Origin of the sequence: Streptomyces sp. NPDC007971, from assembly GCF_042958635.1 — a bacterium.
GTDB lineage: Bacteria > Actinomycetota > Actinomycetes > Streptomycetales > Streptomycetaceae > Streptomyces.
Genome location: NZ_JBIBJK010000013.1, coordinates 168871 through 225149 on the forward strand (window position 1 = coordinate 168871; position 56279 = coordinate 225149).

A 56279-nucleotide genomic window follows, 5' to 3' on the forward strand; every position below is an offset into this window, starting at 1 on the left:
CCTTGCCGCTTTGTTGTTCACCATCGGCGCGACCGGGGTGCTGATCAGACGCAACGCGATCGTCGTGTTCATGTGCATCGAGCTGATGCTCAACGCGTGCAACCTCGCGTTCGTCGTCTTCTCCCGGATGCACGGCAACCTCGACGGCCAGATCATCGCCTTCTTCACGATGGTCGTCGCCGCCGCGGAGGTCGTGGTGGGTCTCGCGATCATCGTGTCGCTGTTCCGTACCCGCCACTCGGCCTCGGTCGACGACGCCAGCCTGATGAAGCTGTAAGGGGTCGGAAGAATCGTGGAGAACCTGATCGCGCTGCTCATCGCGGCGCCCCTGCTCGGAGCGGTCGTCCTCCTGGTCGGCGGCCGTCGGCTGGACGCCGTCGGCCACTGGATCGGCACCCTGCTGTCGACCGCCTCCTTCGTGTTCGGCGTGATCCTCTTCGCCGACCTGCTCGGCAAGAACGCCGAACACCGCACCATGACCCAGCACCTGTGGACGTGGATCTCGGTCGGCAGCTTCCAGGCGGACGTCACCTTCCGCCTCGACCAGCTGTCGATGACGTTCGTGCTGCTGATCACCGGAGTCGGCTCGCTGATCCACCTGTACTCGGTCGGGTACATGGAGCACGACGAGCGGCGCCGCCGCTTCTTCGGCTATCTGAACCTGTTCCTCGCGGCGATGCTGCTGCTCGTCCTCGCCGACAACTACCTGCTGCTGTACGTCGGCTGGGAGGGCGTCGGTCTCGCCTCCTACCTGCTGATCGGCTTCTGGCAGCACAAGCCCAGCGCCGCCACGGCCGCGAAGAAGGCCTTCCTGGTCAACCGCGTCGGCGACATGGGCCTGTCGATCGCGATCATGCTGATGTTCACGACGTTCGGGTCCTTCGCCTTCGGGCCCGTCTTCAGCCACGCCGGCGACGCCTCCGAGGGCAGGCTCACCGCCATCGGCCTGATGCTGCTGCTCGCCGCCTGCGGCAAGTCGGCCCAGGTACCGCTGCAGTCCTGGCTCGGGGACGCGATGGAGGGCCCGACCCCGGTCTCGGCCCTCATCCACGCCGCGACCATGGTGACCGCGGGCGTGTACCTGATCGTCCGCTCGGCAGCGATCTTCAACGCGGCCCCGGACGCCCAGCTCGTCGTCACCGTGGTCGGCGCCGTCACGCTGCTGTTCGGTGCGATCGTCGGTTGCGCCAAGGACGACATCAAGAAGGCACTGGCCGGCTCGACCATGTCGCAGATCGGCTACATGGTGCTGGCCGCGGGCCTCGGCCCCATCGGCTACGTCTTCGCGATCATGCACCTGGTGACGCACGGCTTCTTCAAGGCCGGGCTCTTCCTCGGCGCGGGATCCGTCATGCACGGCATGAACGACGAGGTCGACATGCGCAGGTACGGCGGCCTCCGGACGTACATGCCGGTCACGTTCATCACCTTCGGCCTCGGCTACCTCGCCATCATCGGCTTCCCGGGCCTGTCCGGCTTCTTCTCCAAGGACAAGATCATCGAGGCTGCCTTCGCCAAGGGCGGCACCGAGGGCTGGATCCTCGGCGGCGCGGCCCTGCTGGGCGCGGCCATCACCGCCTTCTACATGACGCGCGTGATGCTGATGACGTTCTTCGGCGAGAAGCGCTGGCAGCCCGACGAGAACGGCAACGAGCCGCACCCGCACGAGTCGCCCAAGGTCATGACGATCCCGATGGTCGTGCTCGCCTTCGGATCGGTCTTCGCCGGTGGCCTGTTCAGCATCGGCGACCGCTTCCTGAAGTGGCTGGAGCCGGTCACCGGCCACAGCGAGGGCCACTCGCCGCTCAACGCGGCGACGGTCACCGCGGCGACCATGGTGTGCCTGCTCATCGGCGTCGGCATCGCCTGGACGCAGTACGGCCGCAAGCCCGTACCGGCCGTCGCCCCGCGCGGCTCGCTGCTCACCCGGGCCGCCCGGCGCGACCTGCTCCAGGACGACTTCAACCACGTGGTCCTGGTGCGCGGCGGCGAGCACCTCACACGCTCCCTGGTGTACGTCGACCACACCCTGGTCGACGGAGTGGTCAACGGCACGGCGGCCGGCTTCGGCGGCCTGTCCGGGCGGTTGCGCCGGGTCCAGAACGGCTTCGCCCGCTCCTACGCGGTCTCGATGTTCGGCGGTGCGGCACTCCTGGTCGCCGCGACCCTGCTGATGAGGGCGGTCTGACATGTCCTTTCCTCTGCTGACAGCGACGGCGGCGCTCCCGGCCCTCGGGGCCGTCGCCACGGCCGCCGTACCCGCCAAGCAGCGCACCGCCGCCAAATGGCTGGCGCTGCTGGTCTCGCTCGCCACCCTCGCCCTCGCGATCCTCGTCCTGGTCCGCTTCGACCCGGACGGCGCCCGCTACCAGCTCACCGAATCCCATGCCTGGATCGCGGACTTCGGGGTCAGGTACGAGCTGGGCGTCGACGGCATCGCGGTCGCCCTTCTCGCCCTGACCGCCCTGCTGATCCCGTTCATCGTCCTCGCGGGCTGGCGCGACGCCGACCCGCTGGAGACGGGCAGCAAGAGGTGGCGGCCGACGCAGGGCTACTTCGCCCTGATCCTGGCCGTCGAGGCGATGGTGATCATCTCCTTCGAGGCCACCGACGTCTTCCTCTTCTACATCTTCTTCGAAGCCATGCTCATCCCGATGTACTTCCTCATCGGCGGCTTCGGGGACCGTGCCCACGAGCACGGCGAGGCGGCGGCCTCGACGCAACGCTCGTACGCGGCCGTCAAGTTCCTCCTCTACAACCTGGTCGGCGGTCTGATCATGCTGGCCGCGGTGATCGGCCTCTACGTGGTCGCCGGGAACTTCAGCCTCCAGGAGATCGCGCAGGCCCGCGCGAGCGGCTCGCTGCACATGGCGACCAGCACCGAGCGCTGGCTGTTCCTCGGCTTCTTCTTCGCCTTCGCGGTGAAGGCGCCGCTGTGGCCGCTGCACACCTGGCTGCCCAACGCCATGCAGGAGTCCACCGCCCCGGTCGCCGTCCTGATCACCGCGGTCGTCGACAAGGTGGGCACCTTCGCGATGCTCCGCTTCTGCCTCCAGCTGTTCCCGGAGGCGTCGAAGTGGGCGACGCCCGCCATCCTCGTACTGGCGCTGATCAGCATCGTCTACGGCGCGCTGCTCGCGGTCGGCCAGCGGGACATCAAGCGGCTGGTGGCCTACGCGTCGATCTCGCACTTCGGCTTCATCATCATGGGCATCTTCGCCATGACCAGCCAGGGCCAGTCCGGTGCCACGCTCTACATGGTCAACCACGGCATCTCCACGGCCGCACTGATGCTGGTCGCCGGCTTCTTGATCTCCCGGCGCGGCTCGCGGCTCATCGCCGACTACGGAGGCGTGCAGAAGGTGGCCCCGGTGCTCGCCGGCACCTTCCTGATCGGCGGCCTCGCCACTCTCTCGCTGCCCGGCCTCGCGCCGTTCGTGAGTGAGTTCCTCGTCCTGGTCGGCACGTTCACGCGCTATCCGGCGATCGGCATCGTCGCCACCTTCGGCATCGTCCTCGCCGCCCTCTACACGCTGGTGCTGTACCAGCGGACGATGACGGGCCCGGTGAAACCCGAGGTCTCGGCGATGCCCGATCTCCGCACACGCGAGCTGGTGGTCGTCGCCCCGCTGATCGTGCTGCTGATCTTCCTGGGCGTCTACCCGAAGCCCGTCACGGACATCGTCAACCCGGCGGTCAAGCAGACCATGTCCGACGTACACAAGACCGACCCCAAGCCCTCGGTGGAGGCGGCCAAGTGAGCGCAACAGCCGTCCACAGCCTGTGGACAACCGCGGCCGAGCCGATCTCGAAGATCCCGACGCCGAAGATCGAATACGGGCAATTGTCGCCGACGCTCATCGTCGTCGGCGCGGCCCTGGTCGGCGTGCTGATCGAGGCCTTCGTCCCGCGCCGGTTCCGCTACTACGCGCAGGTGTTCGTGTCCGTCGTGGCCCTGTGCGCCGCGTTCGCCGCGGTGGTCGCGCTGGCGGCCGACGGGTACGGCACCACCAAGGCGCACATCGCGGCCATGGGCGCGATCGCGGTCGACGGACCGGCTCTGTTCCTGCAGGGCACGATCCTGCTGGCCGGTCTGGTCGGCCTGTTCACCTTCGCCGAGCGGCGCCTGGACCCGGCGGCGCACGGCAACCGGGTCGACTCCTTCGCCGCACAGGCCGCGTCCGTGCCGGGCAGCGACAGCGAGAAGGCCGCCGTGAAGGCCGGGTTCACCACCACCGAGGCCTTCCCGCTGCTGCTCTTCGCGATCGCCGGCATGCTGGTGTTCCCCTCGGCCAACGACCTGCTGACGCTGTTCGTGGCCCTGGAGGTCTTCTCGCTGCCGCTGTACCTGCTGTGCGCCCTGGCCCGCCGCAAGCGACTGATGTCGCAGGAGGCCGCGGTCAAGTACTTCCTGCTCGGTGCGTTCGCCTCGGCGTTCACGCTGTTCGGCATCGCCCTGCTGTACGGCTTCGCGGGTTCGGTGTCGTACGCGCGCATCGCGCAGGTCGTCGACGGCACGGTCACCAGCGTCGACCCGGCGCTCGCCGGCACCATGGGCAACGACGCACTGCTGCTGCTCGGCAGCGCCCTGATCGTGATGGGCCTGCTGTTCAAGGTGGGCGCGGTCCCGTTCCACATGTGGACGCCCGACGTGTACCAGGGGGCGCCGACTCCGGTGACCGGGTTCATGGCGGCGGCGACGAAGGTCGCGGCGTTCGGCGCGCTGCTGCGCCTGCTGTACGTCGTCCTGCCCGGGCTGCGCTGGGACTGGCGGCCGGTCATGTGGGCGGTGGCGATCATCACCATGCTGGGCGGTGCGATCATCGCGATCACGCAGACCGACATCAAGCGGCTGCTGGCGTACTCGTCCATCGCGCACGCCGGATTCATCCTCGCGGGCGTCATCGCGACCTCGAAGGACGGCGTGTCGTCCGTCCTCTTCTACCTGGCCGGGTACTCGTTCGTGACGATCGGTGCCTTCGCCGTGGTCACGCTGGTGCGCGATGCGGGCGGCGAGGCGACGCACCTGTCCAAGTGGGCCGGGCTCGGGCGACGCTCCCCGCTGGTGGCCGCGGTGTTCGCGGTCTTCCTGCTCGCCTTCGCCGGTATCCCGCTGACCAGCGGTTTCGCCGGGAAGTTCGCCGTGTTCAAGGCGGCGGCCGACGGCGGCGCGGCCCCACTGGTCGTGGTCGGTGTGATCTCCTCGGCGATCGCCGCGTTCTTCTACATCCGCGTGATCGTGCTGATGTTCTTCAGCGAGCCGAAGCCGGAGGGCCCGACCGTGGCCGTGCCCTCCCCGCTGACCATGGCGGCGATCGCCGTGGGCGTCGCGGTGACGCTGGTGCTCGGTGTGGCGCCGCAGTACTTCCTGAACCTGGCGAGCCAGGCGAGCGTGTTCGTGCGCTGACCGCTCCGTCGTCCATGCCGCTGCCCGGCACCCTCGTCCGCAAGGGTGCCGGGCAGCGGTGCGTGGCGGGGATCACTGATGCCGGTCGCGGCGCGCCTTGATCTGCGTGAGGTCGAAGTCGACCGGGAACGGCACGTCCAGCTTCATGCGCTCGCGGAAGATTCCGGTGCTGGTGCAGGTGCCGGTCGTCGGCTCCAGTTCGAATGCGTGCACCGCGGCCCGGCCCTTCTCGTTCTCGACCCGCCAGTAGTGGGCGATCTTCGCGCGGGCGTACTTCAGAGGCTTGGTCTCACGGTCACGGGAGACCGAGTCCTCCGAGACGACCTCGATGGCCAGCACGACGGACGCCGCCGGGAACCGGGTCTGGTACGGGTCCTCCACCACGTCCGCCCGCACGACGACCACATTCGGCTCGGGCCCGTTCTGGCGGTCGATGTCGATCGTGCACTCGCGGATGACCTCGAATTCCTCTGGTGCCAGCGACTGGAGCTGCCAATTGAAGAAGTCGACAGCGCGGGCGTGAAACAGAGTCTGCGGACTCACGAAGACCAGGCTCGCGTCGATCAATTCCGTGTGCGGAGGAAGATTCGGGAGGCGGTCCAGGTCGTCGGCGGTCCAGCCGCCCTTCGGCGGGATCGGCCAGATGGACGTGGACGCCTGCGGGTCGACGCTCATCAGTGCTCCCATGCGACGGAGTCTCGCCAGTGCATTCAAGCTATCCGGCAGAAATGCGCAGGTCTCCCGCGAACGTGTGAACGACAGTCGTGTCCTTGACGGGGGTGCGCGGCAGCGGGCCTGTGGATAACTCGGGGTGTGTCGGCGCGGGCCCCTATCGTGGAGGAAGTGGTCGAGGGACGACGTACGGGGGACACGACGATGCGCGGGACGGGCGTGATCAAGGAGATGCCAGAGGCGGCCGAGAGCGAGGCACTGGCCACGCTGCACCGGATCTTCGGATACGAGGCCTTCCGCGGTGAGCAGGAAGCGATCATCGAGCATGTGGTGGCGGGCGGCGACGCCCTCGTCCTCATGCCGACCGGCGGCGGCAAGTCGCTGTGCTACCAGATTCCGGCCCTGGTCAGACCGGGTACGGGAGTGGTGGTCTCGCCGCTGATCGCGCTGATGCAGGACCAGGTGGACGCCCTGCGGGCCCTCGGCGTGCGGGCCGGCTTCATCAACTCCACGCAGGACTTCGACGAGCGCCGCGTGGTGGAGGCCGAGTTCCTCGCGGGCGAGCTGGACCTGCTCTACCTGGCGCCGGAGCGGCTGCGGGTGGAGGCCACGCTCGACCTGCTCTCCCGCGGCAAGATCTCCGTGTTCGCGATCGACGAGGCGCACTGCGTGTCCCAGTGGGGTCACGACTTCCGTCCCGACTACCTGACCCTCTCCCTGCTCGGCGAGCGCTGGCCGGACGTTCCGCGGATCGCTCTCACGGCGACGGCCACACAGGCCACGCACCAGGAGATCACCCAGAGGCTGAACCTCCCGGCCGCCCGCCACTTCGTCGCCAGCTTCGACCGGCCGAACATCCAGTACCGGATCGTGCCCAAGGCCGATCCCAGGAAGCAGCTGCTCACCTTCCTCAGGCAGGAGCACGCGGGTGACGCCGGCATCGTGTACTGCCTCTCCCGCAACTCGGTGGAGCGGACCGCCGAGTTCCTCAACAGCAACGGCATCGAGGCGGTGCCGTACCACGCAGGCCTGGACGCGGGCACGCGCGCGACCCACCAGTCCCGGTTCCTGCGCGAGGAGGGCCTGGTCGTGGTCGCCACCATCGCCTTCGGCATGGGCATCGACAAGCCGGACGTGCGGTTCGTCGCCCACCTGGACCTGCCCAAGTCGATCGAGGGCTACTACCAGGAGACGGGCCGCGCGGGCCGCGACGGACTGCCGTCGACCGCCTGGATGGCATACGGCCTCAACGACGTCATACAACAGCGCAAGCTGATCCAGTCCGGCGAGGGCGACGAGGCGTTCCGCCGCCGGGTCACCGCCCACCTCGACGCCATGCTCGCCCTGTGCGAGACCGCCCGGTGCCGGCGCGGCCAGCTGCTGGCCTACTTCGGTCAGGACCCGTCGGCCGAGGGCTGCGGCAACTGCGACACCTGTCTCACCCCGCCGGAGACCTGGGACGGCACGATCGCCGCACAGAAGGTGCTGTCGACGGTGGTGCGGCTGCAGCGGGAACGCGGACAGAAGTTCGGCGCCGTACAGATCGTCGACATCCTGCTCGGCAAGCGCACCGGCAAGGTGATCCAGTTCGACCACGACCAGCTGTCCGTCTTCGGCATCGGCGAGGACCTCACCGAGGGGGAGTGGCGGGGAGTCGTCCGTCAGTTGCTGGCCCAGGGGCTGCTCGCGGTCGAGGGGGAGTACGGCACGCTGGTGCTCACCGAGGCGAGCGGTTCGGTGCTGCGGCGGGAGCAGGAGGTGCCTCTGCGCAAGGAGCCGAAGAAGCAGGCCACGTCCCGGTCGGGCTCGGGCGCATCCTCCGGCCGCGGCGACCGCAAGGCCAAGGCCGCGGCGACCGAGCTGCCCGACGAGCTGCTTCCCGCCTTCGAGGCCCTGCGCGCCTGGCGCGCCGAGCAGGCCCGGGAGCAGGGTGTCCCGGCGTACGTCATCTTCCACGACGCCACCCTGCGGGAGATCGTCACCCGGTGGCCCGGGTCGGTCCGGGAGCTGGGCACGGTCGGCGGCGTCGGCGAGAAGAAGCTGGCGACGTACGGGGAAGGCGTGCTCGGTGTCCTGTCCTCCCTGGACGGTGCGAGCCCGGCCCCCGAGACCGCCCCGGCCGGTGCTGCGGGCTCGGCGCGTGATGCCGCGCCGGCGCCCGGCGAGTCCCCGCAGGACGACTGGCCCGCGCCGGGCGACGAGCCGGAGCCGGAGCCGGACGACTGGATGTAGCGCGCCGAAGGTTGCCGAAGACCGCCGAGGTCGGCCTTCTCCTCGGGCGAGGCGCCGGAGGCCGGAGGAGAGGTGGAGTTCCGGAGGAGAGGCGGTGCACCTGGGGGCGAGGGGTAGGTCTGAGGCGATCCGGTCCGCCTGAGCCGAGAGGTACGTCAGAGGTGGCGCGGAGCGCCTGAGGCGGTGCGGTGCGCCTGAGGCGGGTCGGGCGCGCCGGGGCGGTGCGCGGGGGATCGTCACAGACCGCGTGCCGCGTACGCCCTGACGTCCGCGTCGGGGTCGGCCGTGGCCGTGGCCAGGGCCGTGCGGGCCTCCTCGGCGGCGTTGTGCCGGGTCAGGGCCAGAACCGCCGCCTTGCGCACATCGGCGTTGGGGTCGGTGAGGGCCTTGGCGAGTGCGGGGACTGCGGCGTCGGCGGGTGCGGCCGAAAGCGCGGTGGCGGCACCCGACCTGACCTGCCAGGCCGGGTCCGACAGGGCGGCGACGGCACGGGCGGTCGGCGGTGCCGGGCAGCCGGCCGCACCCAGCGCACCCAGGGCGGCGCCGCGCACCAGCGGGTCGGCGTCCTCGGTGAGCCGGTCCAGGGCGCCGGTGAGCAGCTCCCGGGCCGACGGGCCCAGGGGCGCCGGGCTGACGGCGGCCAGCGCCTTGGCCACGGCGACACGGACCTCCCGGGAGGGATCGTCCACCGCGCTCGCCAGATCGCCGGCCGCGTCGACCGAGACGAGGGCGCGCACGGCCTCGATGCGGACGGCGATGTCGGTGTCGGCCAGCGCGGACGCGAACACGGCGGCCTCGCCCAGCCGCAGGGCGCGGAGCACATCGAGGGCGGCCGCGCGGACCACGGGGTCGGCCTCGGTGAGCGCGCCGGAGAGCGTGACACCCAGGGCGGCGTCGGACGGCAGGGTCTCGACCAGCTCGCGCAGTGAGGCCGCGGCAGCGGCGCGGACCTCGGCGTCGGGGTCCGCAAGGGCACTGGCGAGGGCCTGCCCGGTACCGGGCGGCACGGTCTCGGTGAGGACCGAGACGGCCGTGCGCCGGACCGCAGGGTCGGGGTCGGTCAAGTAAGGCTCCAGGGAGGACAGTTCGGGCTCGGCCTCGGCCAGCTCCAGCAGCTCCAGGAGCCGCGGCGAGGCGGTGTCCTGGGCACGGCCCGGATCCGCAGGCCCGGCGGCGCGAGTGGTCGCCGGTCCGGCGGCGACCGGTGCTGCATCGCGCGGACCGGCCGTGGCGACGTTCTCGGGGCGGACTTCGCCCAGCCGCCGGGAGGGGCCGCCGACCGGGGCGAAACCTTCGACCGGGACCAGGTAGGGAGCCACGGGACGGGCCGTGAACTCCATCGCACCAGAGGGGGATTTGTGCAGATCGAGGTGGTGGAACCAGGAGGAGTCGTCGCGCCGGGGGTGGTCGATGCGGTCGTGATAGAGCCCCCAGCGGGACTCGGTGCGGGCGAGGGAGGCCCGGGCGGCCATCTCCGCGCAGTCGCGGATGAAGGTGACCTCGGCGCAGCGCATCAGCTCGTGCGGGGTGCGGGCACCCATCGCGGCGATGTCGGCGTGCATCCGCTCGAACGCCTCCAGGGCGAGGGAGAGGCGGGCGCCGGACTTGGGCGGTGCCACGTAGTCGTTCACGAAGCGGCGCAGCTTGTACTCGACCTGGGTCTGCGGCGGGCCGTCCGGGTTGCGCAGCGGGCGGTAGATCAGCTCGTGCGCCTCGCGCAGCTGGTCCGCGGGAAGTGCGCCGTCGTAGGCCGTGTACTGGGCGGCGTCCGTGCCCGCGAGGTCGCCGAAGACGAAGGCGCCGATCATGTAGTTGTGCGGGACGCAGGCCAGGTCGCCGGCGGCGTACAGGCGGGCGACGGTCGTCCGGGCGTGGTCGTCGACGCGGACGCCGGAGGCGGAGTGGCCGCCGCACAGGCCGATCTCGGAGATGTGCATCGCGACGTCGTGGGTGCGGTAGTCGTGCCCTCGTCCGGCGTGGAAGGTGCCCCGGGTGGGGCGCTCGGTGGAGTGCAGGATCGACTCCAGGGCCGAGACCGACTCCTCGGGAAGATGGCTCAGCTTCAGGTAGACCGGGCCGCGGTCGCTGGCCACCTCGGCCGCGAACTCCGCCATCATCTGTCCGGACCAGTAGTCGGAGTCGACGAAGCGCTCGCCGTGCCGGTTGACCTGGTAGCCGCCGAAGGGATTGGCGACGTAGGCGCAGGCCGGACCGTTGTAGTCCTTGATCAACGGGTTGATCTGGAAGCACTCGATGCCGGTCAGCTCGGCCCCCGCGTGGTAGGCCATGGCGTAGCCGTCGCCGGCGTTGGTCGGGTTCTCGTAGGTGCCGTAGAGGTATCCGGAGGCGGGCAGGCCGAGGCGGCCGCAGGCACCGGTAGCAAGGATCACCGCGCCTGCGCGGACGGTGACGAAGGCGCCGGTGCGGGTGTGGAAGCCGACAGCCCCGACGGCCCGGCCGTCATCCGCAGCCGTCAGCACGCGGACAGGCATCACGCGGTTCTCGATGCGTATCCGAGCCCGCATCTCACGCCGCCGCAACTGCCGGTACAGGACCTTCTTGACATCCTTGCCTTCCGGCATCGGCAGTACGTACGAGCCGGAGCGATGCACCTGGCGGACCGCGTACGCGCCATGCTCGTCCTTCTCGAACTTGACCCCGTACGACTCCAGCCGCCGGACCATCGCGAAGCCACGGGTGGCGGTCTGGCGGACGGTGGACTGGTCGACGATGCCGTCGTTGGCGCGGGTGATCTCGGCGACGTAGTCGTCGGGCTCGGCACGGCCCGGGACGACCGCGTTGTTGACGCCGTCCATGCCCATGGCGAGCGCGCCGGAGTGACGGACGTGGGCCTTCTCCAGGAGCAGGACGTTCGTACCACGCTCGGCGGCGCTCAGGGCGGCCATGGTGCCGGCGGTGCCTCCGCCGATGACGAGGACGTCACAGGTCAGCTCCTCGGCGTCGGTGACAGCGGGGATCTCCACAAAGGTCTGTACGGGGGCGTTCGCGGGGGTGGTCACCGGGGTGCCTTTCAGGTGCCGAGCGAGGAGAGGACGTCGCGGCGCAGGGCCGCGCGGGCCGGGTCGTCGAGGGCGCCACGGTCACGCGGGCGCGGTACGTCGCGTACGGAGACCACGCGGCCGGCGCCCAGAAGCGCGACGCGGTCGCCCAGGAAGAGCGCCTCGTCCACGTCGTGGGTGACGAAGACGACGGTCGCGCCCGTGCCCCGCAACACCTCCACCAACAGGTCCTGCATGCCGGAGCGGGTCTGCGCGTCGAGGGCGCCGAAGGGTTCGTCCATGAGCACCGTGCGCGGGCTGCCGGCCAACGCACGGGCCAACTGGGCGCGTTGGCGCTGTCCGCCGGACACACGGTGCGGCAACTGCCCTGCCTGCGCGCCGAGGCCGACGCGGCCGAGCCAGGACTCGGCCCGGGCGCGGCGTTCGGCGCGCGGTACGCCACTGATGGCGAGCGGGAGTTCGACGTTCTTGCGCAGTGTGCGCCAGGGCAGCAGCGCGTCCTCCTGGAAGACCAGCGCACGCCCGGCCGACGGCCCGGTCAGCGGGCGGCCGTCCTGCTCCACCGCCCCGGCCAGCGGGGACAGCAGCCCGGCGAGCGTGCGCAGCAGCGTCGACTTGCCGCAGCCGGAGGGGCCGACGACGGTGAGGATCTCGCCGGGCGGGACGTCCAGGCCGACATCGTGCAGGACCGGGGCGTCGGGCCGGCCCAGGACGGCGGCCCGCAGGGTGAGCCGGGTGCCGCGTACGCCTGCCGGTGTCGGTGCCGGTGTCGGTGCCGGTGCCGAGGTCGGCTCGGTCGAGGCCGCGGCGGTCCGGACCGTCTCAGACGAGGTGCTCATCACGCGCCTCCTGCTCGGTGTCGTCGTGGCCCTGGTGCTGGCCCTCGGCCTGGCTCTCGGCCTCGCTGTCGCGGTCGCCGCCCGTCTTCACGACGACCGGGGCGGCGACCCGGGACACCGGAGTGCGGGGTCTGCCGCCGGGGTCGAACGACGTGCGGGGCAACCAACGGGTGAGGCGCCGGCCGAGGAGTTCCACGGCCGTGGAGGTGGCCCAGCCGAGCACGCCGATCGTCACCATCCCGACGAAGACGCCCGGGTAGTTCACGACCGTGTAGTCCTGCCAGGTGCGGTAACCGACGCCGTACTGTCCGGAGATCATCTCGGCGGAGATCACACAGATCCACGAGACGCCGATGCCGACGGACAGGCCGCCGAAGATGCCGGGCAGCGCGCCCGGCAGGACCACCGAGCCGAGGATGCGCAGCCGGCCGCCACCGAGCGTGCGCACCCCCTCCTCCCACACCGGGGTGAGCGCGCGGACCGCGTGCCGGGTGGAGACCAGAACAGGGAAGAAGGCCGCGGTGCAGGTGATGAAGACGATGCCCTGTTCGTTGGAGGGGAACAGGAGGATCGCGACCGGGACGAGGGCGATCGCCGGGATCGGACGGACGACCTCGATGACCGGGCCGAGGAGGTCCTCGGCGAGGCGCGAGCGGGCCACCAGCACGCCCGTCGCCACGCCCAGGACGGCCGCCAGCACGAAGCCGGTGAGGATCCGGGAGAGGCTGTCGGTCAGATCGGTCCAGTAGTCGGCCCCGGAGAGCCGGTCGGCGAAGGCCTTGGCCACGTCGGTGACCGTCGGGAACTGCGAGAAGCGCAGCCACAGGTCGATGTCCAGGCTGGTCAGCAGCTGCCACACGCCGAGCGCGGTGGTCAGGGATGCCACCCGCAGCGCATACCGGGCCAGCGGTGGCCGGGTCATGAGGACCGTCCGAGCGCGGCGCCGTAGGAGACCGTGCGGGCGCCGGCGTGCGCTGCGATGTATGCCCGTGCGGTCGCCGGGGCCACGAAGGGCAGCAGCCGGTCGCCGTCGGCCACCCAGACCGCTCTGTCGGCGAACCAGAGGGTGCCGGTGGTGGAATCGGGCACGTAGGCGGCGCGGATGCCGTTCCGGTGCCCGGCCACGTAGGCCAGCAGCGCCCGGGGGGATGCGAAGGAGACGGTCTTCTCGCCGCCCTTGACCCAGACCTCGCCGGCCGTCGGTGCGGGTGCGGCGGTGAGCCGCCGGGCGTAGGCGGCGCCGAGCGCCTTCCTCACGTACTGGTCGTCGACGAAGGCGTCCACGTCGATGTCGCCGGTCAGCTTGGCCGCCTTCAGTACGGAGACGTCCTGCTTCAGCGCGGAGACGAGCCGGGGTTTGACGGCAGGGTCGAAGGTCGCGATGCCGTGGGCGCCGTTGTAGAGGTAGACCACCTCAGCGGGCAGGCCGGTGGCCGCGGCGACCTTCTCCGCTGCGGCCACGGGGCGGTCGTTGAGGTAGTCCGTGGCCTGCGCCTGGGCCTTGAGGAAAGCCTCCAGGACGGTGGAGTGCTTCTGGACGAAGGCCTCCCGGGCGGTGACGCCGTGGAACGTGGGGAGGTTCAGCTGAGCGCCGTCGTACAGGGCCTTCGCCCTGCCCTGGTAGGCGAGCAGGCCCGGCCAGGCGACGAACTGCGAGAGCGCGTCCACACTGCCGGCGGCGAGGGCCGAAGCTCCCACGGCGGGCTGCTGGTTGAGCTTGGAGATGCCGGTGTCCGGGTCGATTCCGGCGCGCTGCAAGGCCCGTACGAGGGTGCCGTCGGCGGCCGAGCCGACGCTCGTGGACACCTTCTTGCCCTTGAGGTCCGTGAGGGAGGAGAGCTTGGAGTCCGGGGCGGTGACCACGGTGTTGAGTCCGCCGCGCAGGTTGTAACCGGTGACCGACACCAGGCGGGTGGGGCTGCCGAGCTGCTTGCCGCGGGCCGCGTTCAGCAGCAGCGGGAAGTCGCCCATCGACCCGATGTCGATCTTCCCGGCGGTCATCTGGGCGGTGATCGGGGCGCCGGTGGCGTAGTCCTGCCAGTCGACCTTGTAGGTGTGGCCGTCGTGGAGGGAGTTCAGCTGCTTCTCGAAGTACCCCAGGGAGCGGAGCAGGGTCCCCGCGGTGACCGTGTTGATGGTCTTGGACTGGTAGCCGACGGTCACGGTGACCGTGGAGCCGCCGCCCGCCTCGGCACTGCCGCCGCAGGCGGACAAGGGCAGCAGGAGCGCGGCGGCGGACAGGGCGACTGCCGTGCGTTTCATGGTGGTTCGGCCTCTCGCCGGAGCGGGTCGGAAGGATCAGCGGAGCAGGTAGGGCATGTTGACCGTGACGGCTCCGGTGGGGCAGCGGGCGGCGCACGGGCCGCAGTACCAGCACTCGTCGACGTGCATGTACGCCGTGCCGCTGCTCTCGTCGATGGCGAGGGAGTCCAGCGGGCACATGTCCACGCACAGCGTGCAGCCGTCGATGCACTTCGACTCGTCGATGGTCACGGGCACGTCGGCCCGCTGGGGCGCCAAGGGCATGGCTGTCTCCGGGAAACGGGTCAGGCTGGGGTTCGTCGGGCAGGGAGTGGCTCAGTGGGTGGCGGGAAGCTGCACAGCACGGTGCAGGCGGCCGCTCATGGTGATGCGGTCGCCGCGGAAGCGGATGAACTCCAGGTCGACGGGGCGGCCGTCGGCGAGGTGCGTGAGGCGTTCCAGCATCAGCACGGCGGCGCCGCGCGGGGCCTGGAGGACGGCGGCGGAGTGGGCGTCCGCGTTCACCGCCTCCAGGGTGATCTCGGCGTGGCCGAGGCGCTGGCCGGTGATGGCTTCCAGCAGGCGGAAGACATCGGTGTTCTCCAGGTCGGCGCCGAGCAGAGCGGTGCCGATGTCGAGCGGGACGTAGGTGAGGTCGAGGGAGAGCGGCAGGCCGTTCAGACGGCGCAGGCGTTCGATGCAGAGGACGTCGGCGCCGGCCGGGATGCGGAGGCGGTCGGCCACCGGGGCGGGGGCGGGGGCGGGTCCCATGGTGCGGACCTCGTTGGTGACATGGCCGTGTTCGCGGAGGGTCTCCGCGAGGCCCATGAGGTGGTCGAGCCCATGCGGGTACTTCTGGGCGACGACGACGGTGCCGACGCCGGGCAGCCGCTCCACCAGGCCCTCCGCCCGGAGCAGCTCCAGGGCTTGGCGGACGGTGTTGCGGGAGGCGCGGTAGTCGGCGGCGAGGGTGGACTCGTGGGGGAGGGTGCCGTCCGTGAAGGCGCCGGTGAGGAGCTGGCGGCGCAGCAGGTCGGCGAGCTGCCGGGCCCGGTCCGCACGCAGCCGGCGACGCGTGCGGTGGGCGGCGACGGTGGTCGCGGCGCCCTGACCGGCATGGTCCCGGAGGCGGTCGGTGGGTGGCATGGCTGGAACCATACCGATCAGGTGGGGAATGGGGTGTTGCCGCAGTGTTGCGCCAGCTGAGGGGGCGTTGTACACGCCGCTGAGCTGGGGTTTCGCTGCGGAGGCGGGCAAGATCTGCCACCCGGCGGGCTGCTTGGGGCCCGCGTCCGTGGGGTCAGGTCAGGGCCGTCAGCCCGGGAGCGAACGTGATCAGGAGCGGCAGCAACGGCACCAGCGCGGCCACCGTCGTCGTCAGCGCCCTGTGCCGGCGCAGCAGCCGTGGCGGTGGCTCCAGAAGCCGGTCCACGCGCTCGCCGAGGAGGCGGCGGCTGGAGGCGCAGGACAGCACGCCGCGGTGCTGGTTCAGCTCGATCAGGGCCAGGGCGGTGGTGAGGTGGCCGCAGCGCCGGGACGCCGTGTCGTCGGCGGCCAGTTCGACCAGCCGGTGGGTCTGGTCGCAGAAGTGGGCGAAGAGCGGGACGCGGGGGAAGCCCGTGGCGAGCGCGGTGGACAGGTGGAGCAGCCAGTCGTGGTGGGCGCGGGCGTGGCCGCGCTCATGGGTGAGGACCGCGTCCAGCTGGTGGTCGGTGAGGCGGTGCAGCGCCCCGGTGGTCACGACCAGCTGGGGCGGGTGCCCCGGCATCCACCAGGCGTCCGGGTACTCGTCCTCCAGCACCAGCATCGGTCCGCGCGCCGCGGGCAGCCCCGCGGGCAGGTCCGGGGCGCGCTCACGCAGATGTGCCCGGGCCTGGCCGCGCCGGCGCCGCGCCTCGGCGAGTTCCCGGGCGAGCATCGCCGTCGTCCAGGCGGCCCCGCAGGCCAGCAGCAGGGTGAGGGTGACGGCCCAGACCGGTGCCGCGGACAGGTCGTAGGCGGCGGTGACGGCCGGCGGCGCGGGGGCGAACACATGGTCGCGGACGGTGTGGAAGACGGCCGCGGCGCCCAGGACCAGCGCGGTCAGACAGCACAGCAGCACCGTGGCGACCAGGCACTGCCACACCCACAACGCGACCACGGGGTCCCGCTCGGGCCAGACGGCCCGGGTCAGCGCGCGCGGCGCCGGTACGGCGGCCGTCAGTGCTAGGACGCTCAGCAGGAGCAGGCAGACGGTCATGCCGGGGCTCCGGTTCCTGGTCGGAGACGGGTGCTGGTGCCGGGTGGTGCGGGGCGGTGCACGGGGGTGCATCGCGGGGTGATGGTGCGTGTCCCCGTCAGTATGACGGGGACGGGCGGTACGAGTCAGGTGTCCGGCGGCGATCGCGCCCACTCCGTGCCACCGGCGGCGCTCCCGCCGGGCCACGTCCCGGGGCGGCGGCCACCGACCCACAACGCGTTCCTACTCCCGCAGTGCCGCCCGCACCGCCGCGGCCACCGCCTCCCCGGTTGCCCCGAGCGCCCGTGCCCGCCCCACGAAGTCCCCAGTTGCTACAAGCTCGGCTCGGCCCGAAGCCTTGCAGGCTCCCGCCCGCTCCCAAGTAGCTGCAAGCTCCTGCTCAACCCGACACGACGCGCCCGGTGACCTCCCCGAGCCCGACCCGGCCGCCGTCCGCCCCCGGTGCCCATGCCGACAGCGTCACGACGTCCCCGTCCTCCAGGAACGTCCGCTTGCCGTCGGGGAGTTCGAGGGGGTCCCGGCCGTTCCAGGTCAGCTCCAGCAGGCAGCCGCGCTGGTTCTGGGCGGGGCCGCTCACCGTGCCCGAGCCGTACAGGTCGCCGGTGCGCAGCGAGGCCCCGTTCACGGTCATGTGGGCGAGCTGCTGGGCAGCGGTCCAGTACATGGTGGAGAACGGCGGCTCGGACACCACATGGCCGTTGATCGCGACGGAGATCCGCAGGTCGTAGCCGCCGGGCTCGACGTCCGCCGCCGAGTCGTCCAGGTAGGGCAGCAGCGGGTGCGTGCGCTCGGGCGGCGCCACGCGCGCGTGCTCCAGTGCCTCCAGCGGGGTGATCCACGCCGACACCGAGGTGGCGAAGGACTTGCCGAGGAACGGGCCGAGCGGGACGTACTCCCAGGCCTGGACGTCCCGCGCCGACCAGTCGTTCAGCAGGCACAGCCCGAAGACGTGCTCCCGGAAGTCGCCGAGGGCCACGGGCCTTCCCCGCTCGGTGGGCACGCCGACCACGAAGCCGACCTCGGCCTCGATGTCCAGGCGGACGGACGGGCCGAAGACGGGCGCGGGGTCGGCGGGGCCCTTGCGCTGTCCGGACGGCCGCAGGACGTCGGTGTCCGAGACCACCACCGTGCCGGAGCGGCCGTGGTAACCGATCGGCAGGTGCTTCCAGTTGGGGGTCAGCGAGTCCTCGGCGTCGGGCCGGAAGATCTGGCCGACGTTGCGGGCATGGTTCTCGGACGCGTAGAAGTCGACGTAGTCCGCGACCTCGAAGGGCAGATGGAGGGTCACCGACGCGAGGGGGTGGAACAGTGACTCGATCGTCGACCGGTGCGAGGGCACCGTCACCCAGGCCGTCAGCGCGCGCCGCACGTCCGACCAGGCCGTGCGCCCGGCCGCCAGCAGCGCGTTGAGCGTGGGCTGCGCGAGCAGGGAGACGTACGGCGAGCCGAGCGCGGCGGCCGCGGCGCCCGCGTCGAGGACGTGGTCACCGAGCCGGACGCCGACCCTCCGCTCCGTGCTGCCGGGGGGCGAGAACACGCCATAGGGAAGGTTGTGCGGGCCGAAGGGGTCGCCCTCGGGGACGTCGAAGGGGGGCATGCGGTGCTGCCTCGCTCTCATCCGGGCCATGCATGGCGATGCGTTCCATGTGATCGCGCCACACGTTACGGCTGAGGTGCGTGTCTTGGGCAGTGCCCCACGGGGTGCACGAAAGGTTGCCCGAACAATGGCTAAAGAGTTCGCAATGTCCGAATAGGCCTTGTCGGAGGCGGCAATTCCGGCTTAGCGTCCTTTGGGGGACACGGACGGGGTGGGTCCGGTCCGTAGGGGGGACACGTGGGGGGACCCGTAGCCGGAAATGCCGTCAGTGTGCCTTTCGAGGCGGACCGCGACGTGCCGGGGCTGATCGTCAAGTTCGGCGACTACCCGCTGCACCACGGCGGTGTCGGCGCGATCCGCAGCCTGGGCCGCCTCGGCGTCCCCATGTATGCGATCACCGAGGATCCCTACACTCCCGCGGCCTCCTCCCGCTATCTCAGACGGGCGTTCGTCTGGCCCACGACCGGCGCCGAGGAGCCGGGCCGCCTGGTCGAGGGCATGCTGCGCATCGGCCGCCGGATCGGCCGCCCTGCCGTCCTGATCCCGACGGACGAGGAGGCGGCCGTCCTGATCGCCGAGCACCAGGACGAACTGGCCGGTTCCTTTCTCTTCCCGCGTGTCGATCCCGCGCTGCCCCGTCGGCTGGCCAGCAAGCAGGGCCTGCACGAACTCTGCGTGGAACACGGCATAGCGAGCCCCTCGGCCGCGTTCCCGGAGTCGTACGACGAGATCGCCGCCTTCGCCGACACGGCCCGCTTCCCGGTGGTGGCCAAGAACCGGGAGGCGTTCGTACGGCGCAGACGGCCCGCCGTCAACGGCACCACGCGGATCGCCACCCGCGAGGGCCTGCTCACCCTCGCCCGCGACTGGGGCGAGCAGCCGGGGGTGATCCTCCAGGAGTACCTGCCCAGGGAGGAGGCCGAGGACTGGATCGTGCACGCCTGCTTCGACGCGGACTCGGCCCCGCTCGCCCTGTTCACCGGCGTCAAGGTCCGCTCCTGGCCGCCGCACGCGGGCATGACGGCCAACGCGTACGTCGTCGACAATCCGGAACTCGCCGACCTCGCCGCGCGTTTCATCAAGCAGATCGGCTTCAGCGGCATCATCGACCTCGACCTGCGCTTCGACCGGCGCGACGGACAGTACAAACTCCTCGACTTCAACCCGCGCATGGGCGCCCAGTTCCGGCTCTTCGAGAACGAGGCGGGAGTGGACGTCGTCCGCGCCATGCACCTGAACCTGACCGGCCGGCCCGTTCCGGAGGGGGAACAGCGGGCAGGCCACCGCTACATCGTGGAGAACATCGACCTGCCCGCCCTCCTCGCCTACCGCCGCAGCGGCTACACGACGCCGCACGCACCGGCGAGGGCGAGCGGGACGGAGCTGGCCTGGCTCGCGGGTGACGACCCGATGCCGTTCCTCACGATGCTCGCCCGCTTCGTGCGCCCGGGCGCGAAGCACCTCTATCAGCTGTGGCGGACCCATCGCCGCGGCAGCAGCACCACCGCCACGAAGTAGGCAAAGGCCACCCAAGGTGGCGCACCGTGTCTCTGGGGAGGGACTTCGTGATTCGACCGGTTGCAGTCATCGGGGCCGGGCCGTTCGGCCTGTCCACCGCCGCCCATCTGCGGGCGCGCGGCATCCCCGTCCGTGTCTTCGGCGACACCATGGTCAGCTGGCGCGCCCACATGCCCGAGGGCATGCTGCTCAAGTCGACCCCCGCCGCCTCCAGTCTGGACTGCCCGCAGCCCGGACACACCCTCGCCGACTACTGCGACGCGGCCGGCATCCGCCGACTGGTCACCGACGAGGACATCATCCCGGTGGAGACCTTCGTCGCCTACGGCGACTGGTTCCAGCAGAAGCTGCTGCCCGACCTGGAGCGGGTCCGGGTCGTCTCCGTCGACCGCGACAAGAACAGCGGGTTCGAACTCAAGCTGGACTCGGGCGAGTTGTTCACCGCCCGCGCGGTCGTGGTCGCCACCGGCCTGTCCGGGATCGCCCACCTCCCCGCGGAGCTGGCCGGAGCGGCGGCCGATGGACCGGCACCCACCGGCCCTGTCTCCCACAGCTCCCAGCACCACGACCTCACCCGCTTCGCGGGCAAGGAGCTGATCGTCGTCGGCGCCGGTCAGTCCGCACTGGAGACGGCGGCCCTGGCCGCCGAGGCGGGAGCCCGGGTGCAGGTCGTCTCGCGCGGCCGTGGCCGGGTCGCCTTCGGCGCCCCGCCCTGGGACCAGCCCAAACTCCGGCCCGAGTCCCCCTTCGGCCGTGCCTGGTCCCTGTGGGCGCTCAGCTACTACCCCCACCCGTACCGCTTCCTGCCCGCCCGGACCCGCCACTACCTGGTCCGCCGGGTCCTCGGCCCGCTCGGCGCCTGGTGGCTGCGCGACCGCTTCGAGGACAAGGTCCAGGTCCAGGAGGTCGAGCGGGTGCTGGGCGCCGAGGCCCCGGACGGCACCCCGGTCCTCACCGTCCGTACGCACGGCGGACACACCGAGCAGCTGGCCGCCGACCACGTCATCGCGGCCACCGGCTACCGGGTGGACATCGCCGCGATGGACTTCCTCGGCCACGAACTGCGTACCCGTCTCGCGGTGAGCCGGGGCGCCCCCAGGCTCGGCGCCGGCTATGTCTCCTCGGTCCCCGGTCTGTACTTCACCGGACTTCCGGCGGCGTCCTCCTACGGCCCGGTGATGCGCTTCGTCTGCGGCACGGAGTTCGCCTCGCCGCGCCTGGCCGGACACCTGGCGGCGGCCCACCCCTGAGGCCCGCACGAAAGCCCGCTGAGCTTCGCATCCCCGAGGCTCGGACGAAGCGCCTGGGCCTCGCAATCCCGAGGCCCGGACGAACCCTGAGCCGGCCTTCACCGAGGTACGAATCCCCTGGGCCGGCCGCCCCGAGGCCCGTGCGAAGCCTCTACGCCTCCCAGCCCGCCCGCTGCCACCGGACGAAGTCCTCGATCAGCGCGGGCGGGTTGGCGGCCTCGGTGGCCTCCAGCTCCCAGCCCGGGCAGTACATGTCGAAGATCACGACGGGCAGCGGACGGCCGAGGACCTTCTCGATCCGGCCGTCCGCGTGCAGCCGGCGGGCCAGCTCGATGCAGGCGCCCGCGAAGTGCTCCTGGAGCAGTTCGCGCCGGATGTCCTGATCCTCCTCGCTGTCGTCGTCCTCGAACCACAGCCCGAGATCCTCGACCTCCGCGGCGTACAGCCGGGCGCCGGCCGGGTCCTCGGGGACGTTCCCGAGCATCTCGAAGCCGTCCAGGAGCCAGCACGCGTAGTTCCAGCGGGCCTCGCCGGGATCCTCGGGGCGCTTCTCCCGCTCGTACTGGGTCTCGGTGTTGTAGCCGATGGCCACATAGGGGCGGCGGTCGTCGTCGTCCACCCGCCAGATGCGGAAGGAGAGGGCGTAGATCTCCGGTTTCAGCTCCTCGGGGAAGCGCTCCAGGACACCCGTCGCCGCCTCGAGCAGATGCGCCGGAAAATCCTCGTGCCGATCGGTCACAACGTCCGCCCCCGTTCCGTCAGTGCAGTGCGAGCAACTTAGCGGGCACCACTGACACGCAGGAGGCAGCACCATGCAGGCACGGATGACGAACCCGGCGCACGTTCTTCCGGGTGCCCTGAAGGGCATCGGCACGATCTTCCAGGCGATCGGCGAGGGCGGGCTGCCCGAGGAACTGGCGGAGATCGTCGGGCTGCGGGCCAGCCAGATCAACGGCTGCAGCGCCTGTGTGCACGGTCACACGGTCAACCTGCGCAAGGCCGGCGCGAGCGAGGAGCGGATCGCCGCCGTCGGCGCCTGGCGCGAGGCGCCCTTCTTCACCGAGGCCGAGCGCGCGGCGCTGCAGCTGGCCGAGCGGGTCACGCGGCTCGCCGACCGCTGCGAGGAGCCGGTGCCGGACGCGCTGTGGGACGAAGTGGCCGACCACTTCGACGAGAAGCAGCTCTCCGCGCTGATCCTCACCGTCTCGCTCACCAACATGTTCAACCGGATCAACACCACCATCAAGGAGCCCGCGGGCACCACTTGGGGGTGAGAAGCAGACAAGTACGGGAACAGCAGGGTGAGTCGGTGGGCCGCACTGTCCGTATTCTCTGATCATGGCCGCACCCCCCGCTTACGCACTGATCGCCACGGACCTGGACGGGACACTGCTGCGCGGTGACGACACCGTCTCCGACCGGTCGCTGGCCGCGCTCGCGAGGGCGGTGCGATCCGGGGCCCGGCATCTGGTGGTGACGGGCCGCCCGGCCCCCCGGGTGCGGCCCCTGCTGGAGGACCTCGGGTGCACGGGGCTCGCGGTGTGCGGGCAGGGCGCGCAGGTCTACGACGCCGGAGCCGACCGTCTGCTGTGGTCGGTGCGCCTGGACCGGGAACTCGCCGAGACCGCGCTCGGCAAGATCGAGGCCGAGGTGGGGCAGGTCTGTGCCGCCGTCGACCAGGACGGCGTGGACGGGCTGACGCTGATCGAGCCGGGGTATCTGATGCCGCACCCGACCCTGCCCGCCGTGCGGGTCGGCCGCCGCGACGACCTGTGGTGCGAGCCCATCAGTAAGGTGCTGTTGCGCCATCACGCGCTGTCCGACGACGAGTTGGCGGCGGTCGCGCGTTCGGCGGTGGGCTCGCTGGCGACGGTCACGATGTCGGGGCCCGGGACCGTGGAACTCCAGCCCTGCGGTGTCACCAAGGCGACGGGGCTGGCGCTGGCCGCCGACCACCTGGGGATCCCCGCCGGCCGGGCCCTCGCCTTCGGAGACATGCCCAACGACATCCCGATGTTCGACTGGGCCGCGCACGGCGTCGCCATGGCCAACGCCCACCCCGAGCTCAAGGCCGTCGCCGACGAGGTCACCCTGACGAACGAGGACGACGGCATCGCCGTCGTCCTCGAAAGGCTGTTCCCGGCCGGCTGACCGGGACCAGCGGGGCCCGCCGCGGGCGCTCGTCAGTAGGCGCCGTTGACGTTGTCCATCGACCCGTAGCGGGCGGCCGCGTAGTTGCAGGCGGCGGTGATGTTCGCGACCGGGTCGTAGATGTCGAAGGACGTTCCGGCCACGTGGTACGCGTTGAACGTCGGGTCGATCACCTGGAGCAGGCCCTTGGACGGTATGCCCTTGGCGGCGTTGGAGTCCCACAGGTTGATGGCGTTCGGGTTGCCCGAGGACTCGCGGATGATGTTGCGGTGGATGCCGTTGTAGGTGCCCGGGATGTGCTTCTCGGCCATGATCGCGAGCGATTCGCGGATCCAGCCGTCGAGGTTGTTCGGGTACCCGGCGAGCGTGGTGGACGGCGTGGTGGCCGTGGGGGTGGCGGCGGAGGCGGTGGTCGCGCCGAAGAGAGGAAGGGCGAGTACGACAGCACCCGTGCCCGCGACGGCGAGCGTGCGCACGAGGCGGTCGGTGCGGGTGCGGAGGTGCTGAGCGGCAGCAGGCATGGCGTGGTCCCTCTCCGTCGCCTGCGAGGTGAGCTGTCGGGTTCGGGCTCGGGGAGCTGCCCGGCCGCGCCTCCTGGGAGGCACGACTACACCCCTAGCCGTTCCGGTGACGACATGTGCAGTTGCGCATGTGCCGGCCGGTCCGGCGGCTTACCTGGGTTCCCCCGCTCCTGCCGTACGAATGAGTTCGTCGATGGGTGATGTCAGACGCGGCAGGATTCGGCGTCCGCCTGACGTGCCGGAAGCTATGCGAGAGCAGATGTCCGGAACAAGTACCTGATTCACCCAACGCGCCAGTTGACCTTGGTCTGTCCCGTATGGGGTACTTGATCCTTTGCTGTTGCCAATCCTCAACTGGCCGGTACGGCAAGGGGAAACGCCGTTTGTTCCCGCTGGCTGGATATGGAGGCCCACGTGACCCAACTCACGAAATGGCAAACTGTATCAAATCAGACATGAGGGATTAGAGGGATTCGCTGGGCGTGCTGCAAAAGGAGTAATTCGCTCACGGCACGGTTCGCGACAAAACGGACGGGATCCTGTTAAGTCAATGGATATCTGTCCTTATCAGATGATCAGGAACATACCGGTCGTGATCCGATAGGGCCCGGGCTGGACCGGTGGGCGCTATCGGTGATCGAAACAGGACCGGATACGCTGACTTGAGTGATGGCAACGACCTATCGACAAACCGTGTAACCGCCAGCAGACACCAGCAGACAGGAGACCCCTCGTGACCGTCGTCGGGCCGTTCGGGCTGAGCGTGCGGGACCAGGCTCTGGAAGCCGATGTCCAGGCCGGATTGGCGGCTGTCGAGGAAGGCTTGCTCGAAGCCACCAAGAGCGAGGTCCCGTTCATCACGGAGGCCGCGCAGCACCTCGTACGGGCCGGTGGGAAGCGGTTCCGGCCGCTGCTCGTGATGCTCGCGGCGCAGTTCGGCGACCCGTACGCGCCCGGCGTCGTACCGTCGGCCGTCGTCGTGGAGCTGACCCATCTGGCCACGCTGTACCACGACGACGTCATGGACGAGGCGGCCGTGCGGCGCGGTGTGGACAGTGCCAACACGCGCTGGGGCAATTCGGTCGCGGTCCTCACCGGCGACTTCCTCTTCGCGCGCGCCTCCCAGATCCTCGCCGACCTCGGCCCCGAGGCGGTGCGGGTGCAGGCCCTCGCGTTCGAGAGGCTGGTCACCGGGCAGATCCTGGAGACCGCGGGTCCCTCGGACGGCCGCGATCCGGTCGAGCACTACCTGGACGTGCTCGGTGGCAAGACGGGATCGCTGGTGGCGGTCTCGTGCCGGTTCGGCGCGATGATGTCCGGCGCCGACGAGACGGTCGTCGACGTGCTCACCCAGTACGGCGAGCGGCTCGGGGTCGCCTTCCAGCTCGCGGACGACGTCCTGGACATCGCCTCCGACTCGCGCGAGTCCGGCAAGACCCCGGGAACCGACCTGCGCGAGGGCATCCCGACGCTGCCCGTGCTCCGGCTGCGCGAGCGGGCCGCCCGCCTCGGCCTGCCCGAGGACCTCGCGCTGTGCGAGCTGCTGGACTCCGACCTCAGCGACGACGCCCGGCACGCCGAGGCGCTCACCGCCCTGCGCGCGCACCCCGCCCTGGAGCAGGCCCGCCGGGACACCGTCCGGTACGCGGAGGAGGCGCGGGCCGCGCTGGCCCCGCTGCCGGAGTGCGACGCCAAGGCGTCGCTGACCGAGCTGTGCGACGCGGTGGTGCACCGGGCCGGCTGACCCCGGTGGTGCACCGGGCCGGCCGGCCCGGTGCGGCCTGTCCCCAACGAGTGTGAGGGCGGCGTCTTGCGCACGACCCCTACGGGTCGGGGGAGACGCCGCCCTGATGTGTCATACCGCAGGCGTACACGGAGTTGGCTCCGAGGTCTGACGCTTCCGCGCGGCCGATTTGGTCAGATGGAGACCACGGAAATCACCACTCCTCACCGATTCGGGTGAGAATGGCGGCTCAGGTGGACCAGCGTGGGGACAGCCGCCGCCGACGACGGAGGTAAGGCACAGATGGCACCGTACGAATCCGACGACGCAGCGGGCGCCGTACAGGACGAGGACCTGCGCTCCGGACGCCGCAAGGCCGCCCGGTACGTGGTCCCGGTCGCGGTGGTGGGGGTGGCTGCGGCCACGATCGGGCTGGTCCCGGCGCTCGCCGCCTCCGGTGACCCCGACCTGCCGAAGATCACCGCACAGCAGCTCATCGAGAAGATCGCCAAGTCCGACGTGCAGCAGATGTCCGGCACGGTGAAGATCAGCACCGACCTCGGCCTGCCGAACCTCGGCGGCCTGGAGAGCAGCCTGGCCTCGGGGGCGGCCCAGGGCCGCGACGGCTCCTCCGCCGACCCGACGTCCAAGCTCACCGAGCTGGTCTCCGGCACGCACACCCTGCGCGTGGCCGCCGACGGCCCGGACCGGCAGAAGCTGTCGCTGCTGGAGAGCGGCGCCGAGTACAGCCTCATCCACAACGGCAAGAACGTGTGGGGCTACGACAGCAAGAGCAACGAGGTCTACCACGGCACCGGTGCCGCCTCCGGCAAGGAGCACCGGGCCGAGCCGCCGGCCACGCCCAAGGACTTCGCCGAGAAGGCCCTGAAGTCGGTCGACGACACCACGTCGGTGACCGTCGACGGCACCGTCCAGGTCGCCGGACGCGACGCCTACAAGCTGCTGATCAAGCCCAAGCAGTCCGGCACCACGGTCGGCGCGATCAGCATCGCCGTGGACGCGAAGACGGGCCAGCCGCTGAAGTTCACGCTGACGCCGAAGAGCGGCGGCGCCGCCGTTCTGGACGCCGGCTTCACCCAGGTCTCCTTCGGCAAGCCGGCCGCCTCCACCTTCGACTTCACCCCGCCCAAGGGTGCGAAGGTCACCGAGGAGAAGCAGGGGTCCAAGGTGCCGGAGCACGCCCCGAAGGGTGGCGAGGACTTCGCCAAGGGCATGCAGGGCTCCACCGTGCTCGGCAAGGGCTGGACGTCCGTCGCCACCTTCGACACCGGCGCCAAGGGCGGCATGCCGTCCGGCTCCCAGGGCGGCGCCTTCGGCGGCTTCCTCGGCTCGCTGGGCGACAAGGTCTCGGGCAAGTTCGGCAAGGGCACGGTCTTCTCCACCCGTCTGGTCAACGCCCTGATCACCGACGACGGCAAGGTCTACGCCGGCGCGGTCACCAAGGACGCCCTGGTGAAGGCGGCGAACGAAGGGAAGTGACCCTGCGGGACCTCCGGGACCTGTAGAACCTGTGGGGTCTCAGGGGCCCCGGACCTCCGGGGCCTTCTGCCTCCGGGGCCTGCGGGCCCTGGAGGCTTCGGGGTCTTCGGGCCCCGGGATTTAGGGGACTTCGCGGGCACCGGGGACTTCGCGGGGTTTCGGGTCGGGGGCCCTAAGGCCCCGGAGGCGTACCTGGGACACGACGAATCGAGGGACCGATGGGCGAACCGTCCACCACGGAGCGGGACTCGGGGGACGCCTCGGAGCGGGACGCGCAGGGCGAGCGGTCGCCTGCCATCGCCACGCGCGGCCTCACCAAGCGCTACCGCGGCGGACAACTGGCCGTCGACGGCCTCGATCTGACCGTCCCGGCGGGCAGCGTCTTCGGCTTCCTCGGCCCGAACGGCTCCGGCAAGACAACCACCATCCGCATGCTGATGGGCCTGATCGAGCCGACCTCGGGCACGGCCCGGGTGCTGGGCCGCCCCATGCCCCGGGCCACCCGTGCCGTCCTCCCGCAGGTCGGCGCACTGATCGAGGGCCCGGCGCTGTACGGCTTCCTCTCCGGCCGGGACAACCTGCTGCGCTACGACGCCGCCGACCCGACCGCGGACCCCCGCACCCGGCGCGCCCGCGTCGCGGCCGCCCTGGACCGGGTGGGTCTCGCCGCCGCCGCGGGCAAGAAGGCCAGGGCTTACTCCCTCGGCATGAAGCAGCGCCTGGGCCTGGCCGCCGCGCTGCTCCAGCCGCGCAGCCTGCTCGTCCTGGACGAGCCGACCAACGGCCTCGACCCGCAGGGCATGCGTGAAATCCGCACCCTGATCCGCGAGTTGGCCTCCGACGGCACGACCGTCTTCCTCTCCTCCCACCTCCTCGACGAGATCGAGCAGGTGTGCACGCACGCGGCGGTGATGGCCCAGGGCCGCCTCGTCACGCAGGGCGCGGTGGCCGACCTGGCGGCCGGTGCGCACGGCCGGCTGGTGGTGACCACGCCGGATCCGGCCGAGGCCGCACGGACACTGAAGGAACAGGGCGTCGGGGACGTCACCGTGGACGGCGACCGGGTGAGCGGCGAGCCCCCCGCACGGGACCTCGCCGAGGTGAACGCGGCACTGGTCACGGCCGGCGTCCGGGTCCGGGGCTTCACGCTCGAACGGGCCTCCCTGGAGGACGCGTTCGTGGCACTGACGGGGGAGGGCTTCGATGTCGCGGGCTGAAACGCTCGGAACACCGGCCGCGACAGGTCCCGGGCGTCCGAGCCCCCTGTGGACCTTCGGGCTGCTGCGCAGCGAGCTGGTCACCACCGTCCGCCGCTGGCGTACGCTCGCGCTGCTCGGGGTGCTGGCGGCGGTGCCGGTGCTGATCGGCATCGCGGTGAAGGCCCAGACGCCGGGCGGCTCGACCGCGGGTCCGGGGGGCGGGGACGGACCGGCGTTCATCGCGCAGATCACCAACAACGGCCTGTTCCTGGTGTTCACGGCGCTGGCCGCGACCCTGCCGTTCTTCCTGCCGATGGCGGTGGGCGTCGTCGCGGGCGACGCGATCGCGGGCGAGGCGGGCAGCGGCACCCTGCGCTATCTGCTGGTCGCCCCGGCCGGCCGCACCCGCCTGCTGCTCACCAAGTACACGACCGTGATGGCCTTCTGCGTGCTGGCCACCCTGGTCGTGACCGTCTCCGCACTGCTCGTCGGTGTGCTCCTGTTCCCGCTCGGTGAGCTGACCACCATCTCCGGCACCCGCATCAGCTTCGCCGAGGGCCTCGGCCGGGCGCTGCTGATCGCTCTGGTGGTCGCCGCCTCACTGGTCGGCATCGCCGCCCTCGGCCTGTTCGTGTCGACCCTGACCAACAGCGGTATCGCGGCGATGGCGACCACCGTGGGCCTGCTCATCACCGTCCAGATCCTCGACCAGATACCCCAGTTGCACGCGCTCCAGCCGTACCTCTTCCCGCACTACTGGCTGTCCTTCGCCGACCTGGTGCGCGACCCCGTGTACTGGGACGACCTGGTGAAGAACCTCGGTCTCCAGGCGCTGTACGCGGCCGTGTTCGGCTCGGCGGCCTGGGCGCGGTTCACGACGAAGGACATCAGCACGTAGGTGCCGGGCGCGGGGTGTCTCAGACGGCCTGGTGCGGGAAGCGGGCGAGCGGCGCCTCCTGTGCGAAGAACGTCTTCGCGCGGGCCAGCGCGTCGCTGTCCTTGCGCACGTCACCGGGCCCGCTGCCGTTGCCCAGCAGCACCCCGCCGAAGCGCATCCCCAGGTAGGCGGCGGAGTTGTTGAGCGTGCCGGCCAGGGGTTCGGCGACCGACGGTTCCCGGTCCGCGTGGACCGTGACACCCCACAGCGTGCGTCCGGCCAGGGTGGCCTTGAAGTCGACGCCGGGGGTGCGCAGCCAGCCCGACCAGTAGTCCAGGTAGCGCTTGGCAAGGCCGGACACGCTGTACCAGTACAGCGGCGTGGCGATCACGATGTCGGTTGCGGCAAGGGTGGCGTCGAGCAGCAGGCCGGTGGTGCTGTCCGAGGGCGGTCGCACGTAGTCGCTGTCGTGGCGCAGGTCCACGAAATCGGGCAGCGGGTGATCGGCGAGGCGGATCCATTCCTGTTCCACCTCCTCGGGCAGTTGTTCGGCGGCCTTGCGGGCCAGCAGTTCGGTGTTGCCGTCGAGGCGGGCGCTGCCCAGGACGAAGAGGAAGCGGCGGCTCATGGGTCCCCCAAAGTGAGCGTTGTCGTACCGCGAAAATAGGCGTGTGCATTATATGCACACACATTCATTCTTCTCCAGGGTGCGGCTGGTGCGATGCTGTGACGTCGTGGTGACGCGGGAGCCGTGCGGAGCGGACAGACTGGTCGGTAGGACGCGTACGACCGGATCGTGACGCCGGGGGAGTGAGGGAACACCGATGTCTCGACTCAGCTTCGAGAAGAAGCGGGCGCAGCAGCCCGCGCCACACCCTGCGGCGGTGCACGTCCGGGTGTCCGGCGCGGACAGCGCGTCCGTGGGCGGGACGGCGGTCGTGGCCGCGCCGGGCGAGGACATCCAGCAGGCCGTGCTGGACCACCTCCAGCGCCTGGCGATCAGCCTGGGCACCCCCATACTCGCCACGATCCACGACGACCGGGCCGGCTGCATGGTCCCTCTGGAGGTCGCGGCGGACGGCTCCAGCAGAGTGGCGGGCGACCCGGTGCGGGTCGCCCCGCGGACGGTGCCGGGCGGAGCACGGGCGCAGACGGGCGCGCCCGGTACGTCGGGCACGGTACAGGCGCCCACCGGGCAGTTCGGGCCGCCGCCCGTGATGAGCCCGCCGCCCGCTCCGGCGTCCGCTCCGGCGCCCGCGCCGGCCGCCGTCCAGGAGCCCGCCCCGCTGCCGACGCCCGAGGCGCCGCTGCCGGCCCCGAAGATCCCCCTGCTCGTGCCGGAGGCGGCCCTGGAGCCCGCCCCGGCCACGTCTTCCACGCCCACTCCGACCCGCGGCTTCGACGCCGTGGCCGAGGAGGTGCTCGGGGACGAGCCCGTGACCGAGACCGCGGAGGGGGCCGAACTGCTCACCGAGCCGATGACGCGGATCAACGAGGCCGTACGGGAGGGCCGTATCGACACCGCCGCGGAACTCGCGGACCGCACGGTCGTCGAGGCGTCCGGCGTGCTGGGCCCGCGCCACCCCGAGGTGCTGCACCTGCGTGAACTGACCGCCTACATCGCCTACCTGGCGGGCGAGCCGGTCCGTGCCTTCCACCTCTCCCTGGATCTCGCCCGGCTGCGCCGCCAGGCCCTGGACGCGGATGCGGCCTACGGCAACGTGCAGAGCGCGGCCACGGCCTGGCGTGCCGTGCGCGACCCCGAGGAGGGCCTGCGACTCGGCCACGACCTGATCGACCTGTGGACGGATCTCACGGCGGAGCCGGGACCCGCCGCCGACGACCTGCGGCCCCTGGAGTCCGCGCGCGCCCGCATGGCGCGCCTGACCGACCGCGCGGCGCGGGCGGCGCAGGTGTGACCGGGGAGGGCCGGCCGCACGCCGCCTTCGGCGGCTAGTGCACGCAGAACTCGTTGCCCTCGGGGTCCGCCATCACCACCCACGCGCCGCCGGGCTCCTTCGCCTCGCGCAGGACGCTCGCTCCCAGGGCCTCCAGCCGCGCCACCTCGTCCGCGCGCCGCCCGTCACCGGGATGCAGATCGAGGTGGAGCCGGTTCTTGGCGGTCTTCGCCTCCGGGACTTGTAGTGAAGACGTAACCAGGCGCACGCTGGGGGTATGACTCGATGCGTCGCTCTGTACTGCCGACTCTCGCCCCGCCCGGACGGCAGCTATGAAGGTGTCGACCTTCAGGAACGGTGGGGCCGCTCCTACGCCGCGAGCAGGTGGCCGGACCTGCCCGTCAGGGTGTTCGCCGATGCCGGTATCTCCGCGGCCAACGGCGACCATCGTCCCCGGTACGAGGAGTTCCGCGCGGCTCTCGGCTGTGGGGAAATCGCCCACGTCTGGGCCGTCGAGCAGTCCCGGTTGGAACGGCGCGAGGTCGAGTGGTTCACTCTCGCCGCAGAGTTGGACGCAGCCGGTATCAGCGAGCTGCACACGAACAGGGATGGCGTTGTCCGCGTACATGATGAAGTCGCCGGAATTCGCGCCGTGCTCAACGCTGGGGAGGTGCGCAAGATGAAGAAGCGGGTCAACGATCGTCTTGCCGAGAACGCCGCCCAGGGGCGCGCGGCGGGGTCAAAGCCGTTCGGGTATGGCCACGGTGTCGACGAGTCCGGCAGCAAGACGTACGTGGTCATCCCAGAGCAGGCGGAGGCGATCCGGTGGGCCGCTGAGAAGGTGCTGGACGGCTGGTCGCTTGCGAACATCGCCGCCGAGTTGCGGGCGCGCGGACTGGTCGGCGCCCACAGGGTGAAGGTCAAGGACGCCAACGGCGAGATCGTCACCGATGCGGCCGGGAACCCCGTCACACGGCCGTCCACCCTCACCGCGGGCTCGGTGCGGTCCATGGTGACCAAGCCGACCATTGCCGGGTTCCGGGTGCACCAGGGCGTGATCGTGGGCCGTGGCAACTGGGCACCCATCCTGGACGAGGCAACGTGGCAGGCGTGCCGGGCAAAGCTGTCGACGCCGCGCACGGTGCGTACCTCGGACGGCTTCACCTACCCGGTTACCGGCGCGCACAAGGGGAACCCAGCCGGGCGCAAATACACCCTTACCGGTGGTCTGGCCGTGTGCGGCGTATGTGATGCGCCCATGGTCGGCTCGGTGAAGAAACTCAAGAACGGCAAGAGGACGCCGTACTTGTTGTGCCACCCGAACCGGGGCGGTAAGGGCTGCACCGGCATCATGCTGGAAGCTACTGAGGAGCACGTCACTGACAAGCTCTTCGCTGAACTAGAAAAGCCGGAATTCCTGGATGCGCTCACCTCTGACGACCATGCCGCCCGTCGGAATGAACTCATCGCAGATCTCACCGCAGTTGACGCAGAGCGCAACGAAATCGCTGCCGAGCGGGGACGCGGTGAACTGACACTCGCTGAGTGGAAGAGCATGCGGGCCGGTTTGAACGAGCGGGAGCAGCGCCTGCGGGCCGAACTCGCCGCCGTACCTCCGCCCGCAATGAAGATGGACATCACTGCCGCACGGGAGACGTGGGATGACGGGATGACGCTGGACGAGAAGCGCGCATTCCTGCGGATGTTCATCGACTGCGTGACGATCAAGCGTGCCAAGCCGGGAACCAAGGGGTTTGATCACAACCGCGTGGCGATCGACTGGCGGAAGCCCATGGCGTGATCGTGGCACGTGCTTCCGCGCCCTCGATGCACTGAACAGCGGCCCTCCTAACCGAGGGCCGCTCTTGTTTGCGCGAGCCGCTGATGTGAGGCCGGTCACAATCCCCCTTCTGGAGGCAAACAATCTGTGCTTGCCTGGCGGGCAACCGAGCCGCGATGGTGAGCGGCCCCGTGCCCCGACGGGGCATATCCAGGATCGCCTCATGCCTATCTCTCCAGAGGCAGCACGACTCCGCGCGCGCATTGCCGCGACGAAGCGTCACCACCCCGAAGCGGACACCTCCGCCCTCGAACGCGAGCTGAAGGCCGCGACTCTCGCCGCGCACGTTGAGCGGGCCATAGACGACCCCGTAGAGCTCGCCAAAGCCGCCCGCATCATGCGCGCGGCCCTCGGCCGCAAGCGCGCCGCTCGGGCGGCCGTAACCCCGCCTCCTGCCCCCCGCCCAGACGGGGATTCCCTCGATGCCGCATAGGCAGATACCACGCTTGCGCACTCTCCTGTGCCCTGGGCGGTAATTCCCCCTGCCTGAACCCTCAATGCTGACCGAGCCCGCCCGGTAAATGAGATGCGGGTCAGGCGTCTCTGTGCGTCTGGAGGGAGCCCCGAGCCCTTGACACGTCGGGCGTCGCAGCAAAGGGGAATCGTGCCCACGGGGCCGAACCAACCGTTTTGGATGTGATGAAAGATGCCCAAGAAGAACAAGCCGAGAGGCCCGGTGCCGGCGCCTGGGCGACTGCCAAAAACACTCCGCGACTTTGCCGCACAGTACCGGTGCAGCCATTGCCGCTCAGACGTTCGCGGGCTGACCCGTGACGCGCTCGGCATTTACCACCTTGCTGTAGCCCACGACGACAGTTGCCCCGTCCTGCGAGGCAGGCTCACAGACTTGCACGACGCAGTCAGGGCAGCCATAGCCGCTAGGTGCGCTGCCAGGGCCAAGGGCCCAAACGTCCGGGGCGTTGAGTGACAACACCTAACTTTCAGCAACTGGGCGAACTGTGCCAGCACGGGCAGATAAAGGGAAACTGCATGTTCGTTGGCTGTCCGGATGGCTGCGGTATGACTCGCAATTATTACGGCGACGCTGAACCTGCCCCCACGGATCCCAATTGGCCACGATGGAAGGCTCAGCGCCTCGCAGCGCAAGGCGGACCGGAAGCGGCACTAATACAGATCCTCACCCAGGAACAGGAGGAGAAGTCCGCAAAAGAGTCTTTGCAGCGAGTCTACGAGGTTGACGAGCTCCGCAAACTGCGGGCAAGAGAATGGGCGCGTAAGGAATTTGCGGCACAAAATGCCGGTGATGTCGCAGCCACGCTCAGGGCCCAATTGTTCGACGCGGCAGACATAAATGACATCACGGTCGAGTACCTTGCTAGCTCCTTGCTCGTAAAGAACTCACTTGCATGGATGTACGGCGACCCGGGTTGCTATAAGTCATTCATTGCGTTGGACATTGCCGCGTCGGTTGCGCTGGGGTGCGGCATTCAATGGGCCGGAGCGCCGACCCAACAGGGGTCAGTTCTCTATATAGCTGCCGAGGGATCGGCCGGTATGTCGAAACGTAAGCGCGCTTGGGAGACAATGACGGGCCAATCCCTCAACGGCAAATTCAAAATCCTCACGATGGCAGTCCGGATAACTGAAGAACCGTTTCTAAACGAGCTAATAGCGATCTGCCAAGAGATCAGACCAGTCCTCATTGTGATTGACACGCAATCCCGAGTAACGCCGGGCCTAGAAGAGAACGGGTCAGTCATGAGCACATACGTTGACGCAGTTACGGCGCTGCGCATGGCGACTGGGGCATGTGTGCTCACCCTGCACCACACCACTAAGGGAACGGACGTCCTTCGCGGACATGGCTCACTGTTTGGAGCTGCCGACACAGTTCTATACGTGAGCAAGTCCGCAGGTGCCGAAACTGAGCGCTTTGCAAAAGTCTCGACCAAGAAACAGAAGGACGACAGGGATGATCTTTTCTGGAACGTCCGGATGAGTGTGCAGCACTTTTGCGAGCCCCCTGCCGACCAGGAACACGACGCAACGCAGTGTAGTTCGCTGGTCGTCCGTTCCGCTAACTGGTCGGAAGTGATCAACGCCCAGGCAAGCGCCCTTGAACGCGTTCTGCTAGTGATCCGCCAGATGGCACCACTGCAATCGATCACTACTGCGCAAGCGGTAGAGCTAACGGGAGTGCCAGTATCCACGACCAGGAACGCACTCAGCACCCTTTGCGACCAGGGAGAACTAGAGAAATCAGGAAGTGGCAAGAACACTTCTTACCTCCGCCCAGCAGCAAAGATCGCGGGCCATTCCGCTGATTCCGCTAGCTTCCGCCAGCCTGGCTAGCGGTACCTGTATTGCTTCCGCTAGCCGCTAGGCCCCCTTAAAAGGGGCCTAGCTAGCGGAACGCTTGGCAGGGCAATGTGCAAATCACAAAGGGAAGGCGCCTGAATCACTGGACGAATGCCTATTGAGTAACCGAAGATGAAGGCACGTCCTGCGCGCCTCCCTGGGGACAAGGAACAGACTCCGCCCTCACTGGGCGGGGCCTTTCCTTATGCCCTGGCGCAGGAAGGCGCCACGCGCCCGCCTGGGCGCCTCTGAGGCGTTTGCCGACACCTCGGCACCACTGGACCCAGCACAGGCCGTCATGCGCCCACTGGGCACTGTCCCGCGCACATAGCGGCGGGGAGGAAACACGTCATGCCTGACAACGAAATGCAGTCCGCTCGCTGCCACATCTCAAGTCTCCGCGACCGGACAGACAAACTCCTAGCCGATGTCCTCGACCGCATTGACGCCGATGGCGCCGTGACCGAGGACGGAGAACCGCACCCCTTGCTTGCCGCTGCAGCAATGCTCACCGATACCGGCACCAACTTGCGCGCCCTTGCACTCGCGCGACGACTCGGAATCGGAACCCTTGAAACGCGCCACGCGCGACCGGAGAAGTGAAATGACAAAGGAACAACTCATCGAGGATCTGCGCGTCCGCCGCGCGGAAATCCGGAAGAGCTTTGATCTCGTTGCCAGCCGGGCTAAAGAGGAAAGCCGAGGGCTGACCGATGCTGAAAGTCGGAAGCTCGACACTCTAGAGGAATACGCCAGGCAGATTGACGGCCGCCTGGACGAACTCGGGGTTCAGGTCGCTATGGATGCCGCCGCCGCTCCCATGGCGCGCAAATACGCGTCGCCTGTCGCGCGGAAGAATGGGAGTACGCCAGTGCCCACACAGTCATTCAGCGCGCCGGTTACCGACCCAGGCGATTACCGTCCCGTTCTGCCCGGCTACGCCTACCGAAAGCGCCTTTCGGTTGCCAGTGAACCGGAGATCTACCGCGAGCACGACCACGAAGTGTCATGGTTTAAGGACCTGTATCTTGCGCGCAGCGCCGGTGACGTATCCGCAGCGGAACGACTCGACCGGAATAACCGCATGGCAGCCGATCGGGCACGCCGTGCCGGCGAGGTGGGTGCAGAAAAACGGGCCATCTCTACAGGCACCGGAGCAGGCGGAGAGTTCGTGCCCCCTCTGTGGCTCGAAGCTGAATTTGTGAGGTACGCGCGGCCTGGTCGAGTAACCGCTGACAGGTTTGTTACTGCACCGCTTCCGCCTTCCACGGACGTCATTTACATCCCCAAGATTCTCACTGGTTCGGCGGTGGCAGCACAGGCCACACAGAACACGGCGATTCAGAATACAGACATCACGACGACTTCCGTAAGTTCGCCGGTCGTGACCATCGCAGGTGGACAGACCGTGAGCCTTCAGCTCATGGAACAGTCGCCGCTCAATATCGATAACGTTATTCTTGAAGATCTTGCCGCAGACTACGCGATGAAGCTCGATACTCAGCTTCTCACTGGCAGTGGTTCAGGTGGCACGCTTACCGGTCTGCTCACGGTTTCCGGTACGGGCACCCAGGTATGGACGAACGCCACTCCCACGCTGAGCGGTACTAACGGATTGCTCGGTCAGATTGCTTCGGCGACTTCAACCGTGCACACGAACCGGTATGCCCCGCCGGACTTGATCGTCATGCACCCCCGTCGCTGGGCATGGATCGTTGCCCAAATCGACTCGCAGAACCGCCCGCTTGTGGTGCCCTCGGTCGCAGGGCCCGTGAATGCCGTGGGTGTATTTGATCAGGTGATGGAAGAGGGCTATGTCGGCCAGGTCCTCGGACTTCCGGTCTGGCTCGATTCCAATATCCCAACCAACCTTGGTGGAGGCACAAACCAGGACCGCATCTTTGTGCTGCGTTCGTCGGACCTCCGACTCTGGGAGTCGCACATCAGGGCCGAAGCATTCCAGCAGACCTACGCCCAGAATATGAGCGTGTTCGTGCGGCTCTACAATTACGCAGCCGCCATTTCGAACCGCTACACCTCTGCTATATGCATCATCAGTGGCACCGGTCTTGTTACGCCATCGTTCTAATGCACACCCTTGGCGGTCACGGTCCGTGAGGGGGCGGGGGGAGGGTGAATCTCTAGAGCGAGTCTCTCGGCGACCCAGCCGCCCAGGAGTGGAACATTTCCGCGGAATTTTGACCCCGGGGGTCAGGCCTCGGGTATTGCGCAGTGTGAGCAGGGCACGAAAAACGCCCCTCCGGGTTTCGCTTCGGCGAGCCTGGAGGGGCGCTTTCTGCTTTGTATGGCTTGTGACTGTTAGAGCGCGTACGGGTCGTCGTTCAGTGCGTCAGAGAGGCTGTGCAGCGCGTCACGGACTCCCATGGTCGCTCTGGGCAGCGACATTCCTCGTTGGGCAGTGACACCCAGAAGTCCGAGAGTGCGCGCAGACGCAGTCTCGCCAATGCTTGGGATGATTGACTCCGCCAACTCCTCAGCTTCGGGCCACGCCTCTACTCCCAAAAGGCATCCAAGCAGGCGAACGGCAGAGATGTTCCTATAACCCACTTTAGCTCCGCCTTCTTGGGACAGAGCCCTATGCAGGTAAGGGATTCCCTTTCGCCATTGTTTCGCCTCTTGGAAGGCAAACCCCTGATGCCCGTCAATCTCGTTGGCCGTGACCCACCAGGCCCAGTAGGGATCATCGCAGCGCTTGCTTTCTTGGATGAGAGATCGAGCGCGGTCAAAGGATCGGGAGGCCTCCGATTCCTGCCCCGCTCCAGCTAGCCCTTTCGCCTCGCGAACTCTGAAGATTGCTTCAGCGCGGGGGGAAAGTCGGCCCTGTTCGATAATGGACCGTGCGATTGCCAATTCCTCGCGCGGGCGCCCCACCCATCCTGCCTGCATAGCCATGTTCTGCATGACCAGCAACTCAATCGAGCGGTCACCTGAAAGCTTCGCTAAGAACAGAGCCTCTTGGTTGAACCTGCGGGCAGCCTGGTGCTTCTCCGCGTCAAATAGCGCCCATCCGGCGACTTCAGCCAACTCCGCTGCTGCCGACTGGATGTCGTGCTCCGCTTTTCGGTCGTATTCACCTTCGCCTATCTGGCGATGCACTGACTTATACGCGCGCGCAGCTACGTCCGCGATGGGTAGTCCGTTCATGTCATTGTCGAGCGCAATAAGACGTTGCGACGTGTCACGGATGGCGCACGCGAAACCCTCTCCCAGGTCCCCGTGAAGGGCGTGCCGGCGGTGGGGGAGATTTTTTTCTGCCTGGTCGGGGCGAGTCGCAAGGGCGACCAATTCACCGTTGGTAGCGAGTAGTGCGTCTAGCCCTTCGGCCAGTTGCAGGGATGGCGACTGTTTCCCGTTGAGGACACGACTCAGGTAGGCAACGTCGTAGTTGAGAGCGCGGGCAGCGCCGCGCATGCTCATGTGCCGTTCCTCAAGGGCCGCCCGGACACGCGCTCTGAAGTCGATCATGCCTGCTCCGGAAGGTGTTGACCGTTGACTTCCAGTCTAGTCAACGCTGGTCAACTCCCGTAGGCACGGGCGAAATCGGTTGAGTGGCCAGACGCAAGGACCCCCGCGACCGTGCGACCGGCCCGGGGGCATGGCCGACGCTTCAGAGGAGCGACGACAGTGACAGACCTTATCCGCCTCGCACTCGAATGGGTGAGGGCCCTGTTCGGGCCGGACCCCGCAGGCAGGCGCAGGCGCCTCGCCACACCCGCGCTGCCTCCCACGGCTCCACAGGGGCCCACGCCGTACGTGTGGGGTGCACATCGACACCCCACCCCGCCCAGTGCGCACCCTGCCCGGTCCTCACTGGGCGCTGCCGCCTGCCAACTGGGCGGCCATGAGGCCCTACAGGGGCCGTCCGGACGCCCCGCCTGGAGCCGTCTGCACCTGCCCGCAGTACGGCACCCAGGAAGGCACGCGGGAGGGCGAGCGGTGAGCGTCCAGGAAAGCGACATCCAGCGCACCTACCGGCTGTGGTTTGAACACACGCGCATGTGCGAACAATGCAAGCGCGTAACCAAGGCTGTGGGCGGCTGCGAAACGGGACGGGAACTGTGGGGCGCCTATCGCCTCGCGCGCATCGGAGCACCTATCGGGTTGCACGGGGGTGCCTGACCACATGAGCATGACGCTTGAGGTCTACCGGATCAATCCGGAAACCGGCGCCCGCACCTGCGTCCGCAGAAAGCACACCGTGAAGCCGGTTAGGGTGCCTGACGCAACCTCGGCACTCCCGCCGTGTTCCTGCCCGCGCTGCGTCGGTGGCGGTATCCGGCTGCGCACGAAACTGTCCGAGGTGAACAAGCGCAGCCGGGGGGAATTGTGACCGGCTCGGCCACGGCGGACACCTCAACTATGTCCGCAGAATGCGCAGTCGCCCAGCGACCCGAATACAAGGGCATACACGACGACTGCCGCCGGACCGAGGATATTCCGCTCCCGGGCGGGTCAGGCATTGCGCTTGTGCCTCGCTGCACCTGCACCTGTCACTCATACAACCGGGCGCAAGCCTGACCTGAGCAACACCCCCGAAGGCTGCCGTTCCGGGGCGCTGCGAGGCGCAAGGGCAGCAACCGCTAGACCCCCGCGCCGGACCCCCGACCGGTGCGGGCAACGCCCCCGACTGCGAGCAAGGGACGCAGTCGGGGGCGCGCCTCTGTGCGCGGTGCGTGACTGAGGCGTGTCAGAGCGCTAGTTGGGCCTGCTAGGGTCGAATCGATGCCGGGCCGCGCCAAGCGCGGTTGCCTGATCTGGTTCACGCATTGCGCCGTGGACACAGGCACGTAAAAAGCCGGATGACTGATGGAGATGGAGAGACAGGAAAGAGAGATGCACACCTCGGTCTGGACCGGGTGAGCGGATCAAGCCTGTCCGCCGCCTACCCGTGTCCCGCCTGCCTCGCAGGCAGCAACTAGTGACAGGCATGGGTATGAAAGGTCCACGGTGGCCGAAAACTTGATCCTCGTGCTGGGCGCGTGCCTGGTGCTCGCGGCGGCCCTGCTCTCCGGCGCGGTGGCGCTGTTGGTGGGGATCTTCACGGCATGGGACGACGACAGGAACGTGTCGTTCGGCAAGAAGTTGTTCCGAGCGGCGCGAGCCGGAGGCAAGGCGGTGGGCGTCGTTATGGGGGTCCTGACGCCCATCCTCGTTCTCCTGATCACCATCCTGGCCATGAGGCGGTAGTCAGGATCGGCCCGGACCTGCCCAGGCTGGAAGGGTCCGGGCCGGTAAGAGGCTCGTCAGGTGTGCTCGCTGGCTTTCATCCTGCCGTGCCCCGTCCCGGGACAGGGGCACGGCCTGCAACTGCTGTTGGTTACGTCTTCGCTACGGATCCCCTCCGGGACGCGCTGGAACAGCAGCCGGCGCCCCAGCCCGGTGCCGGTGTCCGGGTCGTGGGGATCGTCGGGGTGCCGTACGGCGATCAGGTCACGGAAGGCGGGGCGGCCGTGGTACTCGACGGTGGCCTCCCCGGGCAGTGCACCGAGCGACAGCAGCCGTTCCACGAGGGCGCTGTTGTCCTCGGCCACGTAGCGCAGTGCGGCGGCCCAGAAGTCGGCCTGCGCATGCGGGTCGGCCGCGTCGATGACGAGCTTCCAGTGCACGGGGGCAGTTGTGTGCGTCGACATGGCCCACTTATAGCGCGCGCCTCCGACAATCGACGGGCCTCCGGTCACCGGCCCGTGTCAGGCAGTCGGCGGGCCTTTGGTGACCGGCCCTCGTCAGGCAGTCGGCCGGCCGGCCTTCGGCAATCGGCCTTCGCCAGGCGGCCGATCCCCTCAGGCAGCCGACCCGTGTCAGGCGGTCGGCTCCTGTCAGGCGGTCGGCCCCCAGGCAACCGGCCCGTGTCAGGCAGTCGGCTCCCGTCAGGCGTCCACCGTCGGAGCGGGGCCCGGCGCCTCGATGCGCGGCGGCAGGGCCAGTGCCTTCGGCCTGCGCGCGGAGCGCAGGGCGTTCCAGGTGAGCAGCGCCAGCGCCACCCACACCAGCGCGAATCCGGCCCAGCGCTCGGGCGGCATGGCCTCGTGGAAGTAGAGGATGCCGAGCAGGAACTGGAAGACGGGGGCCAGGTACTGCAGCAGCCCCAGCGTGGACAGCGGCACGCGGATCGCCGCCGCGCCGAAGCAGACCAGCGGCAGCGCGGTGACGATGCCCGTCGAGGCGAGCAGGGCGGAGTGGCCCGCACTGCCGGTGGCGAAGGTGGACTCGCCGTGCGCGGTGAGCCAGATCAGATAGCCGAGCGCGGGCAGGAACTGGATGGCGGTCTCGGCGGCCAGCGACTCGATGCCGCCGAGGGCCACCTTCTTCTTCACCAGCCCGTAGGTGGCGAAGGAGAAGGCGAGACACAGGGAGATCCATGGCGGACGTCCGTAGCCGACGGCCAGGACGACGACGGCGGCGAAGCCGGTCGCGACCGCCGCCCACTGCACGGGCCGCAGCCGTTCCTTCAGGATCAGCACGCCCATCGCGATGGTCACCAGCGGGTTGATGAAGTACCCGAGGGAGGCCTCGACCACATGGCCGGAGTTCACGGCCCAGATGTAGACACCCCAGTTCACCGTGATCACGGCCGCGGCGACCGCGATGAGCGCGAGCCGCTTCGGCTGGCGCAGCAGTTCGCCGGCCCAGGCCCAGCGCCGTACGACGAGCAGGGCGACCGCGACGAAGGCGAGGGACCACACCATGCGGTGGGCCAGGATCTCCACGGCTCCCGCGGGCTTCAGCAGAGGCCAGAACAAGGGGACCAGCCCCCACATGCCGTAGGCCGCGAAGCCGTTCAGCAGGCCTATCCGGTGCTCACTCCTGGACGTCCCGGCCACGGGCCCCTCCCTCTCACGTCTCACGCATGCGAGAACGAAGGTAGCGCCGGACACCCTCAGCTGTCATGCCCGTATCGCCATACGGTCATGACAGGAGGGGGAGGCGGCGCTCCTGTGCTTCCGGGGGGTGCGCTCGGCTGCTCCCGGGGTGTGGTCAGCCCTTGAGTGCGGCGGTGACTGCCTCGGCGAGCGGGGTCGTCGGACGGCCGGCCAGACGGGACAGGTCGCCGGTGGACACGACCAGCTCGCCCTTCTCGATCGAGGCGTCCACGCCGACGAGGATCTCCACGAAGGGGGCGGGCAGTCCGGTGCCGGCCAGGATGCCCTCCAGGGCCTCGCCGGTGACGGCGTTGTAGGTGATCTCCCTGCCGGTCTGTCGGCTCAGCTCGGCGGCGTACTCGGCGAAGCTCCAGGCCTGGTCGCCGCCCAGCTCGTACGTCTGGTTCTCGTGGCCCTCGCCGGTCAGCACGGCGACCGCCGCGGCGGCGTAGTCGGCGCGCGCGGCCGAGGAGACCCGGCCCGCACCGGCCGCCGCGACGACCGCGTCGTGCTCCAGCACCGGGGCCAGGTTCTCGGTGTAGTTCTCGTGGTACCAGCCGTTGCGCAGCAGTGTGTACGGCAGCCCGGAGGCGAGCAGCACCTCCTCGGTGGCCCGGTGGTCGTCGGCGAGCGCGGCCGTGAGGCTGCCCGGGGCACTGGTGTAGGCGAGCAGCGCCACGCCCGCAGCCCTGGCGGCGTCGATGACGACCTTGTGCTGCCGCACCCGGCCCTTGTCGAACTCGTTGCCGGAGATCAGCAGGACCTTGTCGCCGGCCGCGAACAGTGCGCCGAAGGTCTCGGGTGCGTTGTAGTCGGCGACGGCGAGCCTCACCCCGCGGGCCGCGAGGCCGGCGGCCCTGGACTCGTCGCGCACGACGGCGGTGATCTGCTCCGCGGGGACCCGCTCCAGCAGCTGCTCCACGACGTGCCGGCCGAGGTGTCCGGTGGCTCCGGTGACGACGATGCTCATGGTTCAGAACTCCTTGTGGGGTGGCAGTGACACTCACCCTAGGAGATGCGCTAACCAATCGAAAGTACCCACTTTGAAGTAAGGTACTGACATGACAGTAAGTGGTACGCGTGGGCGCAACGGAGCCGAGGCCGAGGCCCTGTGCCCCTACCGGCTCGTCCTGGAGCACGTCACCAGCCGCTGGGGCGTGCTCGTCCTGATCGAGCTGCTGGAGGGCTCGCGGCGGTTCAGCGAGCTGCGCCGGGCGATCGACCGGGTGGGCCGCATCAGCGAGAAGATGCTCACCCAGACCCTCCAGACCCTGGAGCGCGACGGCCTCGTCCACCGGGACGCCAAGCCGGTCATCCCGCCCCGCGTCGACTACTCGCTCACCGGCCTCGGCCGCGAGGCGGCGCAGCAGGTGCGGGCCCTGGCCCAGTGGACGCACGAGCGCCTGGGCGAGGTGGAGAAGGCACGCGCCGACTACGACGAGGCCCGGGAACTGCGCTCCCGGGCCTCGTGATCGAACCGCGCTGTCACAGGCGCCGTCCGTGCCGTCCGCGGCGGGGTCAGCCGACGACCGTCCAGGTGTCCCCGCCGGCCAGCAGCGCCGCCAGATCGCCCTTGCCGCGCTGCTCGATGGCCGCGTCGAGCTGGTCGGCCATCTGGGTGTCGTAGACCGGCCGCTCGACGGAGCGGAAGACGCCGATCGGGGTGTGGTGCAGCGTGTCGGGGTCGGCCAGCCGGGAGAGGGCGAAGGCGGTGGTGGGGGACGCGGCATGCGCGTCGTGCACCAGGATGTCCGCCTCGTTCTCCGCGGTCACGGTCACCACCTTCAGGTCGCCGGTCTGCGGGTCACGGACGACCCCGCGCGTCCCTCTCCCACTCTCGCCCTCGCTGGGGCCGAAGCGGATCGGCTGTCCGTGCTCCAGCCGGATCAGTGCCTCCTCGGCCTGCTGCCGGTCTTTCAGGGCGTCGAAGGCGCCGTCGTTGAAGATGTTGCAGTTCTGGTAGATCTCGATCAGGGCCGTGCCCGGGTGGTCGGCGGCCGCGCGCAGCACCTCGGTCAGGTGCTTGCGGTCGGAGTCGATCGTCCGGGCGACGAAGGACGCCTCCGCGCCGATCGCCAGCGACACCGGGTTGAAGGGCGCGTCGAGGGAGCCCATCGGGGTCGACTTGGTGATCTTGCCGACCTCGGAGGTCGGGCTGTACTGACCCTTGGTCAGGCCGTAGATCCGGTTGTTGAACAGCAGGATCTTGAGGTTGACGTTGCGGCGCAGGGCGTGGATCAGGTGGTTGCCGCCGATGGAGAGGGCGTCGCCGTCACCGGTGACCACCCACACGCTCAGGTCCCGCCGCGTGGCCGCGAGGCCGGTGGCGATCGCCGGTGCACGGCCGTGGATGGAGTGCATCCCGTACGTGTTCATGTAGTACGGGAACCGGGAGGAGCAGCCGATGCCGGAGACGAAGACGATGTTCTCCTTGGCCAGGCCCAGCTCCGGCATGAACCCCTGGACGGCCGCGAGGATCGCGTAGTCGCCGCAGCCCGGGCACCAGCGCACTTCCTGGTCGGACTTGAAGTCCTTCATCGACTGCTTGGCCTCGGCCTTGGGGACGAGCTGCAGCAGCCCGTTGCCGGCGTCAGTCATCGATGGCCTCCTTCAGCGCGGCGGCGAGCTGCTCCGCCTTGAACGGCATGCCGTTGACCTGGTTGTACGAGCGGGCGTCGACCAGGTACTTCGCCCGGATCAGGGTGGCGAGCTGCCCGAGGTTCATCTCGGGGACCACCACCTTGTCGTACCGCTCCAGCACCGCGCCGAGATTGCGGGGGAACGGGTTGAGGTGGCGCAGGTGGGCCTGTGCGATCGACTCTCCGGCCGCGCGCAGGCGCCGTACCGCCGCGGTGATCGGCCCGTAGGTCGAGCCCCAGCCCAGCACCAGCGTCTTCGCCTCGTGCGGGTCGTCGACCTCGATGTCCGGGATCTCGATCCCGTCGATCTTGGCCTGGCGGGTGCGGACCATGAACTCGTGGTTGGCCGGGTCGTAGGAGATGTTGCCCGTGCCGTCCTGCTTCTCGATGCCGCCGATGCGGTGCTCCAGGCCCGGGGTGCCCGGGATCGCCCACGGGCGGGCCAGCGTCTGCGGGTCCCGCTTGTACGGCCAGAAGACCTCGGTGCCGTCGGGAAGGGTGTGGTTCGGGCCGGAGGCGAACTGCACCCTGAGGTCCGGCAGCTCGTCCAGGTCCGGGATCCGCCAGGGCTCGGAGCCGTTGGCCAGGTAGCCGTCCGAGAGCAGGAAGACGGGGGTGCGGTAGGTCAGCGCGATCCGGGCCGCCTCCAGGGCCGCGTCGAAGCAGTCGGCCGGGGTCTTCGGGGCGATCACCGGGACCGGCGCCTCACCGTTGCGCCCGAACATGGCCTGCAGCAGGTCCGCCTGCTCGGTCTTGGTCGGCAGCCCGGTCGAGGGACCGCCGCGCTGGATGTCGACCACCAGCAGCGGCAGCTCCAGCGACACCGCGAGCCCGATCGTCTCGCTCTTGAGCGCGACACCCGGACCGCTCGTCGTCGTCACCGCGAGCGAGCCCCCGAAGGCCGCCCCGAGCGCCGCGCCGATGCCGGCGATCTCGTCCTCGGCCTGGAAGGTGCGCACACCGAAGTTCTTGTGCTTGCTCAGCTCGTGCAGGATGTCCGAGGCCGGGGTGATCGGGTACGAGCCCAGGAACAGCGGCAGATCCGCCTGCTGGGAGGCGGAGACCAGGCCGTAGGCGAGGGCCAGGTTGCCGGAGATGTTGCGGTAGGTGCCGACCGGGAAGGCCTTGGCGGCCGGGGCGACCTCGTAGGAGACCGCGAAGTCCTCGGTCGTCTCGCCGAAGTTCCAGCCCGCCCGGAACGCCGCGATGTTGGCCGCCGCGATCTCCGGCTTCTTCGCGAACTTCGACGTCAGGAACTTCTCGGTGCCCTCGGTGGGCCGGTGGTACATCCAGCTCAGCAGGCCCAGCGCGAACATGTTCTTGCTGCGCTCGGCCTCCTTGCGGGAGAGGTCGAACTCCTTCAGCGCCTCGACCGTCAGAGTGGTCAGCGGCACCGGGTGCAGGTTGTAGCCGTCCAGCGAGCCGTCCTCCAGCGGGGAGGCACCGTAGCCGACCTTCTGCAGGGCACGCTTGGTGAATTCGTCCGTGTTGACGATGATCTCGGCGCCGCGCGGCAGGTCGCCGATGTTGGCCTTCAGGGCGGCCGGGTTCATCGCGACCAGCACGTTCGGCGCGTCGCCCGGGGTGAGGATGTCGTGGTCGGCGAAATGGAGCTGGAACGAGGAGACGCCGGGCAGTGTGCCGGCAGGGGCGCGGATCTCGGCCGGGAAGTTCGGCAGGGTGGAGAGGTCGTTGCCGAAGGACGCGGTCTCCGAGGTGAAGCGGTCACCGGTGAGCTGCATGCCGTCACCCGAGTCCCCCGCGAACCGGATGATGACCCGGTCCAGACGCCGGACATCCTTGGTTCCGCCCGGTTTGCGCTGCTCTCCCACGACGGTTCCGTCGGCCTGTTCCGCTGGGCTGCTGACCTGGCTGGTCACTGAACTGGACCTCCTTCGAGGCGGCTGTCCGGGCATGGTCGTCCCACCGACCATCCCAGGATCAACCCTACGTCGGTTAGGGTCGCCTTCCCGGGGCCATCCGCAGAATGGACGGCGTTTCGAGACGGCCTGTCGCGCTGAGTTGTCATGATGTCCCGCACCGGAGCGTCGTCCGAGCCGCTCCCCGTGCTCCCCCGCTTTCTCCGGTTTCCGCCCCCGGCCCGCCGCTCGGGTGTCCGGATTCCACAGAAGCGGGACGGCCTGACGCGGTGCTGACCCGGACGGCCCCGGGCCGTGCCGACCCGGACAGCCCGAGGCGATGCTGACACAGTGTCAGGTCATCATGAGTTCAGATAGGTCAGGACCGCCAGAACACGCCGGTGATCACCCTCGCTCTGGGACAGACCGAGCTTGAGGAAGATGTTGCTGACGTGTTTCTCCACGGCTCCGTCACTGACCACCAGCTGCCGTGCGATCGCCGAGTTCGTCCTGCCCTCCGCCATCAGCCCCAGCACCTCGCGCTCGCGCGGGGTGAGCCCCGCCAGCACGTCCTGCTTGCGGCTGCGGCCCAGCAGCTGCGCCACGACCTCCGGGTCCAGCGCCGTCCCGCCCTCGGCCACCCGCACCACCGCGTCGACGAACTCCCGCACCTCGGCGACCCGGTCCTTGAGCAGATAGCCCACGCCCCGGCTGGAACCGGCCAGCAGTTCGGTGGCGTAGCGCTCCTCCACGTACTGCGACAGCACGAGTACCCCGAGCCCCGGGTGGCTCTTGCGCAGCCGTACGGCCGCCCGCACCCCCTCGTCGGTGTGCGTCGGCGGCATCCGTACGTCCGCCACCACGACGTCGGGCAGCGCGCCCTGCGCATCCAGGTCGGCAATGGTCTTGACCAGCGCCTCCGCATCCCCGACGCCGGCCACGACGTCGTGCCCGCGGTCGGTCAGCAACCGGGTCAGGCCCTCTCTGAGCAGCACCGAGTCCTCGGCGATGACCACCCGCACTCTGTCCTCCACGATCTCCCGGCCCCCCACTTCCCGACCTTCCGACGATGTCGTTTCGTACGACAGTCCAGCATCCCAGCAATCGGGCCGCTGTGCGCAGGGGCCAGAAAACCGGGGGCCGGTGTGTCGGGCGCCGAACGGGCGCATGGACGGCGCTCGGCACCGTCCGGGCGGAGGGGGGAGCCGCCCGAGCGGAGGGGGCTGCCGAGCGGAGGGGTGGACGGGGGAGTGGCCGGGTGGGTGGTGTTCGGGATCGCCTGGGCGGAACGGCGGAGGGGGCTGTAAGCCGAGGGGCGCAGGGGCGCGCAGGTGGAGGGGTGGTCGGGTGGGTGGGGGAGTGGTCCTGCGGGTGGGGGTGCTCAGGCCCGCCAGGGGAGTTCGGCGATCACGCGGGTGGGACCGCCGGCCGGCGAGTCCACGACCAGGACTCCGTCCACCGCGCCCAGGCGGCCGGCCAGGCCCGCCAGCCCCGAGCCCTGGGAGGGGTCCGCGCCGCCCACCCCGTCGTCCATCACCTGGACGAGCAGCCGGTCCTCGGCACGCCACACGTCGACGGAGGCCGAGCGTGCCCCGCTGTGCTTGCTGATGTTCTGCAGGAGTTCGGAGACGGTGAAGTAGGCGATGCCCTCGATGGCCGGGGCCGGCCGGGCCGGCAGGTCTACCTCCACCTTCACCGGCACCGTGCAGCGGGAGGCGACCGAGGACAGGGCGGCGTCCAGGCCGCGGTCGGTCAGCACGGCCGGATGGATGCCCCGGGCCAGGTCGCGCAGTTCCTGCAGCGCCGTCTTGACCTCGCCGTGGGCGTCGTCCACCATCCGGGCCGCCGCCCGCGGGTCCTCCCGCAGCTTCTCCTTGGCCAGACCCAGATCCATGGCCAGGCCCACCAGACGGGCCTGGGCGCCGTCGTGCAGGTCCCGCTCGATGCGGCGCAGATCGGCGGCCGCCGTGTCCACCACGATCCCGCGGTCCGACTCCAGCTCCACGACCCGCGCCGACAGCCGGGTCGGCCCCAGCAGCCCGCGCACCAGCAGCCCGTCCACGGTCGTCAACGCCCGCACGATCCACGGGGTGGCCAGCGTGAACAGCAGGCCGACCAGCGCGGTCACCGTGATCTCGAACGGGTTGTCGAGGTAGATGCTGTGGTGCTCGTCGCCGTACAGCTGCAGGCCGCCCTGCCCGCCGTACATCGGGAACACCCAGAACCACAGCGGGTACGTCAGCAGCGCCCAGCCGTAGGTCCAGAAGCTCACCGCCACGACGAACGAGAACACGGCCCACGGGAACTGCAGCAGCGCGTACAGCAGAGCCCGCCAGGAGGCGCCGCTCTTCAGCACCGCGCCGATCCAGGCGAACACCCCGGGCTTGCTCGTGCGCAGCGGCTCCGGCTCGGCCACGTCCAGTCCCAGCAGCGCGCGCGCCCGCGTTCGCTCCAACGCGCCGAAGCCCCGGCAGCCGACGAGCGCCATCGCCAGCACCGGGATCCCGAGGAAGGTCACCAGCAGGCCGGCGCCCAGCGCCACCATCGTGACCGACCAGACGAACAGCACCACTGCGATCGGCAGACCCAGCAGCACATACCCGAACTCGCGCCAGCTGCGCGCCTCGACGGGCGCCCGCAGCGCGGCGGGCAGCAGATGGCGCCGCTCTCCGTCGCGGGCGGGGTAGCCGGATCCGGCCGGGTCCCCGTGTCCCCGCCCGTACTCCTGTCCGTACTCCGTGGCCATCGGTGTCGTCCCGTTCTGCTCGTCCTGACGGCGGTGCTGCCGTATCTCCCAGCCTGGTGGGCGGCGGCTTCGCGGGCCATGGAGGCCGTCGGTCTCTCGGACCGGGGGTTTTCCCCACCCTGGGGGTGCACCGGAGTGCGAGGGGAGGGGGCGGGGCGCGATCCGCGCCCACTGTCCCCGGGATGCGCGGGCGTGGTGCCCTGGCCCGTGGTGCCCTGGCCCGTGGTGCCCTGGCCCGTGGTGCCCTGGCCCGTGCCGCGATGCGCGGGCGCCGCGCCCTGCCCCCGCCCTCGTCCATGGGCACCTTGATCCCGTCGGACAGGGCGCGGCCGGAGGCTTCAGGAAGGCCGTGACCCGCCCGAACTCCTCGGGCGGGTCACGTACCTGCGCCGCATGCCGCGGCGGCACGGCCGCTTCCGGCTCCCTGCTGCCTACTCCCTACTCCTGACTCCTACTCCGTACGTCCCACTTCCTGCTCCCTGCGGTCCCGCCAGGGCAGTTCCGCCGTGACCACCGTCGGGCCGCCGGCCGGGGAGTCGACGACGAACAGGCCGTCCACGGCGCCCAGCCGCTCCGCCAGGCCTCGCATGCCGCTGCCGCCGTCCAGCCGGGCGCCGCCGCGGCCGTCGTCCTGGACCTGGATGAGCAGCCGGTCCTCCGAGCGCCACACGTCCACCGACGCGGAGCGTGCCCCGCTGTGCTTGCTGATGTTCTGCAGGAGTTCGGAGACGGTGAAGTAGGCGATGCCCTCGATGGCCGGGGCCGGCCGGGCCGGCAGGTCCGCCGTCACCTTCACCGGCACCGTGCAGCGGGAGGCGACCGAGGACAGGGCGGCGTCCAGGCCGCGGTCGGTCAGCACGGCCGGATGGATGCCCCGGGCCAGGTCGCGCAGCTCCTGCAGCGCGAGCTTCACCTCGCCGTGCGCCTCGTCCACCATCGCCGCGACGGCGTCGTCGGCCTGGCCCTCCAGCAGCTTCTCCTTGGCCAGGCCGAGCCCCATCGCCAGGTTCACCAGGCGGGCCTGTGCCCCGTCGTGCAGGTCCCGCTCGATGCGGCGCAGATCGGCGGCGGCCGTGTCGACCACCACCCCGCGGTCCGACTCCAGCTCGGCGATACGGCGTTCCAGCTCGTCGGAGGGCGACAGCAGCCCGCGCACCATCGCCCGGTCCACGTTGGCCATCCCCCGAGCGATGAACGGCAGCACGGGCCACAGCACGAACAACGAGGTCAGCACGGTGCAGAAGGTGAGGATGCCCCAGGGCAGCCGGATGAAGTCGTACAGCAGCGTCCGCCAGCCCACCGGGTCCTTCAGCGCCAGCCACAGCCGCTGCACCGGCCCCCCGCCCCGCGCGATCGGCAGCGGCGACGGCTCCTCCACGTGCACCCCGAGCAGCGCCCGGGACCGGCTCCGCTCCAGCTTGCCCAGTTGCCGGGCACCCAGCAGCGAGAGGGCCAGCATCGGGAGTCCGATCACCGTGAGGGTGAGGACTCCGCCGGTGACCACCACCGTGCAGGCGTAGACGAAGCCGAACACCGCCACCGGCAGGTTCAGCAGAAGATGCGCGATCTCCTTCCAGGTGTGCCGGTCGTAGGCGAACCGGACCGGAGGAAGGCGGTCGGGGCCGTCGGCGCGGCCGAAGGCGGAGGCGGGAGCGGTCATACCGGCAAGCCTGCCGTGCCCGGCACCTCTTGCGCCATGCGGTCCGCCGCCTCCTTCTCCTGGGGAAAACCCCACCCCTCACAGCGTCCACGCGTCTCACGCCGTGACGGGCCGCTTACCGTGTCTTTATCAGGGCCTAGACTCCCGTGCGTACAGATCCTCGAATCACGGTGCAGCACAGGATCCACAAAGGTCACGAGGTCAGGGAGCGAGGCGGACGGTGCGGGAGACGTTGGGGGGCTCGACGGTCGCCGCGGCCGATGTCGCGGCGGACTACTTCCGGTCCTACTCGGTCGTGGGACTGCTCGCCGTCGTGGGCGTGCTCTTCGTCGCGGTCGCCTTCGGGGCCGGCCGCCTGCTGCGCCCGGTCGTACCCACCCCCGAGAAACTCCTGACGTACGAGTGCGGCGTCGACCCTGTCGGCGAGGGCTGGGCCCACACCCAGGTCCGCTACTACGTCTACGCCTTCCTCTACGTGATCTTCGCCGTCGACTCGATCTTCCTCTTCCCGTGGGCCACGGTCTTCGCCGCCCCCGGCTACGGTGCGACGACCCTGGCCGAGATGTTCATCTTCCTCGGCTTCCTCGCCGTGGGCCTGCTCTACGCCTACAAGAAGGGAGTCCTGGCATGGACGTGAACGCCTCGGCTCCGCCGGTCTCCGAGCCCGTGCCGCTTCCCGAGCCCAAGCGGCTGGGCGCGCTCGCCCGCCTTGCGCCCGAACCGATGAAGGTGGTCCTGAACTGGGGTCGCCGCTACTCGCTGTGGGTGTTCAACTTCGGCCTCGCCTGCTGTGCGATCGAGTTCATCGCCGCGTCGATGGCCCGCCACGACTTCATCCGCCTCGGTGTGATCCCCTTCGCGCCGGGCCCCCGCCAGGCCGACCTGATGGTCGTCTCCGGCACCGTGACGGACAAGATGGCCCCGGCCGTCAAGCGCCTGTACGAGCAGATGCCGGAGCCCAAGTACGTCATCTCCTTCGGCGCCTGCTCCAACTGCGGCGGACCGTACTGGGACTCCTACTCCGTCACCAAGGGCGTCGACCAGATCATCCCCGTCGACGTGTACGTCCCCGGGTGCCCGCCGCGCCCCGAGGCGCTGCTCCAGGGCATCCTCAAGCTCCAGGAGAAGATCGCCCGCGAGTCGCTCGACGAGCGGTACGGGACGTCCCGGCCGTCCACGGCGGCCCTGCAGAGCGGCCTGGTGAAGCCCCCGGCCGCCGCCTCCGCACCTGCGCCCGCTGCTGGCGCCGACGCCGACGCCGACTCCGGCTCCAGGCCTGGCTCGGGTTCTGGCTCCTCTTCTGCTTCCGCATCCGCCGCCTCCGCTTCGGACGAAGGTGACGCGTGATGAGCACGGTCGGCTGGCTGCCAGCCCCCGCCGAGGAACTCTTCGGTGCGCAAGCCACGGCCGAGGAGGCGTACGAGGTCCTGACCGTGGACGTCCCGTCGACCTCTTGGCTCACCGCCCTTCGGACGGCCCGTACGACCCTGTCCTGCACCTACTTCGACTGGCTGAGCGCGGTCGACGAGCCGGGCACGGGCTTTCGCGTGACCGCCCACGTCGTCGCGCTCGGGCCGGTCCGCCGTCTTCTCCTGCGCACGACGGTCCCGCACGAGGCGGCGACGCTGCCGTCCGCCGTCGGCGTCTACGCGGGCGCGGCATGGCACGAGCGCGAGACCCACGAGATGTTCGGGGTCGTCTTCGAGGGCCACCCCGGCCTGGAACACCTGCTCCTTCCGGAGACCTTCGAGGGCCACCCCCTGCGCAAGGACTTCGTCCTCGCCGCCCGGGTGGCCAAGGCCTGGCCGGGGGCCAAGGAGCCGGGCGAGTCCGAGCACGGCGGGCCCAAGCGCCGCCAGATGCTGCCGCCGGGCGTCCCGGATCCGAACGAGTGGGGCCCGCTGAAGGGCCAGCTGCCGCCCGCTCCTGCGCGCCCGGCCCGGGGCGCGGGGCGTGCGGCGGGGGAGCGGCCCGCGCGAGCGGCCGGAGAGCGGGCCGCGGCCGCGGGCGAGCGTCCGGTACGGCGTGCCCGTACGGCGGCGGAGGGCTCGGCCGGCCAGACCACCGTTCAGACCACCGGTCAGACCACCGATCAGACCACCGGCCGGACCGTCGGCCAGAGCGCCGAGCAGGCTTCCGGCGAGACGGCTGCAGGAGCTGCCGGGGCTGGAGTTGCCGGAGCTGCTGGAGCCGGCGCCCGCCCGCGTCGCATGCGGAGCGCGAGCCAGGGCTCGGTGAGCCAGACGGCGGAGGCACCGGCCACCGAGTCCCCGGCGGCACCCGAGTCCCGCCCGGCGCCGGCCGGCCCGCGCCGCGCACGCAGCGCCTCGGGGGGCTCGGCCTCGCAGCGGGCCGGGACCCAGGAACCGGCGTCGGCCGAACAGGACGGCGCCGCAGACGGCCGGGACACGGCCCCGCGCAGCTCGGACGCCCCCTGGCACCACGCACGCCCGGCCTTCGACGAGCAGCGCGGGCCGAAGCAGGCCGAGGAGCAGGCACGGCAAGCGGAGCAGGAACCCGAGCAGGCACCGGAGCAGGCACGGCAAGCGGAGAAGCCGTCGGAGCAGGCACCGGAAGAGAACCGGACGCCCGAGCCGCAGCCCGAAGCGCCCAAGGCCCCCGAAGCCCCGACGGCACCCGAAGACCAGAGCACCCCCGACGACCCCACCGGAGGCCCGCAGTGAACGACGCGCTCGACGTCGCTGTGCGACTCCTGGTCGTGTTCGTCGTCTTCCTCACCTTCCCCCTGATCGTCGGTCAGACCGAGCACAAGGTGATGGCCCACATGCAGGGCCGCCTCGGCCCGATGTACGCGGGCGGCTTCCACGGCTGGGCCCAGCTCATCGCCGACGGCGTGAAGTTCGCGCAGAAGGAGGACGTGGTCCCGGCGGGCGCCGACCGCCGCGTCTTTCAGCTCGCCCCCGCGGTGGCCCTGCTGCCGTATCTGCTCGTCCTGCTCGCCATCCCGATCGGGCCGGGCGAGGGCGCGGTCGGCCAGGTCCTGGACGCGGGCGTCTTCTTCGTGCTCGCGGTGATGGGCGTCGGCGTCCTCGGCTCGCTGATGGCCGGCTGGGCCAGCGCCAACAAGTTCTCGCTGCTCGGCGGCCTGCGCACGGCCGCCCAGCTGCTCGCCTACGAGCTCCCGATGCTGCTCGCCGCGGCCTCCGTGGCCATGGCGGCCGGAACCGTCTCCCTGCCGGGCATCCTGCACGCCTTCCACTGGTGGTGGCTGCCCTGGCAGATCGTGGGCGCCGTCGTGTTCTTCGTGGCCGGCCTCGCCGAGCTGCAGCGCCCGCCCTTCGACATGCCCGTCGCCGACTCCGAGATCATCTTCGGCGCGTACACCGAGTACACCGGCCTCAGGTTCGCGCTGTTCCTGCTCGCCGAGTACGCCGGGATCGTCGTCCTGTGCGGTCTGACCACCGTCCTCTTCCTGGGCGGCTGGCACGGCCCGTGGGGCGCCGACGGTCTCGGCTGGCTGTGGACCCTGCTGAAGACCGCGATCCTCGCCTTCGTCGTCATCTGGCTCCGCGTGACCTACCCCCGTCTGCGCGAGGACCAGCTCCAGAAGCTCTCCTGGACGCTCCTCGTCCCCCTCGCTCTCGCCCAGATCGCCCTCACCGGCATCGTCAAGGTGGTGATCTCCTGATGGCCGACTCCCTCCCGCCCACCCGGTCCCGCTTCCCCGGCTCCGGCCTCGCCAAGGGCCTGGCCGTCACTCTCCGCACGATGACGAGGAAGTCCGTCACCGAGCAGTACCCGGACGCCCAGCCCGAGCTGCCGCCCCGCACCCGCGGTGTGATCGGCCTGTTCGAGGAGAACTGCACGGTCTGCATGCTGTGCGCCCGCGAGTGCCCCGACTGGTGCATCTACATCGACTCCCACAAGGAGACGGTCCCGCCGGCCGCCCCCGGCGGCCGCGAGCGCAGCCGCAACGTCCTCGACCGGTTCGCCATCGACTTCTCCCTGTGCATGTACTGCGGTATCTGCATCGAGGTCTGTCCTTTCGACGCGCTCTTCTGGTCCCCGGAGTTCGAGTACGCCGAGACCGACATCCGTGAGCTGACCCATGAGCGGGACAAGCTCCGCGAGTGGATGTGGACCGTCCCGGCCCCGCCCGCCCTCGACCCGGGCGCGGAGGAACCGAAGGAGAACGCCGCCGCCCGCAAGACCGCCGAGAAGCTGGCCGCCGCACAGGCCGTACCCGAGGAGGGGCAGTCGTGAGCCTCGCCGCAGCACCGCACGGCTTCCTGTCCCCGACCGGGGTCGAGATCGCCTTCCTGCTCGTCGGCCTGATGACCTTCGGCGCGGCCCTGGTCACCGTCACCACCCGGCAGCTGGTGCACGCCGCCCTGTGGCTGGTGGTCGCCCTCGGCGGCCTCGCCGTGGAGTACCTCCTGCTCACCGCCGAGTTCATCGCCTGGGTGCAGGTCCTCATCTACGTCGGATCCGTCGTCGTCCTCCTCCTGTTCGGTCTGATGCTCACCAAGGCCCCCATCGGCCGCTCCCCGGACGCCGACTCCGGCAACCGCTGGATCGCCCTGGCTGTCGCGGCGGCCGCCGCCGTCGCCCTGGTGTGGGTCGTCGTCGACGCCTTCCGCACCACCTGGATCGACCTGGCCGGCCCGGCCGCCGGCACCACCCGCGTCACCGGCGAGAGCCTCTTCCAGAACTGGGTCCTGCCCTTCGAGGCCCTCTCCGTCCTCCTCCTCGCGGCCCTGGTCGGCGCGATCGTCCTGTCCCGCAAGGCGAAGGCGGACGCGGCCTCCGGCACGACGGGCGCGGCCTCCGGGACGAGCGACGCGGCCTCCGGCACCCCGGCCACTCCCGTGACCGTCCCCGGCGAGAAGGAAGGCGCCCGCTGATGCACCTCGCCTATCCCGCCGTCCTCTCCGCCCTCCTCTTCTGCACCGGCCTGTACGGCGTCCTCGCCCGCCGCAACGCGATCCTGGTCCTCATGTCGGTCGAGCTGATGCTCAACGCCGTCAACCTCAACCTGGTCGCCTTCGACGTCTGGCTCAGCCGGGCCGCCCGGGACACCCTGCACTCCGGCCAGGCGCTGACCCTGTTCACCATCGCCGTCGCCGCCGCCGAGATCGGCATCGGCCTCGCGATCGTGCTCGCCGTCCACCGCAACCGCGGCACCTCCGACATCGACAAGCTCCGCGACACCGCCGAGAGTCCCGACAGCGGGGGCTCCGAGGGCGACACCTCCGCGGCCGAGAAGGCTGAGGCCACCGCGTGACCACGACCACCCTGGCCGTCCTCGTCCCCCTCCTGCCGTTCCTGGGCGCCGCGGCCGGCCTGCTCCTGGGGCGCACCGCCCCCGGGTTCGTCCGCCCGCTCGCCGTCCTGCCCGCCCTGGCCTCGCTCGTGCTGGCCGCGCTGGTCGCCGTACGGCAGGGGGGCGGCCCGGCGATCGAGGCCCACACCCAGCTGACCCCGACCGGC

The 56279-nt window shown here is 69.9% G+C and carries 51 protein-coding genes and 1 riboswitch (2 of these 52 only partly in view); of the genes, 29 read left to right on the forward strand and 22 right to left on the reverse strand.

Annotation, left to right across the window (positions count from 1 at the left end; all coding sequences use genetic code 11):
* The 4 genes in view from nuoK (ACFZCP_RS27190) to nuoN are tightly spaced (at most 15 nt apart) and all read left to right on the forward strand, a layout consistent with a single transcriptional unit that may run on beyond the window.
* A protein-coding gene (gene nuoK, locus ACFZCP_RS27190; protein WP_073901863.1) for an NADH-quinone oxidoreductase subunit NuoK crosses the window boundary here: on the forward strand, positions 1 to 277 show its 3' portion. The gene continues 23 nt to the left of window position 1, outside the view; the window shows 277 of its 300 coding nt (coding positions 24–300); its start codon lies beyond the left edge, outside the window; it ends in the stop codon at positions 275 to 277.
* Between the two features lie 15 nt (positions 278 to 292).
* Positions 293 to 2188, forward strand: coding sequence for an NADH-quinone oxidoreductase subunit L (gene nuoL, locus ACFZCP_RS27195; protein WP_391431290.1), 1896 nt, complete (start codon positions 293 to 295; stop codon positions 2186 to 2188).
* A gap of 1 nt (position 2189) precedes the next feature.
* Positions 2190 to 3761 carry an NADH-quinone oxidoreductase subunit M gene (locus ACFZCP_RS27200; protein WP_391431293.1) on the forward strand — a complete coding sequence of 524 codons (1572 nt, stop codon included), beginning with the start codon at positions 2190 to 2192 and terminating at the stop codon, positions 3759 to 3761.
* On the forward strand, positions 3758 to 5407 hold the full coding sequence (nuoN, locus tag ACFZCP_RS27205; protein ID WP_391431296.1) for an NADH-quinone oxidoreductase subunit NuoN: 1650 nt from the start codon (positions 3758 to 3760) through the stop codon (positions 5405 to 5407). The genes ACFZCP_RS27200 and nuoN overlap by 4 nt, the downstream gene beginning before the upstream one ends.
* A gap of 72 nt (positions 5408 to 5479) precedes the next feature.
* Here nuoN and ACFZCP_RS27210 read toward each other — a convergent pair whose 3' ends face one another.
* Positions 5480 to 6082 (reverse strand): Uma2 family endonuclease, encoded by a 603-nt coding sequence (locus tag ACFZCP_RS27210; RefSeq protein WP_391431592.1) that lies wholly within the window; start codon positions 6080 to 6082, stop codon positions 5480 to 5482.
* Positions 6083 to 6283: 201 nt separating this feature from the next.
* On the opposite strand from ACFZCP_RS27210, the gene recQ reads away from it, so the two are divergent.
* Positions 6284 to 8311, forward strand: a complete 2028-nt coding sequence (gene recQ / locus ACFZCP_RS27215; protein WP_391431595.1) for a DNA helicase RecQ — start codon at positions 6284 to 6286, stop codon at positions 8309 to 8311.
* 236 nt (positions 8312 to 8547) lie between these two features.
* Here recQ and ACFZCP_RS27220 read toward each other — a convergent pair whose 3' ends face one another.
* The 8 genes from ACFZCP_RS27220 to fahA form a co-directional block, all read right to left on the reverse strand.
* The gene (locus ACFZCP_RS27220; protein ID WP_391431299.1) at positions 8548 to 11331 is read right to left on the reverse strand and encodes a fumarate reductase/succinate dehydrogenase flavoprotein subunit; all 2784 of its coding nucleotides are present in this window, start codon (positions 11329 to 11331) and stop codon (positions 8548 to 8550) included.
* 11 nt (positions 11332 to 11342) lie between these two features.
* The gene (locus ACFZCP_RS27225) at positions 11343 to 12170 is read right to left on the reverse strand and encodes an ATP-binding cassette domain-containing protein (protein WP_391431303.1); all 828 of its coding nucleotides are present in this window, start codon (positions 12168 to 12170) and stop codon (positions 11343 to 11345) included.
* The gene (locus tag ACFZCP_RS27230; RefSeq protein WP_391431306.1) at positions 12154 to 13092 is read right to left on the reverse strand and encodes an ABC transporter permease subunit; all 939 of its coding nucleotides are present in this window, start codon (positions 13090 to 13092) and stop codon (positions 12154 to 12156) included. Before ACFZCP_RS27230 ends, ACFZCP_RS27225 begins: the two co-directional genes overlap by 17 nt.
* Positions 13089 to 14432, reverse strand: a complete 1344-nt coding sequence (locus ACFZCP_RS27235; protein WP_391431310.1) for an ABC transporter substrate-binding protein — start codon at positions 14430 to 14432, stop codon at positions 13089 to 13091. The genes ACFZCP_RS27230 and ACFZCP_RS27235 overlap by 4 nt, the downstream gene beginning before the upstream one ends.
* A 36-nt stretch (positions 14433 to 14468) precedes the next feature.
* Positions 14469 to 14696 (reverse strand): ferredoxin family protein, encoded by a 228-nt coding sequence (locus tag ACFZCP_RS27240; RefSeq protein WP_066995505.1) that lies wholly within the window; start codon positions 14694 to 14696, stop codon positions 14469 to 14471.
* 51 nt (positions 14697 to 14747) lie between these two features.
* Positions 14748 to 15557: a UTRA domain-containing protein gene (locus ACFZCP_RS27245; protein ID WP_391431315.1), complete on the reverse strand. Its 810-nt coding sequence runs from the start codon at positions 15555 to 15557 to the stop codon at positions 14748 to 14750.
* 154 nt (positions 15558 to 15711) lie between these two features.
* Positions 15712 to 16650 carry a M48 family metalloprotease gene (locus tag ACFZCP_RS27250; protein ID WP_391431318.1) on the reverse strand — a complete coding sequence of 313 codons (939 nt, stop codon included), beginning with the start codon at positions 16648 to 16650 and terminating at the stop codon, positions 15712 to 15714.
* A gap of 379 nt (positions 16651 to 17029) precedes the next feature.
* On the reverse strand, positions 17030 to 18247 hold the full coding sequence (gene fahA, locus ACFZCP_RS27255; protein WP_391431320.1) for a fumarylacetoacetase: 1218 nt from the start codon (positions 18245 to 18247) through the stop codon (positions 17030 to 17032).
* Between the two features lie 270 nt (positions 18248 to 18517).
* On the opposite strand from fahA, the gene ACFZCP_RS27260 reads away from it, so the two are divergent.
* Complete coding sequence (locus ACFZCP_RS27260; protein WP_391431325.1) at positions 18518 to 19765, forward strand: ATP-grasp domain-containing protein; 1248 nt, start codon at positions 18518 to 18520, stop codon at positions 19763 to 19765.
* A gap of 47 nt (positions 19766 to 19812) precedes the next feature.
* Positions 19813 to 21015 (forward strand): FAD-dependent oxidoreductase, encoded by a 1203-nt coding sequence (locus tag ACFZCP_RS27265; RefSeq protein WP_362689709.1) that lies wholly within the window; start codon positions 19813 to 19815, stop codon positions 21013 to 21015.
* 151 nt (positions 21016 to 21166) lie between these two features.
* Here ACFZCP_RS27265 and ACFZCP_RS27270 read toward each other — a convergent pair whose 3' ends face one another.
* Positions 21167 to 21754, reverse strand: coding sequence for a hypothetical protein (locus ACFZCP_RS27270; RefSeq protein WP_391431330.1), 588 nt, complete (start codon positions 21752 to 21754; stop codon positions 21167 to 21169).
* Positions 21755 to 21827: 73 nt separating this feature from the next.
* Between ACFZCP_RS27270 and ACFZCP_RS27275 the strand changes: the two genes are divergently transcribed.
* Both ACFZCP_RS27275 and ACFZCP_RS27280 read left to right on the forward strand, forming a co-directional pair.
* Complete coding sequence (locus ACFZCP_RS27275) at positions 21828 to 22289, forward strand: carboxymuconolactone decarboxylase family protein (RefSeq protein WP_391431333.1); 462 nt, start codon at positions 21828 to 21830, stop codon at positions 22287 to 22289.
* A 64-nt stretch (positions 22290 to 22353) separates the two neighbouring features.
* Positions 22354 to 23166 carry an HAD family hydrolase gene (locus ACFZCP_RS27280; RefSeq protein ID WP_362689718.1) on the forward strand — a complete coding sequence of 271 codons (813 nt, stop codon included), beginning with the start codon at positions 22354 to 22356 and terminating at the stop codon, positions 23164 to 23166.
* Between the two features lie 32 nt (positions 23167 to 23198).
* Here ACFZCP_RS27280 and ACFZCP_RS27285 read toward each other — a convergent pair whose 3' ends face one another.
* Positions 23199 to 23687 (reverse strand): transglycosylase SLT domain-containing protein, encoded by a 489-nt coding sequence (locus tag ACFZCP_RS27285; protein ID WP_391431336.1) that lies wholly within the window; start codon positions 23685 to 23687, stop codon positions 23199 to 23201.
* Positions 23688 to 23690: 3 nt separating this feature from the next.
* A riboswitch (cyclic di-AMP (ydaO/yuaA leader) is annotated at positions 23691 to 23890 on the reverse strand.
* A gap of 530 nt (positions 23891 to 24420) precedes the next feature.
* Here ACFZCP_RS27285 and ACFZCP_RS27290 point away from each other — a divergent pair.
* The 4 genes from ACFZCP_RS27290 (at position 24421) to ACFZCP_RS27305 (ending at position 29007) form a co-directional block, all read left to right on the forward strand.
* Positions 24421 to 25431 (forward strand): polyprenyl synthetase family protein, encoded by a 1011-nt coding sequence (locus ACFZCP_RS27290; protein WP_362689724.1) that lies wholly within the window; start codon positions 24421 to 24423, stop codon positions 25429 to 25431.
* Positions 25432 to 25713: 282 nt separating this feature from the next.
* Entirely contained in the window at positions 25714 to 26910 is a 1197-nt protein-coding gene (locus ACFZCP_RS27295) for an outer membrane lipoprotein carrier protein LolA (RefSeq protein WP_391431341.1), read from the forward strand.
* A 218-nt stretch (positions 26911 to 27128) separates the two neighbouring features.
* Positions 27129 to 28127, forward strand: a complete 999-nt coding sequence (locus ACFZCP_RS27300) for an ATP-binding cassette domain-containing protein (RefSeq protein WP_391431344.1) — start codon at positions 27129 to 27131, stop codon at positions 28125 to 28127.
* Entirely contained in the window at positions 28114 to 29007 is an 894-nt protein-coding gene (locus ACFZCP_RS27305; protein ID WP_391431348.1) for an ABC transporter permease, read from the forward strand. Before ACFZCP_RS27300 ends, ACFZCP_RS27305 begins: the two co-directional genes overlap by 14 nt.
* Positions 29008 to 29026: 19 nt before the next feature.
* On the opposite strand, the gene ACFZCP_RS27310 is transcribed toward ACFZCP_RS27305, so the two are convergent.
* Positions 29027 to 29614 carry an NAD(P)H-dependent oxidoreductase gene (locus ACFZCP_RS27310; RefSeq protein WP_391431351.1) on the reverse strand — a complete coding sequence of 196 codons (588 nt, stop codon included), beginning with the start codon at positions 29612 to 29614 and terminating at the stop codon, positions 29027 to 29029.
* Between the two features lie 196 nt (positions 29615 to 29810).
* Between ACFZCP_RS27310 and ACFZCP_RS27315 the strand changes: the two genes are divergently transcribed.
* Positions 29811 to 30905: a hypothetical protein gene (locus tag ACFZCP_RS27315; RefSeq protein WP_391431353.1), complete on the forward strand. Its 1095-nt coding sequence runs from the start codon at positions 29811 to 29813 to the stop codon at positions 30903 to 30905.
* A 34-nt stretch (positions 30906 to 30939) separates the two neighbouring features.
* On the opposite strand, the gene ACFZCP_RS27320 is transcribed toward ACFZCP_RS27315, so the two are convergent.
* Positions 30940 to 31152 (reverse strand): VOC family protein, encoded by a 213-nt coding sequence (locus tag ACFZCP_RS27320; RefSeq protein WP_391431356.1) that lies wholly within the window; start codon positions 31150 to 31152, stop codon positions 30940 to 30942.
* A 9-nt stretch (positions 31153 to 31161) separates the two neighbouring features.
* On the opposite strand from ACFZCP_RS27320, the gene ACFZCP_RS27325 reads away from it, so the two are divergent.
* From ACFZCP_RS27325 to ACFZCP_RS27340, 4 genes are all read left to right on the forward strand, one after another.
* Entirely contained in the window at positions 31162 to 32685 is a 1524-nt protein-coding gene (locus ACFZCP_RS27325; RefSeq protein ID WP_391431359.1) for a recombinase family protein, read from the forward strand.
* A 963-nt stretch (positions 32686 to 33648) separates the two neighbouring features.
* Positions 33649 to 35037, forward strand: a complete 1389-nt coding sequence (locus ACFZCP_RS27330; RefSeq protein ID WP_391431362.1) for an AAA family ATPase — start codon at positions 33649 to 33651, stop codon at positions 35035 to 35037.
* 357 nt (positions 35038 to 35394) lie between these two features.
* Entirely contained in the window at positions 35395 to 35646 is a 252-nt protein-coding gene (locus tag ACFZCP_RS27335) for a hypothetical protein (RefSeq protein WP_391431364.1), read from the forward strand.
* 1 nt (position 35647) lies between these two features.
* A complete protein-coding gene (locus ACFZCP_RS27340) occupies positions 35648 to 37132 on the forward strand; it encodes a phage major capsid protein (RefSeq protein ID WP_391431367.1) in 1485 nt (494 codons plus the stop codon).
* Positions 37133 to 37362: 230 nt separating this feature from the next.
* Here ACFZCP_RS27340 and ACFZCP_RS27345 read toward each other — a convergent pair whose 3' ends face one another.
* Positions 37363 to 38529: a helix-turn-helix domain-containing protein gene (locus ACFZCP_RS27345; protein WP_391431371.1), complete on the reverse strand. Its 1167-nt coding sequence runs from the start codon at positions 38527 to 38529 to the stop codon at positions 37363 to 37365.
* A gap of 471 nt (positions 38530 to 39000) precedes the next feature.
* On the opposite strand from ACFZCP_RS27345, the gene ACFZCP_RS27350 reads away from it, so the two are divergent.
* Both ACFZCP_RS27350 and ACFZCP_RS27355 read left to right on the forward strand, forming a co-directional pair.
* On the forward strand, positions 39001 to 39183 hold the full coding sequence (locus ACFZCP_RS27350) for a hypothetical protein (protein ID WP_391431373.1): 183 nt from the start codon (positions 39001 to 39003) through the stop codon (positions 39181 to 39183).
* A gap of 828 nt (positions 39184 to 40011) precedes the next feature.
* Complete coding sequence (locus ACFZCP_RS27355) at positions 40012 to 40251, forward strand: hypothetical protein (RefSeq protein WP_391431376.1); 240 nt, start codon at positions 40012 to 40014, stop codon at positions 40249 to 40251.
* Between the two features lie 56 nt (positions 40252 to 40307).
* On the opposite strand, the gene ACFZCP_RS27360 is transcribed toward ACFZCP_RS27355, so the two are convergent.
* The 3 genes from ACFZCP_RS27360 to ACFZCP_RS27370 all read right to left on the reverse strand — a co-directional run bounded on the left by ACFZCP_RS27360 (position 40308) and on the right by ACFZCP_RS27370 (position 42894).
* A complete protein-coding gene (locus ACFZCP_RS27360; protein ID WP_391431379.1) occupies positions 40308 to 40694 on the reverse strand; it encodes a VOC family protein in 387 nt (128 codons plus the stop codon).
* Between the two features lie 237 nt (positions 40695 to 40931).
* A complete protein-coding gene (gene rarD / locus ACFZCP_RS27365) occupies positions 40932 to 41885 on the reverse strand; it encodes an EamA family transporter RarD (protein WP_391431382.1) in 954 nt (317 codons plus the stop codon).
* A 154-nt stretch (positions 41886 to 42039) separates the two neighbouring features.
* Positions 42040 to 42894 carry an NAD(P)H-binding protein gene (locus ACFZCP_RS27370; protein ID WP_391431385.1) on the reverse strand — a complete coding sequence of 285 codons (855 nt, stop codon included), beginning with the start codon at positions 42892 to 42894 and terminating at the stop codon, positions 42040 to 42042.
* Positions 42895 to 42985: 91 nt separating this feature from the next.
* On the opposite strand from ACFZCP_RS27370, the gene ACFZCP_RS27375 reads away from it, so the two are divergent.
* Positions 42986 to 43396: a winged helix-turn-helix transcriptional regulator gene (locus ACFZCP_RS27375; RefSeq protein WP_391431388.1), complete on the forward strand. Its 411-nt coding sequence runs from the start codon at positions 42986 to 42988 to the stop codon at positions 43394 to 43396.
* Positions 43397 to 43442: 46 nt separating this feature from the next.
* Here ACFZCP_RS27375 and ACFZCP_RS27380 read toward each other — a convergent pair whose 3' ends face one another.
* From ACFZCP_RS27380 to ACFZCP_RS27400, 5 genes are all read right to left on the reverse strand, one after another.
* Complete coding sequence (locus tag ACFZCP_RS27380) at positions 43443 to 44522, reverse strand: thiamine pyrophosphate-dependent enzyme (RefSeq protein ID WP_391431391.1); 1080 nt, start codon at positions 44520 to 44522, stop codon at positions 43443 to 43445.
* Positions 44515 to 46443: a 2-oxoacid:acceptor oxidoreductase subunit alpha gene (locus ACFZCP_RS27385; protein ID WP_391431394.1), complete on the reverse strand. Its 1929-nt coding sequence runs from the start codon at positions 46441 to 46443 to the stop codon at positions 44515 to 44517. Before ACFZCP_RS27385 ends, ACFZCP_RS27380 begins: the two co-directional genes overlap by 8 nt.
* A 341-nt stretch (positions 46444 to 46784) precedes the next feature.
* Positions 46785 to 47444: a response regulator transcription factor gene (locus ACFZCP_RS27390; RefSeq protein ID WP_362689973.1), complete on the reverse strand. Its 660-nt coding sequence runs from the start codon at positions 47442 to 47444 to the stop codon at positions 46785 to 46787.
* Positions 47445 to 47803: 359 nt separating this feature from the next.
* Positions 47804 to 49168 (reverse strand): sensor domain-containing protein, encoded by a 1365-nt coding sequence (locus ACFZCP_RS27395; protein WP_391431396.1) that lies wholly within the window; start codon positions 49166 to 49168, stop codon positions 47804 to 47806.
* A gap of 451 nt (positions 49169 to 49619) precedes the next feature.
* The gene (locus ACFZCP_RS27400; protein WP_391431399.1) at positions 49620 to 50828 is read right to left on the reverse strand and encodes a sensor domain-containing protein; all 1209 of its coding nucleotides are present in this window, start codon (positions 50826 to 50828) and stop codon (positions 49620 to 49622) included.
* Positions 50829 to 51048: 220 nt separating this feature from the next.
* Between ACFZCP_RS27400 and ACFZCP_RS27405 the strand changes: the two genes are divergently transcribed.
* The 8 genes in view from ACFZCP_RS27405 to ACFZCP_RS27440 are tightly spaced (each overlapping or abutting the next) and all read left to right on the forward strand, a layout consistent with a single transcriptional unit that may run on beyond the window.
* Positions 51049 to 51465, forward strand: a complete 417-nt coding sequence (locus tag ACFZCP_RS27405) for an NADH-quinone oxidoreductase subunit A (protein WP_391431402.1) — start codon at positions 51049 to 51051, stop codon at positions 51463 to 51465.
* Positions 51456 to 52175 (forward strand): NADH-quinone oxidoreductase subunit NuoB, encoded by a 720-nt coding sequence (locus tag ACFZCP_RS27410; protein WP_391431405.1) that lies wholly within the window; start codon positions 51456 to 51458, stop codon positions 52173 to 52175. The genes ACFZCP_RS27405 and ACFZCP_RS27410 overlap by 10 nt, the downstream gene beginning before the upstream one ends.
* Entirely contained in the window at positions 52175 to 53512 is a 1338-nt protein-coding gene (locus ACFZCP_RS27415) for an NADH-quinone oxidoreductase subunit C (RefSeq protein ID WP_391431408.1), read from the forward strand. The genes ACFZCP_RS27410 and ACFZCP_RS27415 overlap by 1 nt, the downstream gene beginning before the upstream one ends.
* A complete protein-coding gene (locus tag ACFZCP_RS27420; protein ID WP_391431411.1) occupies positions 53509 to 54477 on the forward strand; it encodes an NADH-quinone oxidoreductase subunit H in 969 nt (322 codons plus the stop codon). Before ACFZCP_RS27415 ends, ACFZCP_RS27420 begins: the two co-directional genes overlap by 4 nt.
* Positions 54477 to 55052: a 4Fe-4S binding protein gene (locus tag ACFZCP_RS27425; RefSeq protein ID WP_391431414.1), complete on the forward strand. Its 576-nt coding sequence runs from the start codon at positions 54477 to 54479 to the stop codon at positions 55050 to 55052. Before ACFZCP_RS27420 ends, ACFZCP_RS27425 begins: the two co-directional genes overlap by 1 nt.
* Positions 55049 to 55693, forward strand: coding sequence for an NADH-quinone oxidoreductase subunit J (locus ACFZCP_RS27430; RefSeq protein WP_391431417.1), 645 nt, complete (start codon positions 55049 to 55051; stop codon positions 55691 to 55693). Before ACFZCP_RS27425 ends, ACFZCP_RS27430 begins: the two co-directional genes overlap by 4 nt.
* The gene (nuoK, locus tag ACFZCP_RS27435) at positions 55693 to 56073 is read left to right on the forward strand and encodes an NADH-quinone oxidoreductase subunit NuoK (protein WP_391431420.1); all 381 of its coding nucleotides are present in this window, start codon (positions 55693 to 55695) and stop codon (positions 56071 to 56073) included. Before ACFZCP_RS27430 ends, nuoK (ACFZCP_RS27435) begins: the two co-directional genes overlap by 1 nt.
* Positions 56070 to 56279, forward strand: partial view of an NADH-quinone oxidoreductase subunit L gene (locus ACFZCP_RS27440; protein ID WP_391431422.1) — the start only. It continues 1812 nt past the right edge of the window; 210 of the gene's 2022 nt are visible here — the first part of the coding sequence; its start codon is at positions 56070 to 56072; its stop codon lies beyond the right edge, outside the window. Before nuoK (ACFZCP_RS27435) ends, ACFZCP_RS27440 begins: the two co-directional genes overlap by 4 nt.

What these genes read in the sequence shown, in the direction of transcription:
- ACFZCP_RS27200 (WP_391431293.1), top strand. Translation starts at nt 2,190, where the DNA reads ATGTCCTTTCCTCTGCTGACAGCGACGGCGGCGCTCCCGGCCCTCGGG.
- ACFZCP_RS27210 (WP_391431592.1), bottom strand. Translation starts at nt 6,082, where the DNA reads ATGAGCGTCGACCCGCAGGCGTCCACGTCCATCTGGCCGATCCCGCCG.
- recQ (WP_391431595.1), top strand. Translation starts at nt 6,284, where the DNA reads ATGCGCGGGACGGGCGTGATCAAGGAGATGCCAGAGGCGGCCGAGAGC.
- ACFZCP_RS27225 (WP_391431303.1), bottom strand. Translation starts at nt 12,170, where the DNA reads ATGAGCACCTCGTCTGAGACGGTCCGGACCGCCGCGGCCTCGACCGAG.
- ACFZCP_RS27230 (WP_391431306.1), bottom strand. Translation starts at nt 13,092, where the DNA reads ATGACCCGGCCACCGCTGGCCCGGTATGCGCTGCGGGTGGCATCCCTG.
- ACFZCP_RS27235 (WP_391431310.1), bottom strand. Translation starts at nt 14,432, where the DNA reads ATGAAACGCACGGCAGTCGCCCTGTCCGCCGCCGCGCTCCTGCTGCCC.
- ACFZCP_RS27240 (WP_066995505.1), bottom strand. Translation starts at nt 14,696, where the DNA reads ATGCCCTTGGCGCCCCAGCGGGCCGACGTGCCCGTGACCATCGACGAG.
- ACFZCP_RS27245 (WP_391431315.1), bottom strand. Translation starts at nt 15,557, where the DNA reads ATGCCACCCACCGACCGCCTCCGGGACCATGCCGGTCAGGGCGCCGCG.
- ACFZCP_RS27250 (WP_391431318.1), bottom strand. Translation starts at nt 16,650, where the DNA reads ATGACCGTCTGCCTGCTCCTGCTGAGCGTCCTAGCACTGACGGCCGCC.
- fahA (WP_391431320.1), bottom strand. Translation starts at nt 18,247, where the DNA reads ATGCCCCCCTTCGACGTCCCCGAGGGCGACCCCTTCGGCCCGCACAAC.
- ACFZCP_RS27275 (WP_391431333.1), top strand. Translation starts at nt 21,828, where the DNA reads ATGCAGGCACGGATGACGAACCCGGCGCACGTTCTTCCGGGTGCCCTG.
- ACFZCP_RS27280 (WP_362689718.1), top strand. Translation starts at nt 22,354, where the DNA reads ATGGCCGCACCCCCCGCTTACGCACTGATCGCCACGGACCTGGACGGG.
- ACFZCP_RS27285 (WP_391431336.1), bottom strand. Translation starts at nt 23,687, where the DNA reads ATGCCTGCTGCCGCTCAGCACCTCCGCACCCGCACCGACCGCCTCGTG.
- ACFZCP_RS27295 (WP_391431341.1), top strand. Translation starts at nt 25,714, where the DNA reads ATGGCACCGTACGAATCCGACGACGCAGCGGGCGCCGTACAGGACGAG.
- ACFZCP_RS27300 (WP_391431344.1), top strand. Translation starts at nt 27,129, where the DNA reads ATGGGCGAACCGTCCACCACGGAGCGGGACTCGGGGGACGCCTCGGAG.
- ACFZCP_RS27305 (WP_391431348.1), top strand. Translation starts at nt 28,114, where the DNA reads ATGTCGCGGGCTGAAACGCTCGGAACACCGGCCGCGACAGGTCCCGGG.
- ACFZCP_RS27310 (WP_391431351.1), bottom strand. Translation starts at nt 29,614, where the DNA reads ATGAGCCGCCGCTTCCTCTTCGTCCTGGGCAGCGCCCGCCTCGACGGC.
- ACFZCP_RS27315 (WP_391431353.1), top strand. Translation starts at nt 29,811, where the DNA reads ATGTCTCGACTCAGCTTCGAGAAGAAGCGGGCGCAGCAGCCCGCGCCA.
- ACFZCP_RS27325 (WP_391431359.1), top strand. Translation starts at nt 31,162, where the DNA reads ATGACTCGATGCGTCGCTCTGTACTGCCGACTCTCGCCCCGCCCGGAC.
- ACFZCP_RS27335 (WP_391431364.1), top strand. Translation starts at nt 35,395, where the DNA reads ATGCCTGACAACGAAATGCAGTCCGCTCGCTGCCACATCTCAAGTCTC.
- ACFZCP_RS27340 (WP_391431367.1), top strand. Translation starts at nt 35,648, where the DNA reads ATGACAAAGGAACAACTCATCGAGGATCTGCGCGTCCGCCGCGCGGAA.
- ACFZCP_RS27345 (WP_391431371.1), bottom strand. Translation starts at nt 38,529, where the DNA reads ATGATCGACTTCAGAGCGCGTGTCCGGGCGGCCCTTGAGGAACGGCAC.
- ACFZCP_RS27360 (WP_391431379.1), bottom strand. Translation starts at nt 40,694, where the DNA reads ATGTCGACGCACACAACTGCCCCCGTGCACTGGAAGCTCGTCATCGAC.
- ACFZCP_RS27370 (WP_391431385.1), bottom strand. Translation starts at nt 42,894, where the DNA reads ATGAGCATCGTCGTCACCGGAGCCACCGGACACCTCGGCCGGCACGTC.
- ACFZCP_RS27375 (WP_391431388.1), top strand. Translation starts at nt 42,986, where the DNA reads ATGACAGTAAGTGGTACGCGTGGGCGCAACGGAGCCGAGGCCGAGGCC.
- ACFZCP_RS27380 (WP_391431391.1), bottom strand. Translation starts at nt 44,522, where the DNA reads ATGACTGACGCCGGCAACGGGCTGCTGCAGCTCGTCCCCAAGGCCGAG.
- ACFZCP_RS27395 (WP_391431396.1), bottom strand. Translation starts at nt 49,168, where the DNA reads ATGGCCACGGAGTACGGACAGGAGTACGGGCGGGGACACGGGGACCCG.
- ACFZCP_RS27400 (WP_391431399.1), bottom strand. Translation starts at nt 50,828, where the DNA reads ATGACCGCTCCCGCCTCCGCCTTCGGCCGCGCCGACGGCCCCGACCGC.
- ACFZCP_RS27410 (WP_391431405.1), top strand. Translation starts at nt 51,456, where the DNA reads ATGGACGTGAACGCCTCGGCTCCGCCGGTCTCCGAGCCCGTGCCGCTT.
- ACFZCP_RS27415 (WP_391431408.1), top strand. Translation starts at nt 52,175, where the DNA reads ATGAGCACGGTCGGCTGGCTGCCAGCCCCCGCCGAGGAACTCTTCGGT.
- ACFZCP_RS27425 (WP_391431414.1), top strand. Translation starts at nt 54,477, where the DNA reads ATGGCCGACTCCCTCCCGCCCACCCGGTCCCGCTTCCCCGGCTCCGGC.
- nuoK (WP_391431420.1), top strand. Translation starts at nt 55,693, where the DNA reads ATGCACCTCGCCTATCCCGCCGTCCTCTCCGCCCTCCTCTTCTGCACC.